Origin of the sequence: Pectobacterium versatile (genome assembly GCF_003932035.1) — a bacterium.
Lineage (GTDB): Bacteria > Pseudomonadota > Gammaproteobacteria > Enterobacterales > Enterobacteriaceae > Pectobacterium > Pectobacterium versatile.
Window position 1 is genome coordinate 4,264,139 of sequence record NZ_CP034276.1, and the last position, 57,671, is coordinate 4,321,809.

Annotated in this window: 49 protein-coding genes and 1 other annotated feature (2 of these 50 running past the window's edge); of the genes, 19 read left to right on the forward strand and 30 right to left on the reverse strand. The window is 51.8% G+C overall.

Translation table 11 applies throughout. The features are described from left to right. The 3 genes from nhaA to dnaK all read right to left on the reverse strand — a co-directional run. On the reverse strand, nucleotides 1–1,100 hold the 5' portion of the coding sequence (nhaA, locus tag EIP93_RS19290) for a Na+/H+ antiporter NhaA (RefSeq protein WP_125233138.1). The gene continues 97 nt to the left of window position 1, outside the view; only the first 1,100 of its 1,197 coding nucleotides appear in the window; it begins with the start codon at nucleotides 1,098–1,100; its stop codon lies beyond the left edge, outside the window. Between the two features lie 286 nt (nucleotides 1,101–1,386). Continuing rightward, the gene (dnaJ, locus tag EIP93_RS19295) at nucleotides 1,387–2,523 is read right to left on the reverse strand and encodes a molecular chaperone DnaJ (protein ID WP_095700661.1); all 1,137 of its coding nucleotides are present in this window, start codon (nucleotides 2,521–2,523) and stop codon (nucleotides 1,387–1,389) included. Nucleotides 2,524–2,631: 108 nt separating this feature from the next. Further along, a complete protein-coding gene (gene dnaK, locus EIP93_RS19300) occupies nucleotides 2,632–4,539 on the reverse strand; it encodes a molecular chaperone DnaK (protein WP_103861912.1) in 1,908 nt (635 codons plus the stop codon). Nucleotides 4,540–5,022: 483 nt separating this feature from the next. On the opposite strand from dnaK, the gene satP reads away from it, so the two are divergent. Next, on the forward strand, nucleotides 5,023–5,598 hold the full coding sequence (gene satP / locus EIP93_RS19305; RefSeq protein WP_010300482.1) for an acetate uptake transporter: 576 nt from the start codon (nucleotides 5,023–5,025) through the stop codon (nucleotides 5,596–5,598). 110 nt (nucleotides 5,599–5,708) lie between these two features. On the opposite strand, the gene EIP93_RS19310 is transcribed toward satP, so the two are convergent. Further along, nucleotides 5,709–7,046: an MFS transporter gene (locus tag EIP93_RS19310; RefSeq protein ID WP_125233139.1), complete on the reverse strand. Its 1,338-nt coding sequence runs from the start codon at nucleotides 7,044–7,046 to the stop codon at nucleotides 5,709–5,711. Between the two features lie 127 nt (nucleotides 7,047–7,173). Further along, nucleotides 7,174–7,761 carry a molybdopterin adenylyltransferase gene (mog, locus tag EIP93_RS19315; RefSeq protein ID WP_103971099.1) on the reverse strand — a complete coding sequence of 196 codons (588 nt, stop codon included), beginning with the start codon at nucleotides 7,759–7,761 and terminating at the stop codon, nucleotides 7,174–7,176. 389 nt (nucleotides 7,762–8,150) lie between these two features. Here mog and EIP93_RS19320 point away from each other — a divergent pair, with 389 nt between their 5' ends. Beyond that, nucleotides 8,151–9,239 carry a GGDEF domain-containing protein gene (locus EIP93_RS19320; protein ID WP_109225381.1) on the forward strand — a complete coding sequence of 363 codons (1,089 nt, stop codon included), beginning with the start codon at nucleotides 8,151–8,153 and terminating at the stop codon, nucleotides 9,237–9,239. 76 nt (nucleotides 9,240–9,315) lie between these two features. Here the strand turns inward: EIP93_RS19320 and tal are convergent, their stop codons facing one another. Beyond that, nucleotides 9,316–10,269: a transaldolase gene (gene tal / locus EIP93_RS19325; protein ID WP_010300491.1), complete on the reverse strand. Its 954-nt coding sequence runs from the start codon at nucleotides 10,267–10,269 to the stop codon at nucleotides 9,316–9,318. Between the two features lie 313 nt (nucleotides 10,270–10,582). Between tal and yaaA the strand changes: the two genes are divergently transcribed. Beyond that, the gene (gene yaaA / locus EIP93_RS19330) at nucleotides 10,583–11,356 is read left to right on the forward strand and encodes a peroxide stress protein YaaA (protein WP_125233140.1); all 774 of its coding nucleotides are present in this window, start codon (nucleotides 10,583–10,585) and stop codon (nucleotides 11,354–11,356) included. A gap of 271 nt (nucleotides 11,357–11,627) precedes the next feature. On the opposite strand, the gene thrC is transcribed toward yaaA, so the two are convergent. The 5 genes from thrC to EIP93_RS19355 all read right to left on the reverse strand — a co-directional run bounded on the left by thrC (nucleotide 11,628) and on the right by EIP93_RS19355 (nucleotide 17,424). Next, entirely contained in the window at nucleotides 11,628–12,917 is a 1,290-nt protein-coding gene (thrC, locus tag EIP93_RS19335) for a threonine synthase (protein ID WP_103861916.1), read from the reverse strand. Between the two features lie 3 nt (nucleotides 12,918–12,920). Next, nucleotides 12,921–13,850, reverse strand: a complete 930-nt coding sequence (gene thrB, locus EIP93_RS19340) for a homoserine kinase (protein ID WP_039507167.1) — start codon at nucleotides 13,848–13,850, stop codon at nucleotides 12,921–12,923. Nucleotides 13,851–13,852: 2 nt separating this feature from the next. Beyond that, a complete protein-coding gene (thrA, locus tag EIP93_RS19345) occupies nucleotides 13,853–16,312 on the reverse strand; it encodes a bifunctional aspartate kinase/homoserine dehydrogenase I (RefSeq protein ID WP_039507168.1) in 2,460 nt (819 codons plus the stop codon). A 91-nt stretch (nucleotides 16,313–16,403) separates the two neighbouring features. After that, nucleotides 16,404–16,519, reverse strand: a sequence feature (Thr leader region). Further along, nucleotides 16,458–16,544, reverse strand: coding sequence for a thr operon leader peptide (gene thrL, locus EIP93_RS23115; protein WP_071531141.1), 87 nt, complete (start codon nucleotides 16,542–16,544; stop codon nucleotides 16,458–16,460). It overlaps the preceding feature by 62 nt. A 193-nt stretch (nucleotides 16,545–16,737) precedes the next feature. Then, on the reverse strand, nucleotides 16,738–17,424 hold the full coding sequence (locus tag EIP93_RS19355; protein ID WP_107333485.1) for a tRNA/rRNA methyltransferase: 687 nt from the start codon (nucleotides 17,422–17,424) through the stop codon (nucleotides 16,738–16,740). A 751-nt stretch (nucleotides 17,425–18,175) separates the two neighbouring features. Here EIP93_RS19355 and arcA point away from each other — a divergent pair. Beyond that, nucleotides 18,176–18,892 carry a two-component system response regulator ArcA gene (gene arcA / locus EIP93_RS19360; RefSeq protein ID WP_010300511.1) on the forward strand — a complete coding sequence of 239 codons (717 nt, stop codon included), beginning with the start codon at nucleotides 18,176–18,178 and terminating at the stop codon, nucleotides 18,890–18,892. 54 nt (nucleotides 18,893–18,946) lie between these two features. On the opposite strand, the gene creA is transcribed toward arcA, so the two are convergent. Then, entirely contained in the window at nucleotides 18,947–19,429 is a 483-nt protein-coding gene (gene creA / locus EIP93_RS19365) for a protein CreA (RefSeq protein ID WP_039501584.1), read from the reverse strand. Between the two features lie 205 nt (nucleotides 19,430–19,634). Here creA and robA point away from each other — a divergent pair, with 205 nt between their 5' ends. Further along, entirely contained in the window at nucleotides 19,635–20,522 is an 888-nt protein-coding gene (robA, locus tag EIP93_RS19370) for an MDR efflux pump AcrAB transcriptional activator RobA (protein WP_103861919.1), read from the forward strand. On the opposite strand, the gene gpmB is transcribed toward robA, so the two are convergent. Beyond that, nucleotides 20,511–21,161: a 2,3-diphosphoglycerate-dependent phosphoglycerate mutase GpmB gene (gene gpmB, locus EIP93_RS19375; RefSeq protein ID WP_010300521.1), complete on the reverse strand. Its 651-nt coding sequence runs from the start codon at nucleotides 21,159–21,161 to the stop codon at nucleotides 20,511–20,513. The two genes, robA and gpmB, sit on opposite strands and share 12 nt — an antisense overlap. A 50-nt stretch (nucleotides 21,162–21,211) precedes the next feature. Here gpmB and yjjX point away from each other — a divergent pair, with 50 nt between their 5' ends. Next, a complete protein-coding gene (gene yjjX / locus EIP93_RS19380; RefSeq protein ID WP_005973177.1) occupies nucleotides 21,212–21,751 on the forward strand; it encodes an inosine/xanthosine triphosphatase in 540 nt (179 codons plus the stop codon). A gap of 3 nt (nucleotides 21,752–21,754) precedes the next feature. Here yjjX and trpR read toward each other — a convergent pair whose 3' ends face one another. Together trpR and sltY are read right to left on the reverse strand one after the other, a co-directional pair. Beyond that, complete coding sequence (gene trpR / locus EIP93_RS19385; RefSeq protein WP_014916720.1) at nucleotides 21,755–22,102, reverse strand: trp operon repressor; 348 nt, start codon at nucleotides 22,100–22,102, stop codon at nucleotides 21,755–21,757. A gap of 72 nt (nucleotides 22,103–22,174) precedes the next feature. Next, complete coding sequence (gene sltY, locus EIP93_RS19390) at nucleotides 22,175–24,109, reverse strand: murein transglycosylase (RefSeq protein WP_125233141.1); 1,935 nt, start codon at nucleotides 24,107–24,109, stop codon at nucleotides 22,175–22,177. Nucleotides 24,110–24,663: 554 nt separating this feature from the next. Here sltY and ettA point away from each other — a divergent pair. Then, nucleotides 24,664–26,331 (forward strand): energy-dependent translational throttle protein EttA, encoded by a 1,668-nt coding sequence (ettA, locus tag EIP93_RS19395; protein ID WP_072012442.1) that lies wholly within the window; start codon nucleotides 24,664–24,666, stop codon nucleotides 26,329–26,331. A 76-nt stretch (nucleotides 26,332–26,407) separates the two neighbouring features. On the opposite strand, the gene EIP93_RS19400 is transcribed toward ettA, so the two are convergent. Continuing rightward, on the reverse strand, nucleotides 26,408–28,111 hold the full coding sequence (locus EIP93_RS19400) for a methyl-accepting chemotaxis protein (protein WP_125233142.1): 1,704 nt from the start codon (nucleotides 28,109–28,111) through the stop codon (nucleotides 26,408–26,410). Nucleotides 28,112–28,365: 254 nt separating this feature from the next. Beyond that, on the reverse strand, nucleotides 28,366–29,274 hold the full coding sequence (locus EIP93_RS19405) for a LysR family transcriptional regulator (RefSeq protein ID WP_103861922.1): 909 nt from the start codon (nucleotides 29,272–29,274) through the stop codon (nucleotides 28,366–28,368). A gap of 136 nt (nucleotides 29,275–29,410) precedes the next feature. Between EIP93_RS19405 and EIP93_RS19410 the strand changes: the two genes are divergently transcribed. After that, nucleotides 29,411–30,412 carry a zinc-binding alcohol dehydrogenase family protein gene (locus tag EIP93_RS19410; RefSeq protein ID WP_103942175.1) on the forward strand — a complete coding sequence of 334 codons (1,002 nt, stop codon included), beginning with the start codon at nucleotides 29,411–29,413 and terminating at the stop codon, nucleotides 30,410–30,412. Between the two features lie 70 nt (nucleotides 30,413–30,482). On the opposite strand, the gene serA is transcribed toward EIP93_RS19410, so the two are convergent. Both serA and rpiA read right to left on the reverse strand, forming a co-directional pair. Further along, nucleotides 30,483–31,715, reverse strand: a complete 1,233-nt coding sequence (serA, locus tag EIP93_RS19415) for a phosphoglycerate dehydrogenase (protein ID WP_039469952.1) — start codon at nucleotides 31,713–31,715, stop codon at nucleotides 30,483–30,485. A gap of 294 nt (nucleotides 31,716–32,009) precedes the next feature. Next, entirely contained in the window at nucleotides 32,010–32,669 is a 660-nt protein-coding gene (gene rpiA, locus EIP93_RS19420; RefSeq protein WP_125233143.1) for a ribose-5-phosphate isomerase RpiA, read from the reverse strand. A gap of 240 nt (nucleotides 32,670–32,909) precedes the next feature. Here rpiA and EIP93_RS19425 point away from each other — a divergent pair, with 240 nt between their 5' ends. After that, nucleotides 32,910–33,803: a LysR family transcriptional regulator ArgP gene (locus tag EIP93_RS19425; RefSeq protein ID WP_102118500.1), complete on the forward strand. Its 894-nt coding sequence runs from the start codon at nucleotides 32,910–32,912 to the stop codon at nucleotides 33,801–33,803. A 91-nt stretch (nucleotides 33,804–33,894) separates the two neighbouring features. On the opposite strand, the gene EIP93_RS19430 is transcribed toward EIP93_RS19425, so the two are convergent. The 7 genes from EIP93_RS19430 to tkt all read right to left on the reverse strand — a co-directional run bounded on the left by EIP93_RS19430 (nucleotide 33,895) and on the right by tkt (nucleotide 42,589). Beyond that, a complete protein-coding gene (locus EIP93_RS19430; RefSeq protein ID WP_103861989.1) occupies nucleotides 33,895–34,620 on the reverse strand; it encodes an oxidative stress defense protein in 726 nt (241 codons plus the stop codon). Nucleotides 34,621–34,838: 218 nt separating this feature from the next. Next, nucleotides 34,839–35,453, reverse strand: coding sequence for an arginine exporter ArgO (gene argO, locus EIP93_RS19435; protein ID WP_103861924.1), 615 nt, complete (start codon nucleotides 35,451–35,453; stop codon nucleotides 34,839–34,841). A gap of 251 nt (nucleotides 35,454–35,704) precedes the next feature. Then, nucleotides 35,705–36,553: a small-conductance mechanosensitive channel MscS gene (gene mscS / locus EIP93_RS19440; RefSeq protein WP_103861925.1), complete on the reverse strand. Its 849-nt coding sequence runs from the start codon at nucleotides 36,551–36,553 to the stop codon at nucleotides 35,705–35,707. Between the two features lie 260 nt (nucleotides 36,554–36,813). Continuing rightward, the gene (gene fbaA / locus EIP93_RS19445) at nucleotides 36,814–37,890 is read right to left on the reverse strand and encodes a class II fructose-bisphosphate aldolase (protein WP_039487408.1); all 1,077 of its coding nucleotides are present in this window, start codon (nucleotides 37,888–37,890) and stop codon (nucleotides 36,814–36,816) included. Nucleotides 37,891–38,027: 137 nt separating this feature from the next. Continuing rightward, nucleotides 38,028–39,191, reverse strand: a complete 1,164-nt coding sequence (gene pgk / locus EIP93_RS19450; protein WP_039305500.1) for a phosphoglycerate kinase — start codon at nucleotides 39,189–39,191, stop codon at nucleotides 38,028–38,030. A 72-nt stretch (nucleotides 39,192–39,263) separates the two neighbouring features. Further along, nucleotides 39,264–40,280, reverse strand: a complete 1,017-nt coding sequence (gene epd, locus EIP93_RS19455) for an erythrose-4-phosphate dehydrogenase (RefSeq protein WP_039487404.1) — start codon at nucleotides 40,278–40,280, stop codon at nucleotides 39,264–39,266. Nucleotides 40,281–40,594: 314 nt separating this feature from the next. Next, complete coding sequence (tkt, locus tag EIP93_RS19460) at nucleotides 40,595–42,589, reverse strand: transketolase (RefSeq protein ID WP_103972613.1); 1,995 nt, start codon at nucleotides 42,587–42,589, stop codon at nucleotides 40,595–40,597. Between the two features lie 410 nt (nucleotides 42,590–42,999). On the opposite strand from tkt, the gene loiP reads away from it, so the two are divergent. Both loiP and EIP93_RS19470 read left to right on the forward strand, forming a co-directional pair. Then, complete coding sequence (gene loiP / locus EIP93_RS19465) at nucleotides 43,000–43,752, forward strand: metalloprotease LoiP (RefSeq protein WP_103861927.1); 753 nt, start codon at nucleotides 43,000–43,002, stop codon at nucleotides 43,750–43,752. A gap of 675 nt (nucleotides 43,753–44,427) precedes the next feature. Continuing rightward, on the forward strand, nucleotides 44,428–44,973 hold the full coding sequence (locus tag EIP93_RS19470; RefSeq protein WP_095700684.1) for a helix-turn-helix transcriptional regulator: 546 nt from the start codon (nucleotides 44,428–44,430) through the stop codon (nucleotides 44,971–44,973). Between the two features lie 59 nt (nucleotides 44,974–45,032). Here the strand turns inward: EIP93_RS19470 and speA are convergent, their stop codons facing one another. Next, nucleotides 45,033–47,015: a biosynthetic arginine decarboxylase gene (gene speA / locus EIP93_RS19475; RefSeq protein WP_103861928.1), complete on the reverse strand. Its 1,983-nt coding sequence runs from the start codon at nucleotides 47,013–47,015 to the stop codon at nucleotides 45,033–45,035. Between the two features lie 710 nt (nucleotides 47,016–47,725). Here speA and metK point away from each other — a divergent pair. The 7 genes from metK (at nucleotide 47,726) to ruvX (ending at nucleotide 53,196) form a co-directional block, all read left to right on the forward strand. Further along, entirely contained in the window at nucleotides 47,726–48,877 is a 1,152-nt protein-coding gene (gene metK, locus EIP93_RS19485; protein ID WP_103971105.1) for a methionine adenosyltransferase, read from the forward strand. A 123-nt stretch (nucleotides 48,878–49,000) separates the two neighbouring features. Further along, nucleotides 49,001–49,513, forward strand: coding sequence for a SprT family zinc-dependent metalloprotease (locus EIP93_RS19490; RefSeq protein WP_125233144.1), 513 nt, complete (start codon nucleotides 49,001–49,003; stop codon nucleotides 49,511–49,513). A 96-nt stretch (nucleotides 49,514–49,609) separates the two neighbouring features. After that, on the forward strand, nucleotides 49,610–50,308 hold the full coding sequence (gene endA, locus EIP93_RS19495) for a deoxyribonuclease I (RefSeq protein ID WP_010285795.1): 699 nt from the start codon (nucleotides 49,610–49,612) through the stop codon (nucleotides 50,306–50,308). Between the two features lie 117 nt (nucleotides 50,309–50,425). Then, a complete protein-coding gene (gene rsmE, locus EIP93_RS19500; RefSeq protein ID WP_095992946.1) occupies nucleotides 50,426–51,160 on the forward strand; it encodes a 16S rRNA (uracil(1498)-N(3))-methyltransferase in 735 nt (244 codons plus the stop codon). An 11-nt stretch (nucleotides 51,161–51,171) separates the two neighbouring features. After that, nucleotides 51,172–52,131 (forward strand): glutathione synthase, encoded by a 960-nt coding sequence (gshB, locus tag EIP93_RS19505; RefSeq protein ID WP_010285797.1) that lies wholly within the window; start codon nucleotides 51,172–51,174, stop codon nucleotides 52,129–52,131. An 82-nt stretch (nucleotides 52,132–52,213) separates the two neighbouring features. Beyond that, on the forward strand, nucleotides 52,214–52,777 hold the full coding sequence (locus tag EIP93_RS19510; protein ID WP_039487374.1) for a YqgE/AlgH family protein: 564 nt from the start codon (nucleotides 52,214–52,216) through the stop codon (nucleotides 52,775–52,777). Next, on the forward strand, nucleotides 52,777–53,196 hold the full coding sequence (gene ruvX / locus EIP93_RS19515) for a Holliday junction resolvase RuvX (RefSeq protein ID WP_125233145.1): 420 nt from the start codon (nucleotides 52,777–52,779) through the stop codon (nucleotides 53,194–53,196). The genes EIP93_RS19510 and ruvX overlap by 1 nt, the downstream gene beginning before the upstream one ends. Nucleotides 53,197–53,444: 248 nt before the next feature. Here ruvX and fbp read toward each other — a convergent pair whose 3' ends face one another. Beyond that, nucleotides 53,445–54,449 carry a class 1 fructose-bisphosphatase gene (gene fbp / locus EIP93_RS19520; RefSeq protein WP_039487368.1) on the reverse strand — a complete coding sequence of 335 codons (1,005 nt, stop codon included), beginning with the start codon at nucleotides 54,447–54,449 and terminating at the stop codon, nucleotides 53,445–53,447. 169 nt (nucleotides 54,450–54,618) lie between these two features. Here fbp and mpl point away from each other — a divergent pair, with 169 nt between their 5' ends. After that, entirely contained in the window at nucleotides 54,619–56,004 is a 1,386-nt protein-coding gene (mpl, locus tag EIP93_RS19525) for a UDP-N-acetylmuramate:L-alanyl-gamma-D-glutamyl-meso-diaminopimelate ligase (protein WP_125233146.1), read from the forward strand. Nucleotides 56,005–56,113: 109 nt separating this feature from the next. Here the strand turns inward: mpl and EIP93_RS19530 are convergent, their stop codons facing one another. Together EIP93_RS19530 and EIP93_RS19535 are read right to left on the reverse strand one after the other, a co-directional pair. Then, nucleotides 56,114–57,412, reverse strand: coding sequence for an adenylosuccinate synthase (locus tag EIP93_RS19530; protein WP_095700691.1), 1,299 nt, complete (start codon nucleotides 57,410–57,412; stop codon nucleotides 56,114–56,116). Between the two features lie 99 nt (nucleotides 57,413–57,511). After that, a protein-coding gene (locus EIP93_RS19535; RefSeq protein WP_010295436.1) for a DUF2065 domain-containing protein crosses the window boundary here: on the reverse strand, nucleotides 57,512–57,671 show its 3' portion. The gene runs 41 nt beyond the window's last position; the window shows 160 of its 201 coding nt (coding positions 42–201); its start codon lies off the right edge, out of view; the stop codon is at nucleotides 57,512–57,514.

Genomic DNA, 57,671 nt, shown 5'->3' on the forward strand with positions numbered 1-57,671 from the left:
ATTCCCAGCTTGGCATAGGTAATCAATTCCGCGTCGCCGCCGGAGAAAGCCAGTAGCGTAATGAATATCGACATGGTAAAGCCGATACCGCACAGCACCGACACCGCTACGATCTGGCTAAAGCAGACGCCAGCAGGCAAACGAGCGTAGCCCAGTCGGATGGTTAGCCAACTGAACAAGGTAATGCCCAGCGGTTTACCAATCAGCAACCCAGCGGCAATGCCAAGGCTCAAAGGGGAAAACAGTTTTTCCAACACAATCCCCTGCAACACAATACCTGCGTTCGCGAAGGCAAACAGCGGAATAATCAGAAACGCGACCCACGTTTGTAAGCCATGTTCCAACGTGGTTGCCGGAGAAGATTCGCCGTTGGACGTACGCAAAGGAATAAAGAATCCGACAATCACCCCAGCGAGCGTCGCATGAACGCCACATTTCAGAATGCAGACCCACAAGACGATCCCCACCAGCAAATAGGCGGACGTTTTACCAACCTGCTGCCTGTTCATATAGGCCAGCGCCGTAATCGCCAGCACCGCACCGCCCAGCGCAGGCCAAAAGATTTGCTGCGTATAAAACAGGGCAATGATCAGGATCGCCCCCAGATCGTCAATGATCGCCAGCGCTAGCAGGAAGACTTTCAGCCCAGCGGGAACACGTTTACCCAAAAGCGTCAGTACACCAATCGCGAACGCGATATCTGTCGCCGCGGGAATCGCCCAGCCAGCGCGCGTCATCTCATCATTCGCGTTGAAAAGCAGAAAGAATAAAGCAGGAAAAACCATTCCGCCTACCGCAGCCGCCAGTGGCAGCATCGCCTGTTGGCGGCTGGCTAACGAGCCTTCGACAAGTTCGCGCTTTACTTCCAGACCAATCAGCAGGAAGAAAATCGCCATCAGACCATCGTTAATCCACAGCAGCAGGTTCTTATTGATTTCCAGTGCGCCAAAGCGCATTTCCACTGGCATCATCAGGAATTGTTGATAGCCAGCGGCAGTCATCGACCAGTTGGCAAACGCAATGGCCAGAACTGTTGCCATCATTAGCATTACACCAGCGGCGGCATCCAATCGAATAAAGCGACGAATCATTGTTATCATTGACTTAATCTCCCATTAGGCACGAGCGTTAATACCGTATGCCCGCTTTCTTGCTGGCAAGACTACGCAATCTAACCACTCGTTAAAAGCAGATTAAAGCTGGCTTAATCATCGTAAAAAACGACCTATTGAATTGAGGCTATCAAGAGAAGGGAATAAAAAAACGTCGGGAGCGTTTTTCAACGTTGCACAGCAACGGCCGTAAGGTGACGGACAAGGATATCCGTCATAAAAAAACCGGCAGGTTTACCCCGCCGGTTTCTTATCACGCGTTAACGACAAACTATTAACGGGTTAAATCATCGAAAAATTTCTTCACGCCATCGAAAAAGTTTTTCGAGCGTGGGCTATTTCTCTCACCAGACGGGCCACCAAAGCTCTCATCAAGCTCTTGCAGCAGTTGTCTTTGACGCTCGTTCAGGTTAACCGGCGTTTCTACAACCACACGGCACAACAGATCGCCCTGCGCACCGCCACGTACCGATTTCACACCTTTGCCACGCATACGGAACAGTTTCCCGGTTTGCGTTTCCGCAGGCACTTTCAGCTTCACGCGGCCATCCAGCGTCGGGACTTCAATCTCGCCACCTAATGCTGCCATCGCAAAATTGATCGGCACTTCGCAGTACAGATTGTTTTCTTCACGCTGGAAGATCGGGTGCGCTTTAACCTGCACCTGAACGTACAAATCACCTGACGGTGCGCCGTGCTCGCCCGCTTCGCCTTCACCAGACAAACGGATACGGTCGCCCGTGTCCACGCCAGCCGGAATTTTCACCGACAGCGTTTTGCTCTTCTCTACTCGACCATGGCCGTGACATTTGATGCACGGATCTTTAATGATCTTGCCGCGACCATGACAGTGTGGACACGCCTGCTGCACGGTAAAGAAGCCCTGACGCATCTGAACCTGACCATTACCATGACAGGTCGGACAGGTGATCGGGGAGCTACCCGGCTTCGCACCGTTGCCGTGGCACACATCACACTCTTCCAGTGCGGGAATACGGATCTCTTTGGTGACGCCACGTACCGCTTCTTCCAGCGTCAACTCCATGTTGTAGCGTAAATCGGATCCACGGCTCGCGCGCTGACGGCGACCGCCGCCAAAAATGTCTCCGAACACGTCGCCAAAAATATCACCAAAATCAGCACCGCCGCCGCCAAAGCCACCGCCGCCTCCACCCATACCACCTTGCTCAAACGCCGCGTGACCGTACTGATCGTAGGCTGCGCGTTTTTGCGAATCGATAAGGATTTCGTAGGCTTCTTTGATCTCTTTGAACTTGGCTTCTGCCTCGTTATCACCAGGATTACGGTCCGGGTGGTACTTCATCGCCAGACGCTTGTACGCTTTCTTTATTTCGCGCTCATCCGCGTTTTTAGCAACGCCCAGGCTTTCGTAATAATCTTGCTTCGCCATTTCTTTTCCTGCCCCTCAACATGCATGCACGGGCGCAGAGTTTCCTCGACGCCCGTGCTGATTGCCAGCAGTAACTTTGTGACAGCTACTGCGCCCGCTCAAGGGCGATTACTTTTTATCTTTTACTTCTTCAAACTCAGCATCAACGACATCGTCGTCGCGACGAGCAGAGGCATCATCAGCGGCACCTTCAGCACCTGGCTGTGGCTGAGACGCTTCCAGCAGCTTGCCAGAAACCTGAACCAACGCCTGAATCTTCGCTTCGATTTCTGCTTTGTCTTCGCCTTTCAGCGCGCTTTCCAGCGCTTTCAGTGCGTCGTCAATGGCAGTTTTATCATCAGCGGCCAGTTTGTCGCCCACTTCTTCCAGCTGCTTACGCGTGCTGTGCAGCAGGTGATCGCCCTGGTTACGAGCCTGAACCAGCTCTTCAAACTTACGGTCAGATTCCGCATTCGCTTCTGCGTCACGTACCATTTTCTGGATTTCTTCTTCGTTCAAACCAGAAGATGCCTTGATAGTGATTTTCTGCTCGCGGCCGCTGTTTTTGTCTTTCGCGGAAACGTGCAGGATACCGTCGGCATCGATGTCGAAGGTAACTTCGATCTGTGGCATACCGCGCGGCGCAGCCTGAATACCATCCAGGTTAAACTGACCCAGAGATTTGTTGTCATGCGCACGCTTACGCTCACCCTGCAGAACATGGATCGTTACCGCAGACTGGTTGTCTTCCGCCGTTGAGAACACTTGGCTGTGCTTCGTCGGGATCGTGGTGTTTTTAGCGATCAGCGCCGTCATCACGCCGCCCATGGTTTCGATACCCAGAGACAGCGGGCTTACGTCCAGCAGCAGAACGTCTTTCACATCACCAGACAAGACACCGCCCTGAACCGCAGCACCGATGGCAACCGCTTCGTCCGGGTTCACGTCTTTACGTGGCTCTTTACCGAAGAAGTCAGCGACTTTCTTCTGCACCAGAGGCATACGCGTCTGACCACCAACCAGAATCACGTCCTGAATTTCAGAAACGGACAGGCCAGCATCCTGCAATGCCACTTTCAGCGGCTCCAGAGAACGGTTCACCAGCTCTTCTACCAGTGATTCCAGTTTTGCACGCGTCACTTTGATGTTCAGGTGCTTAGGACCCGTCGCATCCGCCGTGATGTACGGCAGGTTAACGTCAGTCTGCTGTGCAGAAGACAGCTCGATCTTGGCTTTTTCTGCAGCTTCTTTCAGACGCTGCATTGCCAGCGGATCGTTGCGCAGGTCGAAACCTTGCTCTTTCTTAAATTCGTCAACCAGATAGTTGATCATGCGGCTATCGAAGTCTTCACCACCCAGGTGAGTGTCACCGTTGGTTGCCAGCACTTCGAAGGTTTTCTCGCCATCAACTTCGTCGATTTCGATAATGGAAATATCGAACGTACCGCCGCCCAGGTCGTAAACCGCGATAGTACGGTTGCCAACTTCTTTATCCAGACCGTACGCCAGCGCTGCCGCTGTCGGTTCGTTGATGATACGTTTGACTTCCAGACCCGCGATACGGCCGGCATCTTTCGTTGCCTGACGCTGCGCATCGTTGAAGTAAGCTGGTACGGTGATAACCGCTTCGGTGATGGTCTCACCCAAATAGTCTTCCGCCGTTTTCTTCATTTTTTTCAGCACTTCAGCTGAAATCTGCGGCGGAGCCATTTTCTGATCTTTCACTTCCAGCCATGCATCGCCATTATCTGCCGCGATGATTTTGTACGGCATGATGTTGGCATCGCGCTGAACTTCTTCGTCTTTAAAACGACGGCCAATCAGACGCTTGATAGCAAACAGTGTATTTTTCGGGTTGGTCACTGCCTGACGTTTAGCCGGTTGGCCAACCAGAGTTTCACCGTCTTGCGTATAAGCAATGATTGAAGGCGTGGTGCGATCGCCTTCGCTATTTTCCAGTACTTTTACCTGAGTACCGTCAATAATCGCGACACAAGAGTTGGTTGTACCCAGGTCGATACCAATAATCTTACCCATCTAAACATCTCCACTAAAAAGTCATATTCGGTATGGTGGTTAAACCTACTGTGCGGGCGAAATGTCGTTTTTCAACAAGATTTCTCGTTTTCTAACAACACACCCTCGTTTTTCATCAGCAGCACACGTTTCATTTTCATGCTAACCACCGATGTAACGGCCCGACACACGCCTTTGCGGCAGGTCAAACTGTTTCGGTTGCAAATAAGATGGGGCCAACATTTCTATCATCAAGGGGGGAAGATGAAAAAAAATGACCTTTATCCCTCGTACGATCAAACTATTCTGCCTTCCCCATGTTGTGTCCGTTCCAAACGCCCGATATGATGCCGCGCCCGCCGCAGAAATGGGAACATTTCCCTACACAATGGCGGGCAATAACACCTAAACGACACCTATCCCAACGTGATTGGCGCATTCGCTAACCTTAATGCCGCGCCCGACGCGAAGGGACTATTAATAATCTGTTATTGCAGAGGATTTATGAGCACGAACACGTTGGCAAATCCTGGTCCATTAGGACTGATGGGCTTCGGGATGACCACTATTCTGTTGAACCTGCACAACGCAGGCTTTTTCCCACTTTCTTCCATCATTCTCAGCATGGGTATCTTCTACGGCGGTATTGCCCAAATTCTGGCTGGCCTGCTGGAATATAAAAAAGGGAATACGTTTGGCGTGACGGCGTTTACGTCTTATGGCGCATTCTGGCTGACGCTGGTTGCCATTCTCATGCTGCCAAAAATGGGTCTGGCGGAAGCCAGCGACGCTCAGTTCCTTGGCGTATTCCTTGGCCTGTGGGGCGTCTTCACACTGTTTATGTTCTTCGGCACCTTCGGTACCAACCGCGCACTGCAATTTGTTTTCGGTAGCCTGACCGTGCTGTTTGCTCTGCTGGCTGTGGGTAACTTTACCGGCAACCACGCTCTGCTGACCTTCGCGGGTTACGAAGGCATCATCTGTGGCGCTAGCGCGATTTATCTGGCAATGGCTGAAGTGCTGAACGAGAAGTTTGGCCGCACCGTACTGCCAATTGGTTCATGTGGCGCGTCTCACTAAGTTCTGACGCCCCAGCACCGACCAATCCTGCTTTACATGCTAACGAGCCCTGTCAGATTGACAGGGCTCGTTTGTTTTTGATGACGCGCTATTTTTTGAGAAAAGCGTGCTTAAACTTCGACGGGCGAACGATCGCGCGCCTCGCTATCGGCCGAAACCTGCGAGTCAGCATCCAGATCGCGCTGCAAATAAACCCCCAACAGCAATCCCACAGCGGCCAACGTCAGGACATAGAAGGCCGGAGCCATCGGCGTCGCCTTCATAATCAGCGTCACGAAGACAGGCGTCAGGCCACCGAAAATGGCATAGGAAACGTTGTAGGAAAAAGAAATCCCTGAGAACCGCACCGCAGCCGGAAACGCTCGCACCATGACATAAGGCACACCGCCCACCACACCCACGCTAAGCCCAACAATCGCATAGCTGACAAAGAGCAACGTCGTACTGCTTGCTGCCGAGCTATAAAAGAACCAGCTGCATGCGGCCAGCGACAGACTACCCACAATAAATAGCTTGCTGGCACCGAAGCGGTCAACCAACAGCCCCGCGCCGACACAGCCCACCATCAGCGCAATCGTTGCCAGACAGTTCGCCTGCAATGCCAGCGCAGCAGGAATGCCGTGGACTTTTTGCAGATAGGTCGGAGCCATCAGAATAACGACGACGATGCACGCAGACAGCAGCCAGGTCAGCAGCATTGAAACCACAACCGCACGTTTATGATTTAAGACGACAGATTTCAGCGGCAGCTCTTCTGCAAGCTTTTTCTGCTCACGCATTTCCATAAAGATGGGGGTTTCCTGCAACCAGCGGCGCAGATACATGGCGATAAGGCCGAATACCCCACCAATGAAGAACGGCAGCCGCCAGCCGCCACCAGACATCTGCTCTGGCGTCAGCACCGTATTCAGCAACGTTGCGATCAACGAGCCTAGCAAAATCCCCATCGTCAAGCCGGCAGTCAGCGTACCGCAGGCAAATCCAATACGGGCGCGCGGCACATGCTCCGCAACGAAGACCCATGCGCCGGGGACTTCACCACCGATTGCCGCCCCTTGCAGCACGCGCATTAACAGCAGTAAAAGCGGTGCCGCAATACCAATGGCTTCATAGGTCGGCAGCAAGCCCATTGCCAGCGTTGGTAGTGCCATCAGCAATATGCTCAGGCTGAACATTTTCTTACGTCCACTCTTGTCGCCAAAGTGGGCCATGATGATGCCCCCAAGCGGGCGAGCCAGATAGCCTGCGGCGAAAATACCGAACGTCTGAACCTGTCGTAGCCATTCAGGAATATCTGGTGGGAAGAAGAGATCGCCAATCACGGCGGCAAAGAAGACGAAAATAATAAAATCGTAAAACTCTAACGCGCCACCCAGCGCAGCCAGAGACAGCGTTTTGTAGTCCTGCCGGTTCAACCGGCGAGGATGGGCGTGTTGATTCTGAGTCATAAGTTACCGTGCATTGCCAGAGTGAGAAAAGAAGAACGTCACCGCAGTGTGTAAAGTAGAAATTACTATAGCGGCAAAATTTTTATACACCAGCAAAGCTGAATCTTATGTTTCAAATCGGCTAACTTCAGTCTTTTATTTCGCGCACGGCATTTTTAGGGCGAAAAGCTGCTACTACATCCGCATTAGTTTCGATGTAAGGGCCTTCCAGCAGCTGGATACAATACGGTACGCTGGCAAAAATACCGGCCACAACCACCTTGCCGTCGGCATCTTTTAAGCCTTCTAGCGTTTCCTTAATCGCCTTAGGTTGTCCCGGCAGATTAAGAATCAGCGCCTGTTTACGCAGCACGCCTACCTGACGGGAAAGGATCGCGGTAGGAACGAAGCGCAGGCTGATCTGCCGCATTTGCTCACCAAACCCCGGCATTTCTCGATCGGCAATAGCCATCGTGGCATCCGGCGTGACATCACGACGCGCTGGCCCCGTTCCCCCAGTTGTCAGCACCAGATGACAGCCGCGTTCATCAACCAGCTCACACAGCGTTTGTTCAATCATCGGCTGTTCATCCGGCACAAGTCGGGTTTCCACTTCAAAAGGCGTGGTCAGGGCGCTGCGGAGCCAGGATTCCAATTCCGGGATGCCTTTATCCTGATAAACCCCGCCGGAAGCGCGATCGGATACGGAGACCAAGCCAATACGCAATACGTTCATAAGCACCTCAGTTTAAACAAAACACCAATTTTATCAGGATATTGACGGTTTTTAGCAAACAATTAGCTCTCATGAGGAAATTCGCACGCTGTTCGTTATTTCACGTCGAGTGCGGCATGACATTTGATAATAATTATTAAATAGCGTCTCAAAAAAACCAGGGGATTACTGAAATTAATAATAACGCTATGCAATTAAAATTTAAGAATAGTTGGCGAATAAAAAAGATCGCTTACCTATTAAGAGCAGATGAAATAAGCCGATAGATTAAAGAGAAAAAGGATGATACCTACCACGACAGAACATCACGTTAAATCAAATAATATGATAAAATTAAAGCACTTCTTTAGTACCACAATAAGTAAAAAAGCCCTATCAAGGAAGTCGCCATGAACGATCTTAAGTATAAGATATTAAAATTGTTTTCACACCCTACCTCATCCTTCTTCCTGTTCGGATTGATTTCCTTTTTCATCACTATTTTTCTTATGCATGAAGCGAATAAGAGCGCCTGGAAAGTAGAACGACAGAACCTGGACATCACCATCAAGACGTATGAATCCTATAATACCGGAGGAGAGGTTACGGAGAGTGATGTCATCCGAAAAACGGGCAACTACGTCTCAGCACGGATGAGAACATTTGTATTTAATACGCGTGACGTGCGTAGCGAGTGTATTAATCGATTATCTTCATCCGATCTGACATTTAATGATATGGCGGTTATCCGTATTTGCCAGAATAAACTCCCATCGATTGGGGAATACGCAGGGAAAGGCACTCTCACTGTAATATTTCCTGTACTCTCCCCCACGGATGAATTATTAGGTATTCGGATCAGAACCTCTGCTGAAACAAAGCAACCTTCATTTTTTGAGAACTTGCAGTCTCTTGGTTCCGCGATTGCCACCCTGAGTATCGTGTTACTTTGCGCCTTTTTAGGCAGCCTACTGTCGCTACTGACGAAAAAATATTTGGTAGAATTACCCATCATCGCGCGGTATGACGATCTCACGGGCTATTTACGGCGAGACGCGTTCTTTCTGGCCGCAAATAAAGCCTTTAGTATCGCCAATCTGACCAAGCGCCCCGTTAGCGTCATTCTGATCGACATCGACTACTTTAAGCAGGTGAATGATAGCTTCGGTCATAGCGTCGGTGACGATGCCTTGAAGTTTGTCGCCGACACCTTCAAAAAATCATTTCGCCGCGAAGATATTTTTGGCCGTATTGGCGGCGATGAGTTCGCCATCGTGTTACCGAATACCGGATTAGACGATGCGTATACCATCGTGGATAAAGCCAGAGAGCGTGTTAGCAACACGCCTTGTGAAACCGCCGCGGGCAAAATCAGGCTGACGGTCAGCATCGGGCTGGTTGAATACCATATCACTGGAGAAGATTTAATCGAAGTGATGAAGCGTGCCGATGATAATCTTTATATCGCGAAGAAAACCCGTAACGCGACGGCAAAATAGGCCTATTCCCGCCACAACGCCAAATCGCAGACAAAAAAATAGCCGGGCATCCCGGCTATTTTCATCAGCAAAATGCTTACAGTAAATCTGCGATCATCTTTTCCAGTTTTTCCTGGTCGATAGCAAACTTACGAATCCCGTCGGCCAGTTTATCAATCGCCATTGGATCCTGGTTGTGCTGCCAGTAGAACTCAGCTTCTGTCATTTTCGCCGGACGAACTTTCACGTCACCGACGTAAGACAGCTTGCGAACCACTTCACCTTCGCTTTCTGACAGCTCTTTCAGCAGGGCTGGTGCAATCGTCAGACGGTCACACCCGGCCAGTTCCAGAATCTCACCGACGTTACGGAAGCTCGCGCCCATCACGACCGTTTCATAGCCATGCTCTTTGTAGTAGTCGTAGATTTCGCTAACGGAAACCACGCCCGGATCTTCATGCGGCGCAAATTCTTTCTTATCGCCATTGGCTTTGTACCAGTCAAGAATACGGCCAACGAACGGGGAAATCAGGAACACGCCCGCTTCAGCACAAGCGCGCGCCTGTGCAAAGGAGAACAGCAGCGTCAGGTTACAGTTGATGCCTTCTTTTTCCAGCTGCTCCGCCGCGCGGATGCCCTGCCAGGTTGAAGCCAGTTTAATCAGGATACGTTCGTTGCTGATGCCTGCGTCGTTGTACAGCTTGATCAGGTGTTTTGCCTTCGCCACGCTGGCTTCGGTGTCATAAGACAAACGCGCATCCACTTCTGTGGAGATGCGGCCGGGGATCAATTTTAAAATTTCGAGACCGATATTGACCGCCAGTTTATCCGTGGCATCCACGACCTGCTGTTTGCGATCGCTGCTCTGCTCACGCGCCCAAGCAATAGCCTCGTCGATAAGCTTGCGGTATTCAGGAATTTGCGCAGCGTTCAGAATCAGTGAAGGGTTCGTGGTCGCATCTTGCGGTTGGTACAGTTTCATTGCCGCAATATCGCCGGTATCAGCTACAACCGTGGTCAGTTGGCGTAGGGAAGTCAGTTTATCCGTCATGTTGGCATGTCTCGTTGTTTATACGTGGTGCTCGTGAATGAAAATAGCTCGTATATGAATCGACTTGTTATCTAATCTGGTGGCCGTCTGTTTTGCGCCGAAATCTGATAATAACACGCGCACTTTCCCGTGCAAGCCAGCCTTTTCCCACTCGTCCCTGCAACAACGGTTACACGCCGATAAGACGCCATATTTTCCCCTTCACGAACGCGCTGAGGCGTGAAAGACGAAGCGTATTATAGCTATCGCCGTTTTCTTACGATGTTCTTGCTATAGTAGGGTCATCAGAAATCAGACCGACAGGACATGGCGCATGCTTATTACTATTTCACCCGCAAAAACGCTCGACTACACCAGTCCTTTGGCAACGACGCGTTATACGCAGCCGGAACTTCTGGACTATTCCAGCCAGTTGATTGATGTGTGTAAAAAACTGACGCCAGCACAGATCGGTTCTTTGATGAGCATCAGCGATAAACTGGCTGATCTAAACGCAGGCCGCTTTAGCGATTGGCAGCCGGATTTCACGCCGGAAAACGCGCGTCAGGCGCTGCTGGCGTTTAAGGGCGACGTTTATACCGGATTGGCCGCAGAAGATTTCAGCGAGGATGACTTCGATTTTGCCCAGCAGCATCTGCGTATGCTGTCAGGCCTGTATGGCGTGTTGCGTCCGCTGGATTTGATGCAGCCATATCGGTTGGAAATGGGCACTAAGCTGGAAAACAAAGTTGGTAAAGATCTCTACAGTTTCTGGGGCGCCACCATTACTGAAAAGCTGAATCAAGCGTTGCGCGATCAAGGCGATGATGTGCTGGTTAATCTGGCATCGGACGAATATTTTAAAGCCGTTAAACCGAAAAAGCTCAATGCCCGTCTGATCAAACCCGTCTTCTTGGATGAGAAAAACGGTAAGTTCAAGGTAATCAGTTTCTACGCCAAGAAAGCGCGCGGCCTAATGAGCCGTTTCATTATTCAAAACCGTCTGACGCAGCCGGATCAGTTGAAAGCGTTTAATCTGGAAGGTTACTTCTTCGAGGCAGCAGACTCTTCGAGTGACGAGCTGGTGTTTAAGCGCCACGAACAGTAAACAAGGTAGTACGATAGGTAAAGAAGAGAATACGAGATTGCTGACAAAGGTCGTCGAGCGGTAGTAACGGATAGATCGTCAAGACGCTGTAAATACATCCCTGTACGCTCGGATTGCGCAGATATGAATCTCATCCCTGAGATTCACCCTTTCAGGGCAGTCGCTAGCGACGTTCAAAAGCGTTCCTGACGCTTTTGTCCATGGCGCAAACGCTTTACTCTTCTATTCCGTTACTACCGTTTCCGTTTAGCAAATAGGTTCGTCAGCTATCTTATTCCGGCAGTGACATCAGGAACTCACGCAGCTTCGCGAAATCATCCGGGAAGTTGTGCGACAGCAGATCCAGATCGGCACGCTCAGCCAGCGCTTCTGGCAGATCCAGCTTTTTGCCAAGAATGTCTTCTACGCTTTCCTTGAATTTCGCCGGGTGCGCCGTGCCCAGGAACAGGCCGAACTCACCGGCTTGCAGCTGATCGCGCAGCAGACGGTAAGCAATCGCAGCGTGCGGCTCAGAGAGATAGCCTAACGCATCCAGCTCATGCATAGTTTCTTTCGTAGTCTCATCGCTCACCGCGCCAAAGCCCAGCGTTTTCAACTGCCAGTTCTTACGGCGGAACAGCTCTTCCACACGCGGCCAGTTGTTCGGCTGGCTGACGTCCATCGCGTTGGATAACGTTGCCACCGTTTTATGCGGTTCCCAGTTACCATTGCTCAGGAAGCGCGGCACCGTGTCATTGGCGTTAGTCGCCGCGATGAAGCGCTTAATCGGCAGACCCAGCGATTTTGCCAGCAGACCGGCGGTCAGATCGCCAAAATTACCGCTCGGTACAGAAACCACCAGTTGGTTACGGGCTTCCTGCGGCAGTTGTGCAACGGCTTCAAAGTAGTAGCAAATTTGCGCCAGCAGACGGCTGATGTTGATGGAGTTTGCTGAGTTCAGGCCAATCGCCTTTTTCAGTTCTTCATCATCAAACGCCTTTTTCACCAACGCCTGACAGGCATCGAAATCGCTATCGATAGCGATGGTGTGAATGTTGCCGCCCAGCGTACAGAACAGTTTTTCCTGCAACGGGCTGATCTTGCCCTGCGGATACAAAATCACGACACGGACATTTTCCAGACCGTAAAAGGCGTGCGCCACAGCAGCACCAGTGTCGCCAGAGGTCGCCGTCAGAATGGTAATTTTCTCGTCGCCAGACACTTCGGTCAGCATTTGCGCCATAAAGCGGCCGCCGAAGTCTTTAAAGGCCAGCGTCGGGCCGTGGAACAGCTCCAGTGCAGCGATATCTTCCGCAACTGGCGCAACCGGAGCCGGGAATGCAAAGGCCGCTTTCACACGCTCAAACACCGTTTCGGTCGCAATTTCATCGCCGATATAGGCGGACAGAATGCGGCTACTGCGGGTCACAAAATCCAGATCCAACAGCGCATCGATCTCAGTGCGCTCAAATTCCGGCAGTTCCAGCGGGAAGAACAGCCCTTGCTGGCTACCCAGCCCTTGCTTGATAGCCTGAGCAAAACTGACCTGCTCGTTATGATCTTTAAGGTTGTACAGTTTCATGCGTTATCCCAGTTGTCGTGCGCCAGTCGTATCAAGACGGCAAATATGAACAAAACCTTCATCGTTCTGCAAATAGTTATCCCGCAGCCAGTCGGCCAGACGCTGTGCGCTCGCCATGTCGTTGCAGACGGAGAATAACGTTGGGCCAGAGCCGGAAATACCGCAGGCCAGCGCCCCGATATCTTCAGCAGCCTGGCGAGCGGCAGCAAAGCCGGGCAGCAGTTTCGTCCGATAAGGTTCCGCGATGACATCCTTCATCAGTTTTGCCGCCAGCGCTGCCTGTCCGGTATGGCAAGCGTGGATAAAGCCCGCCAGATAACGGCCGTGGCTGATGCAATCCTGACGACGATATTGCGCCGGCAGAATCGCGCGCGCTTCAGCAGTGGAGACTTTAATCCCCGGATACGCCATGACCCACAGCCAGTCATCGAACGACGGCACAGGCTGGCTGATGATGCCGTTTTCTTCCAGCATCAGTTGGACGCCGCCGAGAAAACACGGGGCAACGTTATCGTAGTGAACGCTGCCGGAAATGCGCCCTTCCAGCTCACCCATCAGCGTCAGCAGACGGTTATCATCCAGCGGTTTACCGCAAAATTCGTTCATCGCCATCAGCCCGGCAACGACAGAACAGGCGCTGGAACCGAGCCCTGAACCAATCGGCATATTCTTTTCGAGCGTCATCGCCACCGGCACGGTTTTGCCAATTTCCTGACAGAACAGTTCCCAACATTGATACACAATGTTTTCTTTCGGGTTGTCCGGCAGCTTGCTAACAAAACGCCCTTCATTACGCAGGCTGAACAGATCGGCGGCTTCAACAGAGACGCAATCCCCCAGCAGTGAACCGTCTACCGGCGAGACAGCCGCACCCAGCACATCAAACCCGACGCTGACGTTACCGATTGATGCAGGTGCATATACCTTAACCATAATTATGCTCCCAACTTCCATGACAAGGTGCGCAGCAAATCTGCGAACACACCAGCAGCGGTAACATCGTTACCCGCGCCATAACCGCGCAACACGAGCGGCAGTGGCTGATAATAACGGCTGTAGAATGCCAACGCATTCTCGCCATCTTTGACTTTAAACAGCGGATCGTTGCCGCCAACGGCACTGATCTTGACCTTACAGCGGCCTTCTTCAATCACGCCGACATAGCGCAACACTTTACCTTCATCACGCGCTTGTGCAACACGGCTAGCAAACTCATCGTCTGCCGACGGCAGGCGTTGCATGAAGCTAGCGACATCGCCGGAAGCATCAAAGCTGGCAGGCAGAACGGATTCCACCTCAATATCGCCCAGCTCCAGCTGATAACCCGCTTCACGCGCTAGAATCAGCAACTTACGCGCCACGTCCATACCGGACAGATCGTCACGCGGATCGGGTTCGGTATAGCCTTTTTCTTTCGCCTGCGTGGTCGCTTCAGACAGCGACATGCCTTCATCGAGTTTACCGAAAATAAAGGATAGCGAGCCAGAGAGAATTCCGGTAAAGCGAATCAGTTCATCACCCGCATTCAGCAGGTTTTGCAGGTTCTCAATCACTGGCAAACCGGCACCGACGTTGGTGTCATACAGGAAACGGCGACGGGATTTTGCTGCGGCACTGCGCAGTTGGTGATAATAGTTCATCGACCCCGTGTTGGCTTTCTTGTTTGGCGTTACGACATGGAAACCATCGGCCAGGAAATCCACGTACTGATCGGCCACAGCCTGATTCGAGGTACAGTCAACGATCACCGGGTTCAGCAGATGGTATTCTTTAACCAGACGGATCAGACGACCCAGATTAAACGGCTCGCGGGCTTTACCCAGCTCTTCATGCCAGTTTTCCATCGAGATGCCGTTAATATTGGTCAGCATCGCTTTGGAGTTGGCGATGCCACACACGCGCAGGTCGATATGCTTGTCTTTCAGCCACGGCTGTTGACGGTGGATCTGATCCAGCAGTGCGCCACCCACACCGCCGACGCCGATAACAAATACGTCGATAACCTGATCGGTGTTAAACAGCATCTGGTGGGCAACACGTACGCCAGTGGTGGCGACATCGTTGTTCACCACGACGGAGATAGAGCGCTCAGACGAGCCCTGCGCGATAGCCACGATATTGATATTTGCTGTCGCCAATGCCGAGAACAGACGTGCAGACAGACCACGCAGCGTACGCATACCATCGCCCACCACAGAGATGATGGCCAGACGCTCCATCACATCCAGCGGCTCTAACACGCCTTCTTTCAGTTCCAGATAGAATTCGTCTTCCAGCGTTTTTCTGGCGCGCGCCAGCTCGTTTTGCGATACGCAGAAGCTGATGCTGTATTCGGAAGATGATTGCGTAATCAGAACAACAGAGATACCCGCGCGCGACATCGCAGCAAACACACGCGCTGCCATGCCGACCATGCCTTTCATGCCAGGGCCAGATACGTTAACCATCGCCATGTTGTTCAGGTTGGTGATGCCTTTCACTGGATACTGGGTATCCGTGCTATCCATGCCGATGAGCGTGCCGGGAGCCTGAGGATTTTCGGTATTTTTGATGAGGCAGGGAATTTGGAACTGGGCGATAGGAGCAATGGTGCGAGGGTGGAGGACTTTGGCGCCGAAATAGGACAGCTCCATCGCCTCCTGATAGGACATCGATTTCAATAATCGAGCGTCCGGCACCTGACGCGGATCGCAGGTATAAACGCCGTCCACATCAGTCCAAATCTCACAACAGTCGGCACGCAAACACGCAGCCAGCACCGCAGCGGAATAGTCAGAACCATTACGGCCCAGCACCACCAGTTCGCCTTTGTCGTTACCGGCAGTAAAGCCCGCCATCAGGATCACATGATCTTTCGGGATAGCGCTTTCAGCGATGCGGCGGGTCGATTCAGTGATATCCACTGTGGATTCAAGATAGTGTCCCTGCGCCAGCAGTTTCTCGACCGGATTGATAACGGAGACCCCATAGCCGCGCGCCTGAAAGACCGCTTCCATGATGGCGATAGACAGCTTCTCTCCCCGGCAGATGATCGCAGCGTTCACGCTGTCAGGGCACTGGCCCAGCAGCGCGATGCCGTGCAGAACGTGTTTCAGCTGTGCAAATTCCTGATCCACGAATGCCTTCAGACGGGCATGGTCAAAACCGGGTTGAGATGCGGCAAGTCCTTGCAGTAATGAAGAAAAGATCGTTTCGGCGTCGTTTAAATGCGGCAAGATATCTTGTCCGGCGACGGTTTTCTCAATCATGGCAACCAAATGGTTGGTAATTTTCGCCGGCGCAGACAATACGGTAGCCACCTGTCCCTGGCGCGCATTGTTTTCGATGATGTCGGCAACGCGTGCAAAACGCTCCGCATTCGCTACTGAAGTCCCGCCAAATTTCAACACTCGCATTTTTATCTGTTCTCCTGAATTTCTGCCAACCAAACGCCGAAAGCGTTTTTTGTATGCCGCTTACAGACGGCGTTATTGGATAACCTGCCATAAAAAAAAAGCCCGCACTGTTCGGTGCGGGCTTTTTCTGGAATCTTTATATGCGTCAGCCCGCACCGTTACTGGTTGTATCGGTGATGGTAATAATCGTGGTGATTAGGCTGATAGTGCGCATGCTAAAATCGAATCTCATTAGAAGTAGAGTTATCTGCCCTATTAGTTAGGCCAATCGCCCTTTGAAGTCAACGGATTTCTTTTTTTTCTTCTCGTCTAACGAAAAATTCATGCCGCGCAACCCACTGCCTAAACAGGAATAAGCCGGACAAACCGTTGTCAAAATACGCAGTCCAAGATGTTCGACTACCAAAAAAGCCATCTCTGCTATCTTATTTCGGCAACCTTTTTTCAATGTCGTGTAGCAACCGATGGAGCATCGCCGTATCACGTTGCTCTAAACGCCCTAGCCGCTGATGCAGCCAGTCCCGCAGTTTTTCATCATCCTCAACCGCCAGATTAACCAGTAGCCGATCCATACGATCGCGCAGCGCCGACAGCTGCCCCACCACCGCTGGTTGTGTCGCTTCCGGTTTGACCTGCATGAGTTCAGCCAGTTGGTAACAGTACACCATCACCGCCTGACCAAGATTCAGTGAGGGGTAATCCGCTTTCATCGGCACGCCGGTCAGCACATCCGCCAGTTCGAGTTCTTCATTCGTCAGGCCAACATCTTCCCGACCAAACACCAGCGCCGCAGAAGCCATCCATTGAACCTTCTCCTGCAATACGCCGGTCAGTTCCGCTGGCGTGCAGTAATAGCGATACTTCGCCCGGCTACGCGCGGTGGTCGCGACCGTAAAATCGACATCTGTCAGTGCTTCAGCCAGCGTGGAAAACACCTGCACGTTATCCAGAATATCCCCTGAACCGTGCGCCACCCAGCGGGCTGCGGGCTCTTGATGTACCGTGCTACCGACAATACGCAAGCTGCTGAACCCCATCGTTTTCATCGCACGAGCTGCCGCCCCTACATTTTCAGCCCGAGCGGGCTCAACCAAAATAATATGAAACTGCATAGACTCCTCAGTATGGGTTACATGCGTTTTGGCAATAGTTTATCTGTTCGCCAAACAACGAGGCCCTGTAATCGATAACAATTTATTGATGACTACGATTTATTGATAACGATAACTTGTTGAGCATCACGGTGAGAAGTTAACAATAAACCAACAACATTTCCGGCATCAACGTAGCCTTCGGTAGGAAACATCGGTGAGTCAAAAAAATGGGCGGGAAGATAAAACCCTAAGAAAAATAAGGTAAATTATTTTATTTCAATAAGTTATAAAAGTACCAGCGACTGTGTAGCGCCAATTATGATTATTGGCATTTGCTATGCTAAATCGTTCATAAAAAGTGCTAAATTGTGACGTAAACTGGCAATCCTATAAGTGTTTATCACAAAATAGTTAACGTGCTAAAATGAAATTTGATATATGTCAACAGAACCGTAGATTTATCAGCAGGCAAAATCTGTGCTTACTGTTATGTTGCTGTTAATAAGGTTAAACTGTGCGCCACTTTGAGCGCAGTTAAATTAGCGCCACGCTCACCCGCTAGCAGTACCTCTAAGCGGGTAGAGAATGAACACCAGTAACGCATTTACGTACTTGAGTCTGACGTTGAGCGAGAGCGTAGTTTACCTCGGTAAGCTCCAGGGAAATACCCGGAATAACTGGCGTTGTAGCCAGCGGGCCAGCAGGGTATGACAGCGACTTCTGTACTTCCGATTTCTATAATTTAAGTTGGCAATTTTAGGTAGCAAACATGCAGACGCCGCACATTCTTATTGTTGAAGACGAGCTAGTAACTCGTAATACCCTCAAAAGCATTTTTGAGGCGGAAGGATACGTTGTTCACGAAGCCACTGATGGCGCAGAAATGCACCACATTTTGTCCGAGAATGACATCAATCTGGTGATCATGGACATCAACCTGCCAGGAAAGAACGGCCTGTTGCTGGCACGTGAACTGCGCGAGCAAGCCACCGTTGCCTTGATGTTCCTCACCGGCCGCGACAATGAAGTCGATAAGATCCTCGGTCTGGAAATCGGTGCGGATGACTACATAACCAAACCGTTCAACCCACGTGAACTGACGATCCGCGCACGTAACCTGCTGTCACGTACCATGAATCTGGGCAGTGGTACCGAAGAGCGTCGTCTGGTGGAAAGCTATCGCTTCAACGGCTGGGAACTGGACATCAATAGCCGTTCTCTGATTAGCCCGGCTGGCGAACAATACAAGCTGCCGCGCAGTGAATTCCGCGCCATGCTGCACTTCTGTGAAAATCCGGGCAAGATTCAGTCTCGTGCAGAATTGCTGAAGAAAATGACGGGTCGTGAGCTTAAGCCACACGACCGTACCGTTGACGTCACCATCCGTCGTATCCGCAAGCACTTTGAATCCACAGCTGATACGCCAGAAATCATCGCGACGATCCACGGCGAAGGTTACCGCTTCTGCGGCGATCTGGAAAATTAATTCCCTCAGCCGGAACAGGCTTCTGTTCCGGCTGTTTTCCCTTCTTACCGTACGTTATTCACTCTTTCCCCACGGCATAACCGGCACCGCGCTTAACGCATTCTTCGGCGAACCATCGACTAAGCGATCAGAGTAAGCGAGATAGATCAGCGAATTACGCTTTTGATCGTAAAACCGAACGACCTGCAACTTCTTGAAAACCAGCGATGTTCTTTTCTGGAATACCACGGAGCCGCGATCGCCACCGTTTTTGATTTTATCGGACAGCGTAATCGTCCCAACCTGCTGACAGGAAATCGCGGCGTCCGCCGTGTCCTCCGCCAGCCCTAACCCGCCCTTGATTCCGCCTGTTTTGGCTCGGCTAATGTAGCAGGTCACATTGGATACATCCGGATCGTCAAACGCTTCCACTACGATCTTATGATCTGGCCCCAGTAGCTTAAAGACCGTATCGACAGATCCAACTTCTTCCGCACTGACAACGCTGGCGGTAGATAGCAATAGCAGACCCGCTCCCATGATGCGCTTTATATTCATATTTCAGGTCCTGTGACAATTCATAACAAACGATTAATAACCACAATTAAAAAGGGGATGAGCAAAATAAACCACTATAATCTCCCTCCTTATCCAAATTACCTGCGGAACATTTTCAAAAATCTTCGGCAGTACCAAAGTGAAAATATTGCTATGATGCGGGATCTCAATACGCTCGCGCTCAATGTGTTTGATGAGGAAGATTATGGATCAAGCCGGTATCATACGTGACTTGCTTAACTGGCTGGAAAGCCATCTCGACCAGCCGCTATCACTCGATAATGTGGCGGCGAAAGCGGGTTATTCCAAGTGGCATCTGCAAAGAATGTTCAAAGATGTGACGGGCCATGCCATTGGTTCATATATCCGAGCGCGGAGATTGACCAAAGCGGCGGTTGCTCTCTGCCTGACCAGTCGCCCTATCCTTGATATTGCCCTGCAATACCGTTTCGATTCGCAACAGACCTTTACCCGCGCGTTTAAAAAGCAGTTTGCCCAAACGCCAGCGTCTTATCGTCGTTCCGATAATTGGAATACTTTCGGCATTCGTCCGCCGATCCGGCTTGGTGCATTTACCCTGCCGCAGCCGCAGTTTATCACGCTGCCAGAGACGCAGCTGCTTGGGCTAACACAAACCTATAACTGCCGTCTGGAGCAGATTTGTAACTTCCGTACGGAAATTCGCGTCCACTATTGGCGTCAGTTTTTAGGAGAGACCTGCTCCGTTCCTCCTGTACTTTACGGGTTGCATCATTCACAGCCGAGTAAAGAGAAAGACGACGAGCACGAAGTGCTCTACACCACCGCGCTGGAGCCACAGTATCTGCCCGATGACGTCCACACTGGCGAACCCATCACGCTACCAGGCGGCGACTACGCGATGTTTGTTTTTGAAGGGCCAAATGACGAGCTACAGGATTTTATTATCAGCCTGTATGACACCTGTCTGCCGACCTTCCAGCTCACGCGCCGCAAAGGGTTTGATGCCGAGCGTTTTCACCCTAGCCGCGATACAGACGGGGAAATACCCGCTATCATCCGCTGCGAGTATTTTATCCCCATCCAACATACCGAACCGCTCTCAGCGCTGTAACTCATCCAGTGCCGGAATATCCAAATGCGAAATATCTCCGGCCGTTTCCACCACCCATCCGGGTGCTAGCCACGGGCTTTGCTGATAATCAATGCGCGACAGGGAACAGTTGCGCAGACGCAAGCGCCGTTCAGCCGATGCGGGTAACCCCAGAACCGTACTCAGCAAGCACCCCAGCGCCATCCCGTGGCTAACCAGCAAAGGACGACTTCCCGCTGGCAACGCCAGACAACGTTCCAGAACACCGTGCATGCGCAATGCCACATCAGCCATCGATTCGCCTTCCGGGATGCGGCCATCGGGCGTGCCATCCACCAGCCCTTTACGCCATTTTTCTTCCCCGTCGGTCAGCGAATCCAAATCGCGGGCTTCTAAGACGCCCATGTTCAATTCACGTAACCCGGGCTCCAGGATTATCTGGCAATCACCACAAGATTTAGCGATGATTTCTGTCGTCTGACGCGTTCTTCCGAGATCGCTGGTAAAAATATGCGTAATCCCTAACGTCCTGATTCGTCCAGCAACTTGCTGTGCCTGTTGCTCACCTCTTGGCGTCAGCGCACTGTCCGATTGACCTTGAATACGTCGAGCCACATTCCATTCCGTTTCGCCGTGGCGAACAAGATATACCTGTAACATGGTTATTTTCCGTTATACTGCGTCAAATTAACTAAAGGTACGAAACTGTTATGTATCACGTTGTTGCTGCAACTACCAACCCGGCAAAGATTAAGGCTATTACTCTGGCATTCACCGATGTCTTTGGTGCAGAAAACTGCCGCATCGAAGGCGTTGACGTCGACAGTGGTGTCCCGCGCCAGCCTCTTGGCTCTCTCGAAACCCGTACGGGCGCCAGAAACCGCGTCATGATGGCACGCCAGGTGCGTCCAGAAGCCGATTTTTGGGTCGGTGTCGAAGCAGGCATTGAAGAAAGCATGACTTTCGCCTGGATGGTGATCGAAAATGCTCACCTGCGTGGCGAATCACGTTCTGCAAGCCTGGTTCTTCCAGAAAGTATATTACATGGTATCCGTGAAGGGCGGGAATTAGGCGATGAAATGGAGCGTTTGACGGGCGTTCAGAATATTAAACATAAAGGTGGTGCCATCGGCGTCTTCACCGACGGCAAATTATCACGCACTAGCGTGTATCATCAGGCATTGCTGCTGGCACTTGTGCCGTTTCATAACCCGATCTATCAGATTCCCGTTCAGACAGCGAAACAGTAATCGTTACGCGTCGTCACTCAACGGCTTATCTGCCGACAGCAACTGCGCTTCCAGCCAGCTTTTTAACGCGGGGGGCGCGGCTTTCAGACTGTTTGAACCGCGCGTAATCGTCGCAATGCCCGCACCTAACTCGCTTTTCAGCTCACGCTGGCTCATTTCACCCCGCATTAGCTCCTGTATAATTCGCACCCGCGTTCCCAACGCTGTACGCTCATCCGGCGTTAGCAGGAGTTGAAGCAGCGGCAATTGAAGATCCTCCGCAATAGACTGCTGCAATAGCGCGACAAAGCGTAACCAGTGCTCATTGTCTTGTTCAGAAAGTGCTGGGTCGATAAGCGATAACGGAGTCATAACGGGCTGCCATACTATTTAACTAGTACGGCAGCATAACACAATTCCAGGCAACGATCGCAACGCAGCGTCTCAATAACGCCGCTGCCATTCCGCATCCGTCAGTACATTAGCTGGCTGATTAAGGAAATAGCGATAGAAGACGTCATAAGCCAGCACATTTTTCACGTAACCCCGTGTTTCCGAAAACGGAATGCTTTCGATAAACGCAACGGGATCGATGCGCCCAGCGCTGTTTCTCAGCCAGGTATTCACACGCGATGGCCCGGCATTATAAGCCGCGGAAGACAGAATGCGGTTACGGCCAAATGTCTGGTACACGTACTCCAGATAGCTCGTCCCTAACAGGATATTGGTTTCGGGATCGAACAACTGGCTGCTGTTCGTATAGAACGTGATATTGCTCATTTTGGCCGTATGCTGCGCCGTAGCGGGCATCAACTGCATCAGGCCCGATGCACCAACTGGGGAACGTGCTTTCGGGTTCCAGGCGCTCTCCTGACGAGCAATCGCCATTGCATAGCTCTGGCTAATACCTTTCCCCTGCGTTTCACGGCGGAATTCATTATTCCAGGCCAGCGGGAAGCGCTCTTCCAGATGATCCCACAGCTTCGCGACAATCGTCGCCTGTACGCTCAAATCGGACCAGCGCTGTTCAAACGCATAGCGAGCCAGTGCTTCCTGCTGCGGTTTGCTGCGATTCGCCACCAGCCCGACCCATTCGCTGCGCGCCAGATTATCCATCTGCCAGAACATCAACTCCCGCACGCGGGTGATTTCCGGTAGCTGAGACAGGGAAGGATCCGGCTTCACCGCCGTCATGATAGTAATGGGGTAGCGCTCGTTCAGTTTCTGCGCCGCCGCCATCGGATAGAACCCACGTTCCTGCATCAGGCTGCGTAATAGCGCCTCGCCTTCCTGACGTTTGCCCTGATCCAACAGCGCCGCCGCGTGCCAGTAGCGCCATTCGTCTTTCTGTAACGCCTCCGCCGGTAAACGCGCCATCCAGCTTGTTAGCCCCTGACGATCGCCTGCACCCAACGCCATACGTACGCGGCGCTCCAGCAACGTAGTCGACGTACTCTTTCTCACTACGTCATCCCGCCACTGCGCCTGCTCTGGCGTGGCATCGTTGCCCATCAAACGCCAGGCGATGGTTTCTTCCATTGCCTGACGATCTGCGGCACTCATTTTCTGCAAACGGACAATAACCGGCAGCATTGAACGAGCATTATCAGCATCCTGACGCGCCGTGCGCGTAAAGGCTGACAGCGTGACTTTACGCGTAAAATCTGTCGGTCCAACGGTACGGGCGAAGCTCTCCAGCGAATTCGGATCGTTCTGGAGTTTCAGTAACGCATCGCCCATCGTTTTATAATCGTCGGGTAACTGCTTGATGAGATAGCTCACCAGACTGCCGCTGCCTTCGTCCATTGCCAGACGTGCGCGTTCCAACACCGTCAGCGGTGTCTGTTCGCCTGCCTGCTGCCAGACGGAGAAGAGTTTATCGCACACGGTAGGGAGCGAGCGTCCTGTCAGCCAGATATCACGCGCGGCTTCCCACACGCCCTGACGCTGACCGGTTGCCCACTGGGCGTAATAAAAGTTACAGCGGGCGCTGACCGGCTTCGGCGGCTGGGGGCTAAATGCCAGCAGCCCGATCCAGTCCTGACGACGCGCCAGTTCATTCACAAAGCTGGTAGAGAGATTACGGGCGGGCGGCAACGTCGGGTGCGTTGCCATAAACTGCTTCACCTGCGTCGCACTGACCTGACTCAGATCCTGCGTGAGCGAACGGTATTCAAGATAAGGATAAAGTGGGTAACTGCGCAGTGTCGGCATCAGTTGCGCCACAGTGTCCATCTGGTTGCTGTCCCATGCTTGCTTAACCTGCTGATAGCGCTGACGCTGTTCGTCCAGAGAATCCGCCAGCACATGGCCGGAAAACCCAGCCAGACATATCGCCGAAACGGCGTACCACCAATGACCCGCTTTTATCACCTGCATTAACCTCATCCGTTATCGAACTTGCTATCGGCATCCTTCATCATATCGATACCCCTATCCTATACCCAAAATAATTCGAGTTGCGTGAAGGCGGCAACTGCATGACAAATTCGTCGGGAACGAATTTGACCAGCCAAAGGCTGGCCTTCGGTGAGAGACAGGATGTCTCTCATTTCATCCCCAGGAGCTTACTCAGGTAAGTGACTGGGGTGAGTAAGGGCAGCCAACGCACAAGCAGCTTGAAGTATGACGGATATATCGGGCAGATCCAGTGTGGCACATCATGCCAGACAACGATATGCCGATCCGCAAACCGATTCTGAAATTCATCAGGCGGGCATAGGTCTCAGATCGGCCACGGCAAATCGCCGGATAGCTGGGATCGCAGGCTGAAAACCGCTACACTTCATACTTAGAGTAATGCGCTTAGAATAATCGATCCGCTGCCAGGGTATTTCCTTAGCGGCGATTTAGTATTAGGTAACACAGTGCTACATATGGTCACCCGCTTATGGTGACAAATCATAGAGATAAGAGAGAGGCGAAGTCGCAACGTGGCTCAATATGTTTATACCATGCATCGCGTCGGTAAGGTCGTACCGCCGAAGCGTCACATTCTGAAAAACATCTCCCTCAGTTTTTTCCCCGGTGCCAAGATCGGCGTGCTGGGTCTGAACGGAGCCGGTAAATCAACGCTGTTGCGTATTATGGCTGGCATTGATACGGACATCGAGGGCGAAGCTCGCCCACAACCTGGAATCAAAATCGGCTATTTGCCGCAGGAACCGCAGCTAAACACGGAGCACACCGTTCGTGAATCCGTAGAAGAAGCGGTGTCTGAAGTCGTGACCGCACTGAAGCGTCTTGATGAAGTCTATGCGCTCTATGCTGAGCCGGATGCAGACTTCGATAAATTGGCCGCAGAACAAGGCCGGTTGGAAGAGACCATTCAGGCGCATGACGGTCATAATCTGGACAACCAGCTAGAGCGCGCCGCCGATGCGCTGCGTTTGCCTGAGTGGGATGCGAAAATCGCCACCCTGTCCGGGGGCGAACGTCGCCGTGTGGCACTGTGCCGTCTGCTGCTGGAAAAGCCGGACATGCTGCTGCTCGACGAACCAACCAACCACCTGGATGCCGAATCTGTCGCCTGGCTGGAACGCTTCCTGCACGATTTCGAGGGCACCGTGGTGGCAATTACCCACGACCGTTACTTCCTCGATAACGTAGCAGGCTGGATTCTAGAGCTGGACCGTGGCGAAGGTATTCCGTGGGAAGGCAACTACTCTTCCTGGCTGGAGCAGAAAGATCAGCGTCTGGCACAGGAAGCCTCTCAGGAAGCGGCACGCCGTAAATCCATTGAGAAAGAGCTGGAGTGGGTGCGCCAAGGCGCGAAAGGCCGTCAGTCCAAAGGTAAGGCACGTCTGGCACGCTTTGAAGAGCTGAACAACACCGAATACCAGAAACGTAACGAAACCAACGAACTGTTTATTCCGCCAGGTGCTCGCCTCGGCGATAAAGTGGTGGAAGTCTCCAACCTCAGCAAGTCTTACGGCGAACGTCAGCTCATCGACGGGCTGTCTTTCTCCGTACCGAAAGGCGCAATTGTCGGCATTATCGGCCCGAACGGTGCTGGTAAATCGACTCTGTTCCGCATGATGTCCGGTCAGGAACAGCCGGATGGCGGCACAATTGAGCTGGGTGAAACGGTGAAACTGGCGTCAGTCGACCAGTTCCGTGATTCGATGGACAACAGCAAAACCGTCTGGGAAGAAGTGTCTGGCGGGCAGGACATCATGCGTATCGGCAACACCGAAATGCCAAGCCGTGCTTACGTTGGCCGTTTCAACTTTAAAGGGGTTGATCAGGGCAAACGCGTTGGCGAGCTATCCGGTGGTGAACGCGGCCGTCTGCATCTGGCGAAGCTGTTGCAGGTAGGCGGCAACGTGCTGCTACTCGATGAACCTACCAACGACCTGGATATCGAAACCCTGCGCGCGCTGGAAAACGCCCTGCTGGAATTCCCTGGCTGTGCCATGGTGATCTCGCATGACCGTTGGTTCCTCGACCGTATCGCAACGCACATTCTGGATTATCAAGACGAAGGTAAAGTGGAATTCTTCGAAGGTAACTTTACCGAGTACGAAGAGTACAAGAAGCGTACGCTGGGTGCCGATGCGCTGGAACCACACCGCATCAAATACAAGAAAATCGCTAAATAAGCCGTCATCGAACGTGATAAACAAATGGCCCGCATTGCGGGCCATTTTTCTTTCCAATACTGCTTCACTTACCTAATCAGAACGTTTCCCAGTTTTGACTATCGCTACCTTTGCTACTGGCTCCAGCGAGGGCCATCGCTGGCGCTAAGCGCGGTTGCGGCGCAGCCTTCGGCAAGGATGATTTCAGTCTCTGAGCCACGCCAGCCAGTTTGAATACCGCGACAGCCTGCGTCAGACGTGCAGCCTGTTCTTCGAGTGAAACGGCTGCTGCCGAGGCTTCCTGCACCAACGCCGCATTCTGCTGCGTCGCACTATCCATTTCAGACACGGCCTGACTCACCTGACCAATGCCACGGCTCTGTTCGTCAGAAGCGGAAGCAATTTCACCCATGATGTCGGTCACGCTGACAACCGCGCGGACAATCTCACCCATGGTTGTGCCCGCCTGAGACACGAGCCCAGATCCGGTATCCACCAGCCTGCTCGATTCGCCAATCAGCCCTTCAATCTCTTTCGCTGCCTGTGCACTACGCTGTGCCAGACTACGGACTTCACCCGCCACCACGGCAAAACCACGCCCTTGTTCACCCGCCCGCGCGGCTTCTACCGCCGCGTTCAGCGCCAGAATATTGGTCTGGAAAGCGATACTATTAATGACGGACGTGATTTCGGAAATACGGCGTGAACTGGTAGAAATATCCTGCATGGTATCCACCACATTCTTCACGATCTGTCCGCCCTTCTCCGCTTTTTCAGAGGCATTTTTTGCCAGCTGGCTGGCGTGATGGGCATTGTCGGAGTTCTGTTTCACCGTCGCGGTCAGCTGTTCCATGCTCGCTGCGGTTTCTTCCAGCGCGGCCGCCTGCTGCTCGGTGCGCGAAGAGAGATCGACGTTACCCGCCGTAATTTCTGACGATCCTTGATAGATCGAATCCGCACCTTCGCGCACGATCGTAACCGTATCCGTCAGTTCCGCCTGCATGCTCTGGATATTCGTCCCCAGAGTGCCGATCTCATTACGTCCCATCACCATCGGCGGCTGTGTCAAATCACCCGCCGCGATCTTCTGAATACGATCAACCAACCTGTTGATTGGCGCGAGGATCACATTACGCACCATGATGTAGGCCATGATCGCCATAATAATAGCCAGGGCAAATGAGCCCGCCATCATCCAGTAACCCAGTTTGGCATTATCTGCCGCAAGATGGTTGATATCCTGCGCAGCCTTTGTCAGTTCACCCACTTTTTTACGCACTGGGATACTAAATGCTTCATCTAACGTGCGTGTGAGTGAACCTTCCAGTGAAATAAGATCTTCAAATTCCCCGTCGCTTGTCGCTTTCTGCATAGCCAGAATCGCGTTATCACGGTAGTTCGCGTATGACTTAAGAATTTCATCATCCAGCGCTTTTTCGCTCTCCAGTTTGTCTGGGCGCGCGATATATTCATCCAAACGCTTCTGTGAAGCTCTGACTCGCCCAACCGCTTCTGCGGAAGCCGCCTTGAACACCGTATGATCGCTAATACGGTTTGCAGCGCCGGCCTGAATGAACAGTAATCTGGCAACCCGCAGTTGATCGAGACTACTGCTGATACCAGCTCGGATATCAGACAATTCATTAGCCTTATCCAGGGAATCATTACTCTGCTTTAAGAAATAGCTCGCTGTGCCAATAGAAAGCGCAAATAAAATCAGGATAATTGAAAAAAGAGTAATAAATAACGAAACGAGACGTATATTGTTGATATAACTCAACTTCTCTTTTTGAACAGACATCGGTTGCATTCTCATTTTCACCATCACTGGTCTATATTATCTCTGCCATTATTGGTGCGGCAGAGCCCAGATATCATTGTGACAATCACGCCACGCAGGACAAACCTTTCATAAAAAAGTCAAAAGGAACCAAGATTGTTATCGGCATTTTCAGTCTAAAACGTACTTAAAATAAGTTGATAGAAATCACGTTTCAATAAAAATTAAAAAATACCTATAAAAATGAAACAAAAATATTATAGGTACGGCAATCTCTACTGCTTTTTCAAAAACGCTGAGTAATCATCCAACGCGCGATGCTGTAAAACAAAGTCGATAAAACATGCCAATGCGGGCGAATTCAGCTTGCGGCTGGGGTAGACCAGATAAAGCTCGTTGGCTTCCACCTTCCAATCCGGCAGGACCTTGACCAGTTTTCCAGAAACGGCTTCATCCAGACAGAGAAAATCAGGCAATAGCGTAATCCCCGCCCCCGCAATGGCGCACTCCCGGGCGTAAAGCAGGTTATCCGTGATATGCGAATCGGGTAGTAGCCAGCGATAGAGTTCCGAACCGCGATGAAGGAGCCACTCCGTCCAGGCATGATGCGCAATACAGCGGTGTTGCTGGAGCTGCTGTGGGTGGAGTAATGCCGAGTGCCGCGCCAGATAGTCAGGCGATGCCAGCAAATATCGCGGAGTTTGCCCAAGCGAACGCCCGATAAGTGAAGAGTCATGAGGCTTACCGGTACGAAAAGCGACATCAAAGCCCTCCTGCACCAGATCGATCACATCATCTGAAATCAGCACATCCAGCGATACCGCCGGAAAGCGCTGCTGAAACTCGGCGGTGAGTCGCGCCAGCAGCGTAGAACCTAATCCTGCCGGGCTGGTGATGCGCAGTCGCCCGCTGGGGTTATCACGCAGGCGCTGTACGGCGAGATCGGCACGCTCACTGGCTTGCAGCATCTCCTGACAGTGAATCAGGTAGCGCTCGCCTGCAAACGTCAGATTGAGCTGGCGCGTCGTTCGGTTCAGCAACCGCAGGCCGATCTGCTGTTCAAGCTGGCTAATACGCAGGCTCAGGCTGGATTTTGCCAGCCCGGCTTTACGCGCCGCCTGTGTAAAACTGCCACACTCGGCTACCAACGCAAACAGCGCCATATCCTGCAACTGTTTAAACATTATTGTTCACCTCAGACGAACACTGCATTATTTATTGTCCATCTTATCAGTCCTATCTCCGTGTTCTACACTTGGTTTTATTCAAAAACATGTCTTATTCACAAGACCGCATTCCGAAAATAATGAGGAACAGACCATGACCGCTCATGCGATAGCCGTTGATCCACAACAGCCAGAAAATTTCATTGCCATCACGCAGGACATCCCCGAGCCCGGTGAATACGATCTGTTGATCGGCGTAAAAGCCATTTCCGTCAATCCGGTGGATACCAAAGTTCATGCTGGATTACGTCAAAATGGATTACAGCAGCCCCGAATTCTCGGCTGGGATGCCAGCGGCGTCGTGCTGAAAACCGGCAGCGCCGTGAGCCACCTTCAGGTAGGCGATGAAGTCTGGTACGCCGGCGACATCACCCGTCCCGGCAGCAACACTACCCATCAGTTGATTGATTCACGCATCGTAGCGCGCAAACCCGTGTCGCTGGACTGGGCAGCGGCCGCCGCACTGCCGCTCACGGCGCTGACTGCATGGGAAGGCTTATTCGAGCATCTGAAAATACAGCAGGCCGACAGTGAGAAAACGCTGTTGATTATCGGCGGCGCAGGTGGTGTAGGCTCTCTCGCGATTTCTCTGGCGGCATTGCGCAGTTCAGCAAACATCATCGCCACCGCGTCACAGCCGGACTCGGCAGAGTGGTGCCGCCAGCGCGGTGCCCATAAGGTCGTCGATTACCGCAATCTGGTCGAGTCTCTGGAAAAAGAAGGGATCAAACAGGTCGATTATATTTTCTGTCTGAACGACACGGACGGCCACTGGGATGCCATCAGTAAACTGATCGCGCCGATGGGGCACATCTGCACCATCGTGGAAAACAAAAATCCGCTCGACCAAACGGCGCTGAAACTCAAAAGCGCAGCGCTGCATTGGGAATTAATGTTTACCCGCAGCATGTTCACCACACCGGATATCGCGGAACAGGGGAATATTTTGCATGAAGTCGCACAGTTGGTTGATGCAGGAAAACTTCAGGGAACCGCCAGCGAAACGCTGGAAGGGTTAACGGTAGACACGCTGAAGCAGGCTCACGGTAAAGTGTTGGAAGGGCATATGCGCGGCAAGATCGTTATCGCGCTGTAATAACGCAGCCAGCCCAATTTGGGGCTGGCTGTTTATTCACTGATTAACGCTATTCACCGATTAAAGTGAATTAGAACAGCAGACGGGCACGAATGGTGCCAGGAATTGCCTTCATCAGTTGCAGTGCCGTTTGCGCACCGTCAGTTTCGACGTCAATGACCACATAACCAATTTCAGGTGTCGTTTGCAGATACTGCGCGGCAATGTTAATGCCCTGCTCAGCAAAGATCTGGTTAATTTTGGTAATCATGCCAGGACGGTTTTCATGGATGTGCAGCAGGCGACTGGCGCGTACGCCATGAACGGGCAGTGATACTTCCGGGAAATTCACCGCAGACAGCGTAGAACCGTTATCTGAATATTTCGCCAGCTTACCGGCGACTTCATCACCGATATTTTCCTGCGCTTCCTGCGTGGAACCACCGATATGTGGCGTCAGCAGCACGTTATCAAACTCACACAGCGGTGACAGGAACGGATCGCTGTTGGTTGCCGGTTCCTGTGGGAATACGTCAATCGCCGCACCGGACAGATGCTTGCTTCTCAACACTTCGCACAAAGCAGGAATATCAACCACCGTGCCGCGAGCGGCGTTAATCAGGATTGAGCCAGGCTTCATCAGCGCCAACTCTTCCGCCCCCATCATATCCTGCGTGCTGTCATTTTCCGGCACGTGCAGGCTCACCACGTCGCTCATATTCAGCAGGTCGGACAGGTGGCGCACCTGCTGAGCATTACCCAGCGGCAATTTACTTTCGATATCATAGAAGTAAACGTGCATACCCAGGCTTTCAGCCAGAATACCTAACTGCATACCGATATGGCCGTAGCCGATGATCCCCAGCTTTTTACCGCGTGCTTCAAACGATCCCACAGCCAGCTTGTGCCAGATACCACGGTGCGCTTTCGCGTTGGCCGCTGGGATACCGCGCAGCATCAGCAGCATTTCGCCGATCACCATTTCTGCCACGGATCGGGTATTGGAAAAAGGTGCGTTAAATACCGGGATACCGCGTTTGGTCGCGGCCGACAGTTCAACCTGATTAGTCCCGATACAGAAACACCCTACCGCGATCAGTTTTTCCGCAGCAGCAAAAATCTCTTCTGTCAGATGGGTACGCGAGCGGATACCCACAAAATGCGCATCGCGGATGGAGGCTTTCAGCGCCTCAGGATCCAGCGCGCCTTTATGGAACTCGATGTTGGTGTAACCCGCTGCACGCAGGTTATCCAGCGCGCTCTGATGCACGCCTTCCACTAACAGAAACTTAATCTTGTCTTTTTCCAATGATACCTTTGCCATTTCCCGACCTTATTTTCAGACTTCAAATGTGACAGAGTGCTCAATAGCTTCTGCCAACATAACAAAAATTACGCAGTCAGCAATACAAACGATTGCTTCGCCCAAATCGCGCCACAGACGAGCGCGCCTGATTTATGGCAAAAAATACTGCCAAAGATGTGCATCGCCATATCGGCGATAAACAAAATAAGAAAATGTGATATTAAGTACCAAAAATGAGCTATTAACTAAATAGATTTTTTTAGCTAAAAAATTTCTGACGTGGGCATCCGCCACGTCAGAACGATCATGAACTCATCTAACGACGGTTTTTACACCATCAGCCGTGCCGACTAACGCAACATCTGCACCGCGGTTGGCAAACAGCCCAACGGTCACAACGCCAGGGATTCCATTAATGTGGTTTTCTACCGCGACCGCATCCATGATATTCAGGTTGTGTACATCCAGAATGACGTTGCCGTTATCCGTCAGTACGCCCTGACGATAGACCGGCTGCCCGCCCAACTTCGCCAGTTCACGCGCCACGTAAGACCGCGCCATCGGGATGACTTCGACCGGCAGCGGGAATTTGCCCAGCACATCAACCTGTTTGGATGCATCGACAATGCAGATGAACTGGCGCGACAGTGCTGAAATGATTTTCTCGCGGGTCAACGCTGCACCACCGCCTTTGATCATCTGCATGTGCCCGTTGATCTCATCCGCGCCATCCACGTAGACATCCAGCGAATCCACATCATTAGCGTCAAAAACGGGGATGCCCAGACTTTTCAACTTTTCCGTCGAGGCATCCGAACTGGAAACCGCGCCTTTGATTTGATGTTTTATCGAACCCAGCGCATCAATAAAGTGTGCTGCCGTCGATCCGGTTCCTACTCCCACAATCGTGTCTGGGCGGACGTAGTCGAGCGCTGCCCATCCCACTGCTTTTTTCAGTTCATCTTGCGTCATAATCTGCTTCTGGCCTGTAGAATCGATATACGAAAACGTGTGCGTATTATAGAACATGCACGTTGGGGAAAGCGTGCAAATTCACTTCACCGCCGATGCATTATTTCATGCACATCATTCCACACCTACCCTGCTGAATCGTGATTGCGCACAATAGCCAAAATAAGATTTCTGCATGGCAAATCTGCAAAATGTGGCATAGTGAAAAAAAACAGACTCATTCAGAGGATTTTGACTTTCATGAAACGCCCGGACTATCGAACGCTTCAGGCTCTGGATGCCGTCATCCGCGAGCGTGGTTTTGAACGCGCTGCCCAAAAACTGTGTATTACCCAATCTGCCGTTTCGCAGCGTATTAAACAGCTGGAAAATCTGTTCGGCCAGCCGCTGTTGGTCAGAACCATTCCACCTCGCCCGACGGAACAAGGGCAGAAGCTCTTGGCTCTGCTGCATCAGGTCGAGCTGCTGGAAGAAGAGTGGCTGGGCAATGAAACCAACAGCGATATCCCGCTGCTGCTGTCGCTGGCGGTGAACGCCGACAGTCTGGCAACCTGGCTGCTGCCTGCGTTACAGCCGGTGTTAGTCGATTCACCGATTCGGCTTAATTTGCAGGTAGAAGATGAAACGCGCACTCAGGAAAGGCTGCGCCGGGGTGAAGTGGTTGGTGCGGTGAGTATTCAATCTCAGCCGCTGCCAAGCTGTCTGGTGGATAAACTGGGCGCGCTGGACTATCTGTTTGTCGCCTCACCGGCCTTTGCAGCACGCTATTTCCCGAATGGCGTGACGCGCTCGGCGCTGCTACGCGCACCGGCGGTAGCCTTCGACCATCTGGATGATATGCATCAGGCTTTCTTACAGCAGAACTTTGATTTGTCACCGGGCAGCGTCCCTTGCCACATCGTGAATTCGTCGGAAGCCTTTGTACAACTGGCGCGCCAAGGCACGACCTGCTGCATGATCCCGCACCTGCAAATCGAGAGAGAGCTTGCCAATAACGAGTTAATCGACCTGACGCCGGGGCTGTTTCAGCGCCGGATGCTCTACTGGCACCGCTTCGCGCCGGAAAGCCGGATGATGAGAAAAGTAACGGACGCCCTGCTCTCGCACGGTCATCAGGTACTGCGGCAGTCATAACGTACTGAGAAAGTATAAAGAAGAACAGGCCTGTCTGAGCAGGCCTGTTGGTATTATCAATGGTTTACGCAACCCTGTTTTAGCGCGAGCATTACTGCGTACGCAGTAGCTCAAACACGACATCCACCTGATCGTCAAAGTGAATGGTTTGCTGTTCATAGGTTTGCGCCGCTTCGCTTTGCACCGCTGCATCTGCCGTTTTAAACATCCGTGCCATTGGCATCGGCTGATAGTTGGCAACGTGATAGCGAACGCTGTAGATCGGCCCCAGCTTGGCGTTGAAGCCCTGCGCCAGTGCTTCCGCCTGACTCGTCGCCTGCTCGATGGCTTTCTTACGCGCGTCGTCACGATAGGTTTCTGGGTTAGCAACGCCTAATTCTACCGTGCGAATCTCATTCAACCCCGATTTCAGCGCCCCATCCAGCAGCTCGTTCAGTTTATCTAGCTGGCGCAGCGTCACTTCCACCTGACGCACGGCACGATAGCCTTTAAGCACCGAACCACCCGTTTTCAGATAGTCATATTCTGGCTGCGTACGTAAATTGGCAGCATTAATATCTTTCTTCTCAATGCCGTTTTTACCCAGAAAATCAAAATATTGTGCAACGCGGGCATCGACCTGCTTTTTCGCTTCCGCCGCATCCTTCGATGACACACTCACTTCAATCGCCAGACGCGCGATATCCGGTGTCGCATCTACGCTGGATGTCCCTGACGTCACGATATGCGGGCCATCCGGCAATTCCGCAGCCTGCGCAGCTATCGACACACCGCCAAATCCTATCGCAGCGGCCAGCGCCAGCGCATTGAGCTTCATCATACCTCGCTTCACACTCTCTCCTTACTTATGTTTCGTCACGCATGCCGCAGGCAGATTGTCTGTGCCAATAGATTGTCTGCACCAACACGGAATCTTCCAGAATGAAAGAGACAGGACGGATTGTTTTACCGACCAACATAACGCATTACCAACTCCATACAATATAGGTGAATTTCTGAAACACAGCCTAAGGGGAGGTTATTTATTTCCAATCATTACTGCCAACCGTGACGCGCCAATTGCAAGCCAATGCCCCACATCACTACGCCGACAAAAAAGTTGATGACCCGCTGTACCCGCGGCGTATTCAGCCACGGCGCCAACCAAGAGGCCAATAGCGCCAGCGCAAAGAACCAGGTGAAAGATGCCGTCATCGTCCCCAGCGCGAACCAGCTTCGGGCATCGTCCGCAAACTGGCTTCCCAGACTCCCGAGCACCACAAAGGTATCCAGATAGACATGCGGATTCAGCCAGGTCACCGCCAGCATGGTCGCAATAATGCGCCAGCGGCTTTGTTTCATCACTTCCGCACTGGCCAGCGCAATATTCTTGCTGAAGGCCGTTTTCATTGCTCCCCAGCCGAACCAAAGCAGAAACGCAACACCGCCCCAAGTCACGGCCCCCAGTAGCAATGAGGACTGACTAAGTAACGCGCTGCCGCCAAAAATACCGGCGGCAATCAGCACCATATCGCTTAAGGCACATAACAGTGCCACCATCAGGTGATACTGCCGGCGAATACCCTGATTCATCACAAACGCATTCTGTGGCCCAAGAGGCAGAATCATCGCCGCCCCTAACAGAACGCCCTGTAAATAGACCGCCCACATACTTCTCTCCTACGCCGTTTATTGTTGTCGCGGGGAGTGTATGGAAGCCGATTAGATAAGTGAAATTGAATATTCTAACGCTACATTAGCTACGCTAATGCGCTGAAATCAGAGGAAGGAAACGTTAGATGAGAGGACGAGCTCTGACGATGCACCATGCCGATATCAGAACATGGTGCATATTTAGCGGATTATGTCAGCGCGCTTACTCTGGCTGTTTCGCTTCGGCGCTAAGCTATGTAGAGGCTACGTTATGCAGAGGGTGCATCGTTATGCAGGTGCACATCCATCTGCGGATAAGGAATGGCAATACGGTGCTCATCCAGCACGCGTTTAAAGCTTTCCAGCAGATCCCAATACACCGCCTGCGCATCGCCGTTGGTTGTCCACACCCACACCACAAAATTCAGCGATGACGCCGCCATTTCATTCAGACGAATCGTGACGCCTTTGTCGTGCTGGATGCGTTCATCCGCCGCGACAATATCGCCCAGCAGCTTTTTCACCACGTCGATATCGGCATCATAGGCTACGCCAACAATAATTTCGGTGCGACGATCAGGCTCACGCGAGCTGTTGATGATGTTGCCAGCAATGATTTTGCCATTCGGTACCACGATGATTTTACCGTCAGACGTGCGCAACGTCGTCGAGAAGATCTGTACCTGCGTAACCGAGCCGGACACGCCGCCCAAGTCCACCCATTCGCCGGTACGGAAAGGCCGGAAAATCACCAGCAAGACGCCCGCAGCAAAGTTGGCTAACGACCCCTGTAATGCCAGACCGACAGCCAAACCCGCGGCACCCAATACCGCAATCACCGATGCAGTCTGTACGCCAACCCGGCTCAATACCGCAATCAGCGTGAACGCGATAATGCCATAGCGCACCAGCGCAGACAGGAAATCTGCCACAGTTGAATCGATAGAACGGTTGATCATCACTTTATTGAGGGTGCCAGAGACGATCCGTGCGATCACCAGACCAACGATGAGGATCACTAATGCTGCGACGATATTCACGGCATACTGCAAAAACAAGTTCTGGTGTGTCACCAACCAGTCCCCTGCCTGATCCAACCCCGTATTAAGTTCTTCCATTTGAACGCTCCTGTTTTTTAATCACTGAGAAATCATAACGTCCATAACTGAAACCGCAACATTGAGTCCCAAAAGCCCCAAAAATTAAGGCTCCCGTAGGAGCCTTAGCATCAAATCATGTTTATACCCGTCATACTTCAAGCTGCATGTACGTTGGCTTTCCTCGCTCCCCCCAGTCACTTACTGATGTAAGCTCCAAGGGACTCACTGCGTCGCCGCCTTCCTGCAACTCGAATTATTTAGGGTATACGTCGTCTGACTTACAGCACGTCAACAGCATTAAGCTCTTTGAAGGCTTGTTCCAAACGAGTCACCATGCTTGCCTGAGAGGCACGCAGCCACACACGCGGATCATAGTATTTCTTGTTCGGCTGATCGTCGCCTTTCGGGTTGCCCAATTGGCCTTGCAGATACGCTTCGTTTTCTTTGTAGTATTTCAGGATACCTTCCCACGTTGCCCACTGGGTATCGGTATCGATGTTCATTTTCACTACGCCGTAGCTAACGGAATCTTTAATTTCCTGAGCGCTGGAACCAGAACCGCCGTGGAATACGAAGTCCAGGCTGTTGTGCGGCAGGTTATGTTTCTTGGAAACATATTCCTGAGAATCACGCAGGATGGTCGGGGTCAGCTTCACGTTACCTGGCTTGTATACGCCATGCACGTTACCGAAAGAGGCAGCGATAGTGAAACGTGGGCTGATCGCGTTCAGCTTGGTGTACGCGTAGTCAACGTCTTCTGGCTGGGTGTACAGCGCAGAAGCATCCATGTGGCTGTTATCCACACCATCTTCTTCACCACCGGTGCAACCCAGTTCGATTTCCAGGGTCATATCGATTTTGGCCATACGCGCCAAATATTTAGAGCAGATCTCGATGTTCTCTTCCAGAGATTCTTCAGACAGGTCAATCATGTGAGAAGAGAACAGCGGTTTGCCAGTAGCAGCAAAGTGTTTTTCACCCGCGTCCAGCAGGCCATCGATCCACGGCAGCAATTTCTTCGCGCAGTGGTCTGTATGCAGAATCACCGGCACGCCATAATGTTCAGCCATTTGGTGCACATGATGAGCGCCAGAAATCGCACCCAAAATTGCAGCCTGCTGACCTTCTGCTTTCAGGCCTTTACCCGCGATGAATGCGGCACCGCCGTTAGAGAACTGAACGATGACTGGCGCGCGCACTTTGGCTGCGGCTTCCAGCACAGCATTGATTGAGTCGCTACCGACACAGTTCACTGCTGGCAAGGCGAATTTGTTTTCTTTTGCTACTGCGAAAACTTTCTGAACGTCATCACCAGTGATGACACCGGGTTTTACGAAATCAAAAATTTTAGACATGTTACGTGTCCCGTTTCGTTGGCCGTGGAGGGGTTAAAGAGGTCGATGTTAAATCGACAGGCTGTCTCGACACGAGATTGCGAACATCACATATCGAGACAACCACAGGAAAGGGGAAAAACGCCCCTTACCTTAAATTATTGCTTGGCACGTTCTTCCAGCATAACCACTGCTGGCAGTTTTTTCCCTTCGACAAATTCGAGGAATGCGCCACCACCAGTAGAAATGTAGGAGATTTTATCTGCAATACCAAACAGATCGATCGCAGCCAGCGTATCGCCGCCACCTGCAATAGAGAACGCGTCGCTATCTGCGATAGCACGAGCGATGGTCTCAGTTCCTTTACGGAAATTAGGGAATTCAAAGACGCCAACCGGGCCATTCCACAGGATGGTCTTGGCATTCTTCAGAATTTCAGCCAGACGCTCAGCGGATACATCACCCAGATCCAGAATCTGCTCTTCGTCTTTGATTGCCGTAACAGACTTCAGCGTTGCAGCTGCAGTTTCAGAGAATTCTGACGCAACACGCACATCGCTCGGTACTGGAATATCACAGGTTTCCAGCAGCTTTTTCGCTTCAGGAATCAGGTCAGCTTCGTACAGAGATTTACCCACGTTGTGGCCTTGTGCGGCAACGAAGGTGTTGGCGATACCGCCACCGACGATCAGCTGATCGGCGATTTTAGACAGGGAATCCAGTACGGTCAGCTTGGTGGAGACTTTAGAACCACCAACGATAGCGACCATCGGACGGGCTGGTTTGCTCAAGGCTTTACCCAACGCTTCCAGCTCACCAGACAGCAGCGGGCCTGCACAAGCGATAGTGGCAAATTTACCCACGCCGTGGGTTGAAGCCTGCGCACGGTGTGCCGTACCGAATGCGTCCATTACGAACACATCACACAGCGCCGCGTATTTCTTGGACAGGACTTCGTCGTCTTTCTTCTCGCCTTTGTTAAAGCGGACGTTTTCCAGTACAACCAGCTCGCCTTCGGCGACATCAACACCATCCAGGTAATCTTTCGCCAGACGTACAGGAGAAGACAGTTTCTCTTTCAGGTAGTCAACGACAGGCAGCAGAGAAAACTCTTCGTTGTACTCGCCTTCGGTCGGGCGTCCCAGGTGGGAAGTGACCATAACGCGAGCGCCTTGTTTCAGGGCGATTTCGATGGTCGGCAGAGAGGCACGGATGCGCGCATCAGACGTCACTTTCCCTTCTTTTACTGGTACGTTCAGATCCGCACGAATAAGAACACGTTTACCAGCCAGATCCAGATCGGTCATCTTAATTACAGACATGGTGAATCCTCTTGTTGATTCTCTTTTAAAGTTGCTTGAGCGAGATAGCGACCCTAGATCGCCACCGTCGTACTAGAAACCGCTGGCCGCCATCGCCCGTGTTGTATCCAACATCCGGTTGGCAAAGCCCCATTCGTTATCGCACCAGACCAATGTTTTAATCAGATGCTGACCACTGACCCGTGTCTGCGTACCGTCGACAATGGCACTGTGCGGATCGTGGTTAAAATCAGCCGACACTAACGGCAATTCAGTATAATCAACTATACCACGAAACGACTCATGCGCTGATTTTTGCAATAGTGCGTTAATTTCATTCACATTTACGGCTTTCCTGACGCTCACGCTCAGGTCAATTGCCGTAACGTTAATCGTCGGCACTCGCACCGAAATCGCCTCAAAACGATCGACAAACTGCGGAAAAATACGGGTGATCCCCGCCGACAGTTTAGTATCTACCGGAATGATCGACTGGCTGGCGGCTCGTGTACGCCGCAGATCGTGATGATAAGCATCGATCACCGGTTGATCGTTCATCGACGAGTGAATCGTCGTCACCGTACCATTCTCGATACCAAAGGCATCATCCAGCAGTTTGATGACCGGGATAATGCAGTTGGTCGTGCAGGACGCATTGGAAACGATGCGGTGCCCGCTTTCCAACTGATGGTGATTGACGCCAAACACCACCGTGGCATCCAGATCCGTCGTTCCCGGATGAGAAAACAGCACCTTCTTCGCACCTGCCGCCAGATGAGCTTCCCCATCTTCCCGGCTACCGTAGACGCCGCTGCAATCCAGCACGATATCGATACCGAGTTCTCGCCAGGGCAATGGCTGAATCTCTGTCTGATGTAACAGACGAATACAGTCATCACCGACATAAAGCTGGTCGCACTCCTGACGCACATCCCACGAAAAACGGCCGTGACTGGAGTCGTACTTGAGCAAATGCGCCATGCCTTCCGCGCTCGCCAGCTCATTGATCGCCACAACCGTAATCTCGGCTCGGCGACCCGATTCATACAACGCACGTAAAACACTGCGGCCGATGCGGCCAAAACCGTTTATCGCAATACGAATCGTCATGGCGTTCCTTGTGATTCCTTGTGTCATAGCAGAGTTACCCAGCGCATAGGATATACCCTTCTTAGACACCAGAGAACCCCTGGAGAAACGCCGTCAGCACAACAACTGAAACGCTTCAGCTAGAATAAACGAATTAACGCATAAAAGAAATATTCTCGTTTGGCACACGCCAGAAGAGTGACCTGCGTCATAAAAATGAAAAAGCCGCGATCGGGGGACAAACAACGCACATCAAGAGGTAGGTTAAGTTAAAGATGAAAAAAAGCCGCCAGCGTTAGCTGACGGCTTCTCATATCGAGATTAACGCGGCGTAATTACTTCAGCAACGCCTGCGCTTTTTCAACGACGTTATCGACAGTGAAGCCGAATGCTTCGAACAGCAGTTCAGCCGGAGCCGATTCACCGAAGCTCGTCATGCCGACGATCGCGCCGTTCAGGCCGACGTACTTGAACCAGTAGTCTGCAATGCCCGCTTCAATCGCGACGCGTGCCGCTACCGCTTTCGGCAGCACCGCTTCACGGTAGGCCGCATCCTGCTTGTCGAACGCATCCGTAGACGGCATAGACACCACGCGCACCTTGCGGCCTGCGGCAGTCAGTTTGTCATACGCGCCGACAGCCAGTTCAACTTCAGAGCCGGTCGCTATCAGGATCAGCTCAGGCTGGCCGTCGCTGTCTTTCAACACATAGCCACCTTTCGCCACGTTCGCCAACTGCTCAGCAGTACGGGGCTGCTGCGCCAGGTTCTGACGGGACAGGATCAGCGACGTCGGGCCGTCCTGACGCTCAATGGCATATTTCCACGCCACCGCGGTTTCTACCTGATCCGCAGGACGCCAGTTGCTCATGTTCGGCGTCACGCGCAGGCTTGCCAGCTGTTCAACCGGCTGGTGCGTCGGGCCGTCTTCGCCCAGACCGATGGAGTCGTGGGTGTAAACGTAGATGCTGCGGATTTTCATCAGCGCGGCCATACGCACGGCGTTACGCGCGTATTCCACAAACATCAGGAAGGTTGCGGTGTACGGTACAAAGCCCCCGTGCAGCGCAATCCCGTTGGCAATCGCCGTCATGCCGAATTCGCGCACGCCGTAGTGGATGTAGTTACCCGCGTGGTCTTTATCCAGTGAAACCGAGCCGGACCAGATGGTCAGGTTGCTCGGTGCCAGGTCAGCAGAGCCGCCCAGGAATTCCGGCAGCAGTTTGCCGTAGGCTTCCAGCGCGTTCTGTGAGGCTTTGCGGCTGGCGATTTTCGCCGGATTGGCCTGCAAATCGTCGATAAATTTCTGTGCGTCTGCCTGCCAGTTGGTCGGCAGTTCACCACCGGTGCGGCGTGTGAACTCAGCAGCCAGCTCAGGGTACGCGCTGGCGTAGGCGGCAAACGCCTCATCCCAGGCCGCTTCCTTACGCTGACCGGCCGGTTTCGCGTCCCAGGCAGCATAAATGTCAGCCGGGATATCAAACGGCGCGTGCGTCCAGCCCAGCTGTTCGCGGGAAGCCGCGACTTCCGCATCACCCAGCGGGGCACCGTGGGAATCGTGCGTACCGGCCTTGTTCGGTGAACCGAAACCAATCACGGTTTTGCACATCAGCAGCGACGGCTTGTCAGTGACAAGCTGGGCTTCACCGATAGCGCGTTTGATAGCTTCAGCGTCGTGACCGTCTACGCCACGCACTACGTGCCAGCCGTAGGCTTCAAAACGGGCAGCGGTATCGTCGGTAAACCAGCCTTCAACGTGGCCGTCGATGGAGATGCCGTTGTCATCATAAAACGCGGTCAGTTTACCGAGCTTCATGGTGCCTGCCAGCGAGCAGACTTCGTGGGAAATCCCTTCCATCATGCAGCCGTCACCGAGGAAGGTGTAGGTGTGATGGTTAACAATCTCGTGGCCCGGACGGTTGAACTGCGCCGCCAGCGTGCGCTCGGCAATCGCCATACCCACGGCGTTGGCAACACCCTGACCCAGCGGGCCGGTGGTGGTTTCGACGCCGGCGGTGTAGCCGTATTCAGGGTGACCCGGAGTTTTGGAATGCAGCTGACGGAAGTTTTTCAGTTCTTCAATCGGTAGGTCGTAGCCGGAGAGATGCAGCAGGCTGTAAATCAGCATGGAAGCGTGGCCATTGGACAGCACGAAGCGGTCACGGTTGGCCCAGTTAGGGTTGGCCGGATTATGGTTAAGATAATCGCGCCACAGCACTTCGGCGATATCGGCCATGCCCATCGGTGCACCAGGGTGACCGGATTTGGCTTTCTGCACCCCATCCATGCTCAGCGCACGGATAGCATTGGCAAGTTCTTTACGAGAGGACATGCTTGACTCCAGATCGGATTGAACGACTGCCTTTCTTGAATAACCGATAAAAAACAACAAATTAAACAAGAATGACAAAATAAATATGATTACAAATGTACATGAAAAGCAGAGGGAATGCACATGGAACCGTGAGCAAAAAACAGGGATTTATCGGCTAACGAATCAACGGCGGTTCTTTTGCCAATTGTGCAGTTGATTGCAGCGCCATACGCTATGTTTTCCAGTGGGTTTACCTTTATCCACAGCCTCTTTTTGGAACGCTCTGGAAACAAAATTCATGGCCTACGGGCTATCAGAAAAAATACAAATCAGATTTTCCGATCTATTTATCAATGCCATTTTCGGGTACCTTAAAGTCGCTTTTTTAGTATTAAAAAATAAACATTAATCGTATGGAGATGATTTTTATGGCTATTCGTTCTTCTGTACTGGCGCTGTGTGTCGCAACCTTGCTGACCGGCTGCCAGAACTTAAACACCAGTACCTTAATGCAATCCGGCGCACAGGCTTTCCAGGCGGCAACACTCAGCGATGCTGATGTTAAATCGCTCAGCAACCAGTCCTGTGAGCAAATGGATAAAGAAGCAAAGATTGCCCCTGCCGACAGCAAATACACACAGCGCCTGAATAAAATTGCAGATGCACTGGGTCATGACATCAACGGTACACCAGCCAACTATAAGGTTTATCTGACAAAAGACGTTAACGCTTGGGCAATGGCTAACGGTTGCATCCGCGTATACAGCGGCCTGATGGATATGATGAATGACAATGAAGTGGAAGGCGTTCTCGGCCACGAAATTGGCCACGTTGCGCTGGGCCACACGCGTAAAGCCATGCAAGTTGCCTATGCGGCGACTGCTGCACGTACTGCAATTGGCTCTGCGGGTGGCGTAGCAGCCTCCCTGTCACAGTCTCAACTCGCCGATCTGGGAGAAGCACTGGTTAATTCCCAATTCTCTCAAACTCAGGAAACGCAGGCAGATGATTACTCCTTCGATCTGCTGAAGAAACGTGGCGTCAAGCTGGAAGGTCTGGCAAGCAGCTTTGAAAAACTAGCCAAACTTGATGCTGGCCGTGAGAGCAGCATGTTCGATTCTCACCCTTCATCAGAAGGCCGCGCGAAACACATTCGTGAACGTATTGCTGCTGGGAAGTAATTCCACGCCCTGATTACTTGCAAAACGTCTACCCAAGGGCAATTGAAAAAATCTCAATTGCCCGCAAGTCATCCGACCACTATCATCCCCATCATATTCACAGTAAGCTGTTGCATAACAGCTATCTGCGATCGATTCTATCTTCTCCATGATAGGATTTGAGAATTAATAGATATAAATAGATAGTTATTTTCAATCATATTTACTTTCCGTTCTCTTTTTAAGAAACGAATCTGGTAGATTTCCAGATGCTGGAAGCCGCACTCCGCGAATGCGGCGCATACGGAAAAACAGACAATCGCGATTAGCACAGAGACATCCGTCGCAATAAACAAGAATGATGGAGTAACCCCCTGTATTTAAAGATAGAAATAAACCAGTAAATCAAGCATACTATGTTAAACCAATAAAAATTTTTCCAGTTTGATCATATAGATATATGATAAAACCTGTTGTCGCGCCCGCAGGTTTCTCTAGAAGCTCCACCTTTTTAGCGATTTAAAGGCATTTCAGGATCGCGATTTCTTAATAACTGGATAACATCAGCAACGATTATTGGTTTATGGCCACTTTCAGACAATAAACTCATATGTGTTAAAAATCATGGATGTGAGAATTTTCAGTAAATGCAATTTTACCACGGTGGGATTACGGGAAATCCTATCCAGTATCCCTATGCTCTCGATAAAACCCGTCAACAGGTTTACGCTGCAGCAAGGAAAGAAGAAATGTATTTTCATCATTGACGGTAGCAGCGAGGGCTTTGAGGAATACTACGAGTCGATAAGAACTCACTTTTATAATATGGCGTCGTCGTTCGTTATCATCAATAATTCTCCCAATCACCCTCCCGTGTGCATTGACGAAAAAACGATTCTTATTTCAAAGTCAGCAGCCATCGATTCTTTTTATAAATTACTCGATTTCGTCCACCTTCACGACCGCCGTTTATTCAGTCCCGTCAGATTGTCAAAATCTGAATATGCCGTATTCCAGCATTGGTGTGCGGGCTACACAGCGGAAGCGATTGCCGATATCATCGGATTAAATAAGAAGTCAGTACTGAACAGCAAATCACGATTACTGAATAAATATGGTGTTCAGGATAAAAACTCTTTACTGCTTATTGCTAAAATTATCTTCAAAGACAGCGTCATTGAAGAATTTGATTCCCTTCCAAAACCAGCAACTGATATCAATATGAGTCATTCGCTTATCTGAGCGATAGACGAAAAAAAAGGGATGCTCACTCGCATCCCTTTTTACTCAGTCAGCAACGCTTACTCTTCATCTTCCAAATAAGTATAGCCGTACAGCCCTGTTTCAAACTCCTCCAGGAACTGCGCCTGAAGTTCGGTATCCAGGTCAGTTTCTTTCACCTGATCGCGGAAACGGGTCATCAGCACTTTGGGGTCAAGCTGCACATACTCCAGCATGTCGGCAACCGTATTCCCTTCGTCAGATTCTTCAATCTCAACGGTGCCATCCTGGAAGACAAACACGTCAACGGTCGACGTATCGCCAAACAGGTTATGCATATTCCCCAGAATTTCCTGATAGGCACCGACCATAAAAAAGCCCAACAATGGCGGATTTTCTGGATCGTAAGGCGGCATTGGCATCGTCGTCGCGATCCCGTCACCATCGACATAATGATCGATCGCACCATCGGAATCACAGGTGATGTCGAGCACGACAGCACGGCGCTCAGGCGGCTTGTTTAGCCCTTCCAACGGCATTACTGGGAACAACTGATCGATCCCCCATGCATCAGGCATGGATTGGAACAGCGAGAAGTTGACATACAGCTTGTCAGCCATCCGCTCCTGTAATTCATCAATTATCGGCCGATGTGCACGGTTGCTCGGATCCAGCTGTTCCTGAATCATCTGACAGATGCTCAGATAAAGCTGCTCTGCTTTCGCACGCTGCGTCAGATCCAACATGCCATGCGTGTATTGGGTATGCACATCGTGCAAATCCATCTGGCTGTCGTGCAGCCATTCGCGCAGCGAACGGCGTTTTCCCGGCTGTTTGATTTCTTTCCAGGTTGACCACAGGCTCTCCAGCGCACGCGGAGCGTCTTCTTCTGGCTCTGTAGGTTCACTGAACTCGTTGCGTTCAACCCCGATAATATTGGAAACCAACACGGTATGGTGCGCGGTTACCGCACGGCCAGATTCGGTGATAACCGTCGGATGTGGCAACCCGTTTTCGTTACAGGCATCACCGATACCCCAAATCACGTTGTTGGCGTATTCGTTCAGGCCATAGTTCACTGAACAATCGGACTGAGAGCGCGTGCCTTCATAATCCACGCCCAACCCACCACCGACGTCGAAGCACTGGATATTTACGCCCAATTTATGCAGTTCGACATAGAAGCGCGCAGATTCACGCACGCCCGTCGCGATATCACGGATATTCGCCAGTTGCGATCCCAGATGGAAATGCAGCAGTTGCAGGCTATCCAACCGCCCCGCTTCACGCAGCATCTCAACCAATTGCAGCACCTGGACCGCCGCCAGACCAAACTTGGATTTTTCACCGCCGCTGGATTGCCACTTGCCCGACCCCTGAGAAGCCAGACGCGCACGGACGCCGAGGCGCGGCACCACATTCAAGCGCTCGGCTTCTTCCAGCACCAGCCGAATTTCGGACATCTTCTCGATGACCAGATAAACTTTGTGGCCCAGCTTTTCGCCGATGAGTGCAAGACGGATGTATTCACGGTCTTTGTAGCCGTTACACACAATCACCGTGCGGGTCATGCCAGCGTGGCCCAGTACTGCCATCAGCTCCGCTTTTGAACCGGCTTCCAGACCTAACGGCTCACCGGAATTAGCCAGTGACTCAATGACACGACGATGCTGGTTAACCTTGATCGGATAAACCAGAAAATACCCGCCTTCATAGCCAAACGATTCGCGGGCCTGTTTAAACGCGGCGTTAATAGAACGCAGGCGATGCTGAAGGATTTGCGGAAAACAGAACAGCGCAGGAAGGCGCTGATGGTTCTCTTTCTGCATATCTTTGACCAATCTGGCCAGATCGACGCGAGCTTCTGGTACGTCAGGATCCGGGCACACGCTAATGTGGCCGAGTTCATTGACGTCATAGTAATTATTGCCCCACCAGGCAATATTGTAAGTACGAAGCATTTCGCTGGCATTACGGTCATTCATGGCAACCTCCTGCATAGAGCGCAAATTTTCATGTTTACCCGTCGCTGACGAGCCGTGATGAATCATGTCGTCAGACATAACGAACCTCTTCTTTTTCTGGACTGCGGATCACATCAGTACCTGAATAAACAGACCACATGAGCATACCTGCAACATGCGGCATCGACAGTGAAAAAACCGGCGTAGTGAAGTATGCCGTCACTTTATTACTCTTATTAGTGTAAAACACGTTGTCAGGCTCCGTGTTACGGGTCGATAAAACTCGTTGTGAAAATCACCGGGCGAACGTGACCAGAAAAGCGTTAAACGCTTCTGGCAGAAAGAATAACAGGCAGGTTAACCAGCCCTGGAGTCCTGTGTCGAATTTAAAGACAGGCTACGTCGAGAAACGGAAAAGAAGGGTTGAGTCGCGGACGCGGTAGCGTCAAAAGGGACATATTGCGAACGCAATACACTCAGTAAACAACGGATCATTAATCCTACCACCTCCACGTGCGCCGCAGGCTATGCGGTCAGCTATCAATAAAAAATTCAAGATGTCGCGGGTTGCATCACCGCTCGCCGTTTTATACCTACATGCTGCTGGAAAAGCAAAATGAAAATTACCGCCAGTCATCTCTTGTAAAAGAAAAAACGGCCGATGATAAAAGGACGATGGCGCGCTAATGCGAAAAACTACTGGCACTGAGACCAAAAGGTGACCTAGAATAGCCATCCAGATGTTAATCCGTCTATACCGATTAACTGATACACTGCTTAACGGCTTTGATTTGAAGGTAAAGAAACTCATGGCTAAACACCTTTTTACGTCCGAGTCAGTCTCTGAAGGACATCCTGATAAAATTGCTGACCAGATTTCTGATGCGGTTCTCGACGCCATTCTGGAGCAAGACCCAAAAGCGCGTGTCGCTTGTGAGACTTATGTAAAGACCGGCATGGTGTTAGTCGGTGGTGAAATTACCACCAGCGCCTGGGTCGATATTGAAGAAATTACCCGCCGTACCGTGCGTGATATCGGTTATGTCAATTCTGAAATGGGCTTTGATGCCAACTCTTGTGCCGTCCTGAGCGCGATTGGCAAGCAGTCTCCTGACATCAATCAGGGCGTTGACCGCCGCGATCCGCTGGAACAAGGCGCAGGCGATCAGGGTCTGATGTTCGGTTACGCGACCAACGAAACCGACGTTCTGATGCCAGCACCCGTGACTTACGCACACCGTCTGGTTCAGCGCCAGTCAGAAGTCCGCAAGAGCGGTTCTCTGCCGTGGCTGCGCCCGGATGCGAAGAGTCAGGTTACGTTCCTGTACGACGATGGCAAGATTGCTGGCATCGATGCCGTGGTGCTGTCTACCCAGCATTCAGAAGACATCAGCCAGAAAGATCTGCATGAAGCGGTGATGGAAGAGATCATCAAACCGGTTCTGCCTGCAGAATGGCTGACTGCCAATACCAAATATTTCATCAACCCAACCGGACGCTTTGTTATCGGCGGCCCAATGGGTGACTGCGGTCTGACCGGTCGTAAAATCATCGTTGATACCTACGGCGGCGCGGCACGTCACGGCGGCGGTGCATTTTCCGGTAAGGATCCGTCTAAAGTAGACCGTTCTGCTGCCTATGCTGCACGCTATGTTGCCAAGAATATCGTCGCGGCTGGCCTGGCCGATCGCTGCGAAATTCAGGTGTCCTACGCTATCGGCGTGGCAGAACCAACGTCCATCATGATCGAAACCTTCGGCACAGAGAAAGTGTCCACCGAGCAACTGACGCTGCTGGTGCGCGAATTCTTCGATCTGCGTCCTTACGGCTTAATCCAGATGCTGGATCTGCTGCATCCGATTTATCAGGAAACGGCTGCCTACGGTCACTTTGGCCGCGAACATTTCCCGTGGGAAAAAACGGACAAAGCCGCACAGCTGCGCGAAGCTGCGGGCCTGTAATCTGGCGACTCAATAAATACCAAACGGCGAATGAAAATTCGCCGTTTTTCATTCTAGCTCCCTGAATATTTCGCTTCAGCTTCCCTATTGCGTCTCCCTGCAACTCAATTTATGCTCACAGCAATGAACGCACCCCGAATCCCTATTGCCAGCCATCAGGCTGTGATGCGCTGCCTGCGTGATAAATTGCAGCAGGCTAACCTCACTTTGCAAACGAACTACACCGAGCCAGCAGTAAATTACCAGCAACGCGGTTCAACCGCAGGAACGGCCTGGCTGCAACACTGGGAAATTCGGCTGAATCCTGTCTTGTTGCAGGAAAACCAGCAGGCCTTTATCGATGAAGTCGTTCCTCATGAACTGGCTCATCTGCTGGTCTATGCGCGTTTTGGCCGTGTCGCACCGCATGGCAAGGAATGGCGCTGGATGATGGAAAACGTGCTGAGCGTCCCGGCAAAACGCACGCATCGGTTTGCGGTGCAATCCGTACAGGGGAAAACCTTCACCTACCTGTGTGATTGCCAACGGCATGAGCTGACGATCCGTCGGCACAATCGGGTGCTGCGCGGCGAAACAGAATATCGCTGTCGTCGTTGCGGGAAAATCTTACGTCATGATGTAAAAAATTCTATTTAAAAGGGAATTTCCAGTTTTAAAAACTGCTTTTGCATTTGCCTGCCGACGAGACATCCGGTAGTCTGCCAACTTTACAGCCTGTGGATTATTTGGAATATGCTACGCAAAATTCTCGCTATCGCCGCCGTGGGCGCGGGTCTGTTTTCGGCTACCGCGCTGGGTCAAAACATCAATAATTTTTCGCAGGCAAAAGCCGCCGCTGTCGACATTAATCGCGATGCGCCGGGCTCGTTCTACTGCGGCTGTAAGATTACGTGGCAGGGCAAGAAAGGTACGCCCGATCTTGAATCCTGCGGTTATCAGGTCAGGAAAAATGAACAGCGTGCCAGCCGCATCGAGTGGGAGCATGTTGTGCCCGCCTGGCAGTTCGGCCACCAGCGCCAATGCTGGCAAGACGGCGGCAGAAAGAACTGTAACAGCGACCCTGTCTACCGCGAGATGGAAACCGATTTGCATAACCTGCAGCCCGCTATCGGCGAGGTCAACGGCGATCGTGGCAATGCCATGTATGGGCAATGGAACGGTGGTGCATCCCAATATGGTCAATGCGAGATGAAGGTCGACTTCAAAAATAATCTGGCAGAACCGCCCGCTCGCGCTCGCGGCCAGATCGCTCGAACCTATTTCTACATGCGCGACCGCTATCAGTTACGCCTTTCCAGCCAGCAAACCCAGCTGTTCGAAGCCTGGGATAAACAATACCCAGTCACTCAGTGGGAATGTACCCGCAATCAGCGCATCGCCGCAAAACAGGGAAACCCGAATCCCTACGTTCAACAAGCTTGCCAGCGTTAGTTCGTCTACCTACTATAACGAATCGGTTTCCAGCAAAACCACCGTCAGATGACGGTGGTTTTGCCTATTTCTGGCGTTCCTATACCCGTTAATTTCATTCAAAGGTCTTAATTCAGCATGCGAGTACCACGCATTTTTCATCCCGAAACGCTCCCCCTTAACGGCGGTGAAGTCGAACTGAGTGACGATGCCGCCAATCATGTTGGTCGCGTGTTACGCATGACGACAGGTCAGTCATTGCAGCTGTTTGATGGCAGCAATCATGCCTTTGATGCAGAAATCATCGCGGCTGGCAAAAAGAGTGTGCGCGTTCGCTTCACAGCAGGTAAGTTGGAAGATAAAGAATCGCCCCTACATTTACATCTGGGACAGGTGATGTCACGCGGCGAGAAGATGGAATTTACCATTCAGAAATCCATCGAGCTGGGCGTCAATGTGATTACCCCACTGCTTTCTGAACGCTGTGGCGTCAAACTGGATGCCGAGCGTATGGAGAAAAAAATTAGCCAGTGGCAGAAAATTGCGGTCGCCGCCTGTGAACAATCCGGCCGCAATTGTGTGCCGTTGGTGCGGCCAGCGATGACGCTGGAAGCCTGGTGTGCAGAACAAGACAACGCGTTGAAATTGAATCTGCACCCACGCGCCACACAGAGCATCAATACGTTACCACTGCCGGTCGATCGGGTCAGGCTACTGATCGGCCCAGAAGGCGGACTCACCGCCGGTGAAATTACCATGACCTCAGAACACGGATTCACTGATATCCTGTTGGGGCCACGCGTCTTGCGCACAGAAACCACTGCACTCACCGCCATGACCGCCTTACAGGTACGTTTCGGCGATTTGGGGTAAAGGAGAAAAGAATGATCAAACTCGGTATCGTGATGGACCCAATTGACACCATCAATATCAAGAAAGACACCAGCTTTGCCATGCTGCTGGAAGCACAGCGCCGTGGTTGGGAACTGCATTATATGGAGATGAACGATCTCTATATGCATGCGGGCGTCGCGCGTGCAACAACGCGTCGCCTGAGCGTCCAGTACGATTACGACGGCTGGTACGATTTCTCCGGTGAACAGGATATTGCGCTGGAAGAGTTGGATGTGGTGCTAATGCGTAAAGATCCGCCGTTCGATACGGAATTCATCTACGCCACCTATATCCTTGAACGTGCGGAAGAGAAAGGCACGCTGATCGTCAACAAGCCGCAGAGCCTGCGTGATTGCAATGAGAAGCTGTTCACCGCCTGGTTCCCGCATCTGACCCCTGATACGCTCGTTACGCGTCGTGCAGACAAACTGCGTCAGTTCCATGAAAAACACGGTGACGTCATTCTCAAACCGCTCGACGGCATGGGCGGCGCGTCTATTTTCCGTTTGAAGCAGGATGATGCCAACGTCTCGGTCATCATCGAAACGCTGACCGAACACGCGACCCGCTACTGCATGGCGCAAAACTATCTGCCTGCAATTAAAGATGGCGACAAACGCGTACTGGTGGTTGATGGCGAACCCGTGCCTTACTGCTTGGCGCGTATCCCGAAAAGCGGTGAGACACGCGGCAATCTGGCAGCCGGTGGCCGCGGCGAAGCGCGTCCACTAACCGAAAGCGACTGGAAAATCGCCCGTGATGTCGCACCAACGTTAAAAGCCAAAGGCCTGATTTTCGTCGGTCTGGATATTATCGGCGACCGCCTGACAGAAATTAACGTCACCAGCCCGACCTGCGTGCGTGAAATCGAAGCGGCTTACCCGGATGTTTCCATCACTGGCATGCTGATGGACGCCATTGAAAAACGTCTGGCTGCACGTACCCGCTAATACCAGAGACACTGACACGCTACCCGGCCCGCGCAATACGGGCCGTTTCTCCAACGCTGACGGATATCGATTAAAATACACAATGAATTTACAGCATCACTTCCTCATTGCTATGCCAGCACTACAGGACTCTGTATTTAAACGTTCGGTGGTCTATATCTGCGAACATAATGAAGACGGAGCCATGGGGCTGATCATCAACAAACCGATGGATCAGTTTTCCGTGGAAAATGTGCTGAAAAAGCTAAAAATAGACCCAACGCCGCGCGATCCCGCCATCCGATTGGATAAACCCGTCTTTGTGGGTGGCCCACTGGCGGACGACCGTGGCTTTATCCTGCATACGCCCTGCTCCGGCTTTGGTTCCAGCATCAGTATTTCTGAAGACACTATGATCACCACATCAAAAGACGTGCTGGAAACGTTAGGCACACCCCAGCAGCCGAAAAATACGCTGGTCGCCTTAGGCTATTCCGCCTGGGAGAACGGCCAGTTGGAAGAGGAACTGCTGGATAATGCCTGGCTGACGACGCCAGCCGATCAAGACATTCTGTTCCATACGCCAATTGCCGAACGCTGGCGAGCGGCGGCCAGGAAGTTGGGCATCGATATTCATAATATCTCCACCGAAGCAGGACATGCCTGATGAGTAGCAGAACCATTCTTGCCTTTGATTTTGGTACAAAAAGTATCGGTGTCGCCATCGGTCAGGAGATTACCGGTACGGCACGTGCACTGACATCATTCAAGGCGCAGGAAGGGATACCCGACTGGCAAAAAGTGGAGAAGCTGTTGTCAGAATGGCAGCCCAATCTGGTCGTCGTCGGCCTGCCGCTCAACATGGATGGCACCGAGCAACCGCTAACGGCACGGGCGCGAAAGTTCGCGAACCGGCTGCATGGCCGTTTTGGCATCGCTATTGAGCTACACGATGAACGCTTGAGTACAGTGGAAGCGCGAGCCGATCTCTTCGAACGCGGTGGCTTTAAAGCGCTGGATAAAGGTAGCGTAGACGCTGCCTCTGCGGTGATTATTCTGGAGAGCTGGTTCGACGCACAGCTTTAAAAGACAATCCCGTGTAGCCGAGGATCCGACCACACGGGACTATACCCGTCATACTTCAAATTGCATGTGCGTTGGCTGCGCTCAATCACCCGAATCACTTACCTATGTAAGCTCATCGGGATGAAATGAGAGACATCCTGTCTCTCACCGGAGGCCAGCCTTTGGCTGGTCAAATTCGTTCCCGACGAATTTGTCCTTCCCTTGCCGCCTGCCTGAAATTTGAATTATTTAGGGTATATAGATGTTAATTAGGCGTCTGGGAATTCACGGATGAAACGTTCGACGTCATCAACCATGGATTCTGTTCCTACGAAGAACGGTGAGCGCTGATGCAGTTTCTCTGGCGTGATATCCAGAATACGGTTTTTACCGTCGCTGGCCTTGCCGCCTGCCTGCTCCGCCAGAAACGCCATCGGATTGCACTCGTATAGCAAACGCAGTTTGCCTTTCGGATAGCTCGCCGTGCTCGGGTACAGGTAAATACCGCCTTTCAGCAGATTACGGTGGAAATCTGCGACCAGTGAGCCGATGTAACGCGACGTATAAGGACGCTGCGTCTCTTCATCCTGCTCCTGACAGTATTTGATGTATTTCTTCACGCCAGCAGGAAACTTGATGTAGTTCCCTTCGTTGATGGAATACATATTCCCTTTTTCCGGGAAGCAAACTTTTTCATGCGAGAGACAGAATACACCGAGCGACGGATCGTAGGTAAAGGCGTGAACGCCGTGACCCGTGGTATACACCAGCATGGTAGAAGAACCGTAAACGATGTAGCCCGCAGCAACCTGCTGACTACCCGGCTGTAAGAAGTCAGCTTCCGTGACTGACGTTCCCAGCGGCGTAATACGGCGATAAATAGAGAAAATCGTACCGACGGAGACGTTCACATCAATATTCGACGAACCGTCCAGCGGATCCATCAGAACCACATACTTGGCATTTTCCGCCTTATCACCTTCAAAGATAACAATTTCGTCTTCTTCTTCGGAGGCAATACCTGCCACTTCGCCACGCGCTTTTAATGCAGCTTTCAGTTTCTCATTGGCATACAGATCGAGCTTCATCTGTACTTCGCCCTGAACATTAGAAATGCCGCTGGCTCCCAGGATATCAACCAGACCCGCTTTATTGATATCACGGTGAATAATCTTGGCACCCAGTTTAATAGCAGACAGCAGCGCGGTAAGCTCACCTGTGGCGTGAGAGAAATCGTGCTGTTTTTCGACGATAAATTCGCCTAACGTTTTCATAACACTATTCCAGAATCTACGGATGAAAAGCGGTTTCATTTCTGCACCGCCAACGTTTGCGCATGCAGTGTAGCCCAAAGAGAAAGTGAGTACCTAGTCAAATCCATTTCTTATGGCGGATTCATAGCGTTAGAATGTGACACAGACTCACTGTGAAGATGGAAAATGTATGCGTATTCATATTTTAGGTATCTGCGGCACCTTTATGGGTGGCCTTGCCCTGCTTGCTCGTTCGCTGGGGCATGACGTCACAGGCTCAGATGCAAATGTTTATCCCCCCATGAGTACCTTACTTGAAGAGCAGGGAATCACGCTGATTCAGGGCTACGATCCGGCACAGCTTAGCCCTGCACCTGATTTAGTCATCATCGGTAATGCGATGACGCGCGGAAACCCGTGCGTCGAAGCCGTACTGGAACAGGGATTACCTTACGTTTCCGGTCCACAGTGGCTGCATGATTATGTGCTGCGCGATCGCTGGGTGATTGCCGTTGCAGGAACGCATGGCAAAACCACCACGGCGGGGATGGTCACCTGGATTCTGGAAGATTGCGGCTACCAGCCAGGCTTTGTGATCGGTGGCGTTCCCGGCAACTTCACCGTTTCCGCACGCTTGGGTGACAGCCCGTTCATGGTGATCGAAGCCGATGAATATGATTGCGCATTCTTCGACAAGCGCTCCAAATTCGTACACTACTGCCCAAGAACGCTGGTTCTCAACAATCTTGAGTTCGATCACGCCGACATCTTTGACGATCTGAAAGCCATTCAGAAACAGTTCCATCATCTTGTGCGACTGGTGCCGGGCAGCGGGAAGATCATCCTGCCAACCAACGACCTTAACCTCAAACAGGTGATGGGAATGGGATGCTGGAGCGAGCAGGAACTGGTCGGCGAAGAAGGCACATGGCGGGCACAAAAAGTGTCGACCGATGCCAGCCAATATCAGGTTTACCTGAATAAGGAACTCGTCGGTGAAGTCCACTGGAAGCTGGTGGGTGAACACAACATGCACAACGGGCTGATGGCCATCGCTGCCGCTCACCACGTTGGCGTACTACCCGCTGATGCTTGCCGTGCACTGGGTGGATTTATCAACGCGCGCCGTCGCCTTGAATTACGCGGTACAGAGCATGGCGTCACGGTTTATGACGATTTTGCGCATCACCCGACTGCGATTCTGGCGACGCTGTCGGCGCTACGTAGCAAAGTTGGCGGCACGGCCCGGATTTTGGCCGTACTTGAACCCCGTTCCAACACCATGAAATTGGGGATGTGCAAAAACGAACTGGCACCGTCATTAGGCCGCGCCGATGAAGTTTTCCTATTCCAGCCAGCACATATTCCGTGGCAGGTCGTAGAAGTCGCAGAAGCCTGCGTACAGCCCGCTCACTGGAGCGCGGATATTGACACGTTGGTAGAAAATATCGTCAAGACCGCACAGCCTGGCGACCATATTCTGGTGATGAGCAACGGCGGGTTCAGCAACATCCACAATAAGCTGCTGGATGGCCTGAAGAACAAAGCGCAGAAGGCGAAAGAAGCTCAGGAATAACAGGTGCAAACCGTTGTCGTGTATATCGCAACGGTTAAAAAGTAAATAGTAAAAAGGACGGGAATTCCGTCCTTTTTCATCTTCGCATCACCCGTTAAGGGTGGCAAAATCAAGCGTCGAACGGATCGCGCAACACCATCGTTTCGCTACGATCTGGGCCGGTAGAAATAATATCAATCGGCACACCCGTGATTTCTTCGATACGTTTGATGTAGTTCAGCGCAGCCTGCGGCAGTTTGCTGTGATCTTTCACGCCAAACGTGCTTTCAGACCAGCCCGGCACTGTTTCGTAAATCGGCTCAAGACCTTCCCAGCCTTCAGCAGCCAGCGGAGTAGTATCCACTTCTGTGCCATTCGGCAAACGGTAGCCTACGCAGATTTTAATCTCTTTCAGACCGTCCAGAACATCCAGCTTAGTCAGGCAGAAACCAGACAGCGAGTTGATCTGTACCGCACGACGTACGGCAACCGCATCCAGCCAGCCGGTACGACGACGACGACCCGTTGTCGCGCCAAACTCGTTACCTTTCTGAGACAGATGCTCACCCACTTCTTCAAACAGCTCAGTCGGGAATGGACCTGCACCTACACGGGTAGAGTAAGCTTTAACGATACCCAGTACGTAATCTACATAGCGTGGACCCAGACCAGAGCCGGTAGCAACACCGCCCGCAGTGGTGTTTGAGGAGGTCACGTACGGATAAGTACCGTGGTCGATATCCAGCAGCGTACCCTGCGCGCCTTCAAACATGACGAAGTCGCCACGCAGGTGCGCTTTGTACAGCAGATCGGAAACATCAACGACCATCGCGGTCAGAATATCGGCAATCGCTAACACGTCGTCCAACACTTTCTGGTAGTCGACAGCATCAGCTTTATAGTAGTTAACCAACTGGAAGTTATGGTATTCGACGATCTCTTTCAGTTTGACAGCAAAGGTTTCTTTATCAAACAGATCGCCAACGCGCAGACCACGGCGAGCAACTTTATCTTCATACGCAGGACCGATACCACGGCCAGTCGTACCAATTGCTTTCGCACCACGCGCTTTTTCACGCGCGTTATCCAGTGCGACGTGATAAGGCAGGATTAACGGACAGGCTTCAGAAAGCAGCAGACGTTCGCGTACCGGGACGCCACGCGCTTCAAGCTCCGTCATTTCTTTCATCAATGCGTCAGGCGCCAGCACAACACCGTTACCGATGATGCTGACAACATTTTCACGCAGAATGCCAGAAGGAATTAAATGAAGGACGGTTTTTTCACCATTGATAACCAGCGTGTGGCCAGCATTGTGTCCACCCTGATAGCGCACAACATATTTAGCCCGTTCAGTCAGCAGGTCAACGACCTTGCCTTTACCTTCGTCACCCCATTGGGTGCCCAGTACGACGACGTTCTTACCCATTTCAAGAATCACCAGGTTGCTTAAAAAAGGATTCTACCATCTCATTTGGATGCTTTCAGTACTTTTAGCACACGATTGCGCACATTTTTCCGCTTAATTTTAGCCACCCATCCGGCTACGCAACATGTAGTAGATCACGCACCCAGCAACAACTATTCCGCCGCCAAAACGGCGCAAAATATTATCCGGCAACTGCGCTATTCCCAAAATCATACGTCGCCAGAGTCGAGGAAACAGCAGCGGCCCCAGCCCTTCAAGC

Bases quoted from the DNA above. Each gene is read 5' to 3' on its own strand.
- dnaJ (WP_095700661.1), bottom strand. From the start codon at position 2,523: ATGGCGAAGCAAGATTATTACGAAAGCCTGGGCGTTGCTAAAAACGCG.
- dnaK (WP_103861912.1), bottom strand. From the start codon at position 4,539: ATGGGTAAGATTATTGGTATCGACCTGGGTACAACCAACTCTTGTGTC.
- satP (WP_010300482.1), top strand. From the start codon at position 5,023: ATGAGCACGAACACGTTGGCAAATCCTGGTCCATTAGGACTGATGGGC.
- EIP93_RS19310 (WP_125233139.1), bottom strand. From the start codon at position 7,046: ATGACTCAGAATCAACACGCCCATCCTCGCCGGTTGAACCGGCAGGAC.
- mog (WP_103971099.1), bottom strand. From the start codon at position 7,761: ATGAACGTATTGCGTATTGGCTTGGTCTCCGTATCCGATCGCGCTTCC.
- EIP93_RS19320 (WP_109225381.1), top strand. From the start codon at position 8,151: ATGAACGATCTTAAGTATAAGATATTAAAATTGTTTTCACACCCTACC.
- tal (WP_010300491.1), bottom strand. From the start codon at position 10,269: ATGACGGATAAACTGACTTCCCTACGCCAACTGACCACGGTTGTAGCT.
- yaaA (WP_125233140.1), top strand. From the start codon at position 10,583: ATGCTTATTACTATTTCACCCGCAAAAACGCTCGACTACACCAGTCCT.
- thrC (WP_103861916.1), bottom strand. From the start codon at position 12,917: ATGAAACTGTACAACCTTAAAGATCATAACGAGCAGGTCAGTTTTGCT.
- thrB (WP_039507167.1), bottom strand. From the start codon at position 13,850: ATGGTTAAGGTATATGCACCTGCATCAATCGGTAACGTCAGCGTCGGG.
- thrA (WP_039507168.1), bottom strand. From the start codon at position 16,312: ATGCGAGTGTTGAAATTTGGCGGGACTTCAGTAGCGAATGCGGAGCGT.
- thrL (WP_071531141.1), bottom strand. From the start codon at position 16,544: ATGAGATTCGATTTTAGCATGCGCACTATCAGCCTAATCACCACGATT.
- EIP93_RS19355 (WP_107333485.1), bottom strand. From the start codon at position 17,424: ATGCAGTTTCATATTATTTTGGTTGAGCCCGCTCGGGCTGAAAATGTA.
- arcA (WP_010300511.1), top strand. From the start codon at position 18,176: ATGCAGACGCCGCACATTCTTATTGTTGAAGACGAGCTAGTAACTCGT.
- creA (WP_039501584.1), bottom strand. From the start codon at position 19,429: ATGAATATAAAGCGCATCATGGGAGCGGGTCTGCTATTGCTATCTACC.
- robA (WP_103861919.1), top strand. From the start codon at position 19,635: ATGGATCAAGCCGGTATCATACGTGACTTGCTTAACTGGCTGGAAAGC.
- gpmB (WP_010300521.1), bottom strand. From the start codon at position 21,161: ATGTTACAGGTATATCTTGTTCGCCACGGCGAAACGGAATGGAATGTG.
- yjjX (WP_005973177.1), top strand. From the start codon at position 21,212: ATGTATCACGTTGTTGCTGCAACTACCAACCCGGCAAAGATTAAGGCT.
- trpR (WP_014916720.1), bottom strand. From the start codon at position 22,102: ATGACTCCGTTATCGCTTATCGACCCAGCACTTTCTGAACAAGACAAT.
- sltY (WP_125233141.1), bottom strand. From the start codon at position 24,109: ATGCAGGTGATAAAAGCGGGTCATTGGTGGTACGCCGTTTCGGCGATA.
- EIP93_RS19400 (WP_125233142.1), bottom strand. From the start codon at position 28,111: ATGTCTGTTCAAAAAGAGAAGTTGAGTTATATCAACAATATACGTCTC.
- EIP93_RS19405 (WP_103861922.1), bottom strand. From the start codon at position 29,274: ATGTTTAAACAGTTGCAGGATATGGCGCTGTTTGCGTTGGTAGCCGAG.
- EIP93_RS19410 (WP_103942175.1), top strand. From the start codon at position 29,411: ATGACCGCTCATGCGATAGCCGTTGATCCACAACAGCCAGAAAATTTC.
- serA (WP_039469952.1), bottom strand. From the start codon at position 31,715: ATGGCAAAGGTATCATTGGAAAAAGACAAGATTAAGTTTCTGTTAGTG.
- rpiA (WP_125233143.1), bottom strand. From the start codon at position 32,669: ATGACGCAAGATGAACTGAAAAAAGCAGTGGGATGGGCAGCGCTCGAC.
- EIP93_RS19425 (WP_102118500.1), top strand. From the start codon at position 32,910: ATGAAACGCCCGGACTATCGAACGCTTCAGGCTCTGGATGCCGTCATC.
- EIP93_RS19430 (WP_103861989.1), bottom strand. From the start codon at position 34,620: ATGAAGCTCAATGCGCTGGCGCTGGCCGCTGCGATAGGATTTGGCGGT.
- argO (WP_103861924.1), bottom strand. From the start codon at position 35,453: ATGTGGGCGGTCTATTTACAGGGCGTTCTGTTAGGGGCGGCGATGATT.
- mscS (WP_103861925.1), bottom strand. From the start codon at position 36,553: ATGGAAGAACTTAATACGGGGTTGGATCAGGCAGGGGACTGGTTGGTG.
- fbaA (WP_039487408.1), bottom strand. From the start codon at position 37,890: ATGTCTAAAATTTTTGATTTCGTAAAACCCGGTGTCATCACTGGTGAT.
- pgk (WP_039305500.1), bottom strand. From the start codon at position 39,191: ATGTCTGTAATTAAGATGACCGATCTGGATCTGGCTGGTAAACGTGTT.
- epd (WP_039487404.1), bottom strand. From the start codon at position 40,280: ATGACGATTCGTATTGCGATAAACGGTTTTGGCCGCATCGGCCGCAGT.
- tkt (WP_103972613.1), bottom strand. From the start codon at position 42,589: ATGTCCTCTCGTAAAGAACTTGCCAATGCTATCCGTGCGCTGAGCATG.
- loiP (WP_103861927.1), top strand. From the start codon at position 43,000: ATGGCTATTCGTTCTTCTGTACTGGCGCTGTGTGTCGCAACCTTGCTG.
- EIP93_RS19470 (WP_095700684.1), top strand. From the start codon at position 44,428: ATGCTCTCGATAAAACCCGTCAACAGGTTTACGCTGCAGCAAGGAAAG.
- speA (WP_103861928.1), bottom strand. From the start codon at position 47,015: ATGTCTGACGACATGATTCATCACGGCTCGTCAGCGACGGGTAAACAT.
- metK (WP_103971105.1), top strand. From the start codon at position 47,726: ATGGCTAAACACCTTTTTACGTCCGAGTCAGTCTCTGAAGGACATCCT.
- EIP93_RS19490 (WP_125233144.1), top strand. From the start codon at position 49,001: ATGAACGCACCCCGAATCCCTATTGCCAGCCATCAGGCTGTGATGCGC.
- endA (WP_010285795.1), top strand. From the start codon at position 49,610: ATGCTACGCAAAATTCTCGCTATCGCCGCCGTGGGCGCGGGTCTGTTT.
- rsmE (WP_095992946.1), top strand. From the start codon at position 50,426: ATGCGAGTACCACGCATTTTTCATCCCGAAACGCTCCCCCTTAACGGC.
- gshB (WP_010285797.1), top strand. From the start codon at position 51,172: ATGATCAAACTCGGTATCGTGATGGACCCAATTGACACCATCAATATC.
- EIP93_RS19510 (WP_039487374.1), top strand. From the start codon at position 52,214: ATGAATTTACAGCATCACTTCCTCATTGCTATGCCAGCACTACAGGAC.
- ruvX (WP_125233145.1), top strand. From the start codon at position 52,777: ATGAGTAGCAGAACCATTCTTGCCTTTGATTTTGGTACAAAAAGTATC.
- fbp (WP_039487368.1), bottom strand. From the start codon at position 54,449: ATGAAAACGTTAGGCGAATTTATCGTCGAAAAACAGCACGATTTCTCT.
- mpl (WP_125233146.1), top strand. From the start codon at position 54,619: ATGCGTATTCATATTTTAGGTATCTGCGGCACCTTTATGGGTGGCCTT.
- EIP93_RS19530 (WP_095700691.1), bottom strand. From the start codon at position 57,412: ATGGGTAAGAACGTCGTCGTACTGGGCACCCAATGGGGTGACGAAGGT.